The following is a 57,465-nucleotide window of genomic DNA, read 5'->3' on the forward strand; positions in this document are numbered from 1 at the left end:
ACGGCGCGGAGTTCACCCTCGACGTCGACACCGCGCTGCGCTCCGCCCTGCGAGGCGAGCAACCCCGCCCCGGCCACTTGGAGACCCGTATGGACAGTGCACTTCGCCCGCGCGACATCCAGGCCCGGATCCGCTCCGGTGAGACCCCGGAGGCCGTGGCCGAGGCCGCCCACACCAGCGTCGACAAGATCATGCCGTACGCCGCTCCGGTGCTGGCCGAGCGCGCCCACGTGGCCCAGCGTGCCCAGCGCTCCTCCGTCCGGCGCCGCGCAGGCGAGGGCACGGGGTCCCTGGGCGGTGGCCGCACGCTCGAGGAAGCCGTCAGCCAGCACCTGCGCAGCCGCGACGTCGACCCCGAGGGCGTCGAGTGGGACGCGAGTCGACGCGAGGACGGGCGCTGGACCCTGACCGGACTCTTCGACACCCCGGGACGCACGGGCGTGGCGACCTTCACCTTCGACATGCCCGGCAACTACGTGACTCTCGACGACGACGACGCCCGCTGGCTCGTCGGCGACGCCCGCCCGGCCGCTTCGGCCCCCGTGGAGGCCCCGTCGGTCGAGACCTCGGGACAGCGGCGACTCAGCGCCGTGCGCACCCCGGCGCCGTTGGGCGACGACGCGATCGAGCTCGTCACCCCGTCATCGGAGGACACCACCCCCGACTTCCTGCGTGAGCCTCGCACCGCCCCGCCCTCCGAGCCCTCGGCCCCCGTCACGGAGCCGGCGGCGTCGACGGGTCGGGAGTCAACGGACACAGGTCGGGAGCCGGCTCCCGCCACGGAGCCCGAGGAGGCGCCTCGCAAGACGTCGCGCAAGCGCCGCGCGTCGGTGCCCAGCTGGGACGAGATCATGTTCGGTGGCGGCTCCGGGGAGTGAGTGAGTCACCCCTGCACGTGACGGAACTGCGCGTCACGGAGCTGCGCGTCCACCCGGTCAAGAGCATGGCCGGCCGCACCGTCCCCCGGGCCGCAGTGCAGCCACGGGGCCTCGTGGACGACCGCTCGTGGATGGTCACCGACTCCGCAGGCCGCATGGTGACGGCTCGTACCCTGCACTCCCTGGTCTCCCTCGAGGCCGACACCCCGGCGACGGACCCCTCGCTGGATCGCTCCCTGCGGTTGCGGGCCCCGGGGCTGGGCGAGCACCTGGTCGACGAGCCCGACGGGCCGGAGTCGGAGGTCGAGCTCTTCGGCCACGCGCTGACCGGTGTCCCTGCTGACGAGGAGACCCAGACGTGGCTGCGCCGCGCGCTCGGTCAGCAGGACCTGCACCTGGTGTGGTGCGCCCGCCCCGACCGACGACACCTCGACCCGGCCTACACCCGGACGGGCGACCACACGGCCTACGCCGACGCCTACCCCGTCACGGTGGTGAGCGAGGAGTCCCTGACACAACTCAACGACTGGATCACCGAGGGTGCCCTCGAGCGCGGTGAGGACCCGCCCGCCCCTCTGGGCATGGAGCGCTTCCGACCCAACGTCGTGGTCAGCGGCGCGGGCGCCTTCGCCGAGGACGACTGGCACCGGATCCAGGTCGGCGAGGTGACCTTGCGTCTGGTCAAGCCTTCACCGCGCTGCGTGCTCACCACGATCGACCACCAGACGTTGCGCACGGGCAAGGAGCCCATCCGCACGCTGGCGCGTCACCGCCGCGACCGCGCCCACGGGGTGGTCTTCGCCGTCAACGCGGTGCCCGAGGGCAGCGGCCCGATCGCCCTCGGCGACCCCGTGCGCGTGCTGGACTGACGCAGCCTCCGGAGCAGGCGACTCAGGTCGGCCGGTCCTGAGGAGCGTTGCGTGCGGTGAGGCCGGGATCGCGCTCCACGACGCCGTCGAGCGCCTCGTCGATGGCGGTCATGACCTCGTCGGGAAGGCGTACTCCCACGGCCCCGACGTTCTCGTGCACCTGCTCGGGCCGTGAGGCTCCGACGATGGCCGATGCGACGTTGTCGTTCTGCAGCACCCAGGCCACCGCCAGCTGCGACATGGTGAGGTTGACCGACTCCGCGACAGGCCGGAGCTGCTGGACGGCCTCGAGCGTCTCGTCGGCGAGGAAGCGGCTGATCGTGCTGGCGCCGCCCTTCTCGTCGGTGGCGCGGGAGCCGGCAGGAAGAGGCTGGCCCGGGAGGTACTTGCCCGTGAGCACGCCCTGCGCGATCGGCGACCAGACGATCTGGGAGACCCCGGCCTCGCGGGACGCGGGCACGACCTCGTCCTCGATGACGCGCCAGAGCATGGAGTACTGGGGCTGGCTGGAGATGAGCTGGAACCCCAGCTCCTTCGCCATCGCCGCGCCGGCGGTGATCTGCTCGGCGGTCCACTCGCTGACGCCGATGTAGAGCGCCTTGCCCTGGCGCACCACGTCGGCGAAGGCCTGCATGGTCTCCTCAAGGGGCGTACGCGTGTCGTAGCGGTGGGCCTGGTAGAGGTCGACGTAGTCGGTGCCGAGGCGCTGGAGCGACGCGTTGATCGACTCCATGACGTGCTTGCGGGAGAGCCCGGAGTCGTTGGGCCCCTTGGGTCCGGTCGCCCAGTAGACCTTCGTGAAGATCTCGAGCGACTCGCGACGCTCGCCCTTCAGCGCCTCGCCCAGCACCGACTCCGCCACGGTGTTGGCGTAGACGTCGGCGGTGTCGAAGGACGTGATGCCCGCGTCGAGGGCGGCGCGCACGCACTGCGTCGCCACGTCGTTCTCGACCTGGCTCCCGTGGGTGAGCCAGTTGCCGTAGGTGACCTCCGAGATGCGCAGGCCACTGTGTCCCAGGTACCGGTGTTCCATGGAGCCAACCTAGGCGACCGGTGGTGAGGAGGTGTCACCCCCGACGCGAGGACGTGGGAGGATCTGCGCGTGGCGGAACTGCAATTCTTCACGGGCACCATGGACTCGGGCAAGAGCACCTTGGCGCTCCAGACGAACCACAACCACGCGGCCCGCGGGCGCGTGGGCCGCATCTTCACCGCTCACGACCGCCACGGCGAGGCGGTGCTGTCGAGTCGCCTGGGCCTGACCCACGAGGCCCTGGAGGTCCCGGCCGACTTCAACTTCTGGGCCTACGTCGTGCAGGCGCTCACCCAGGGGGCCCGCATCGACTACCTGATCTGCGACGAGGCCCAGTTCTACTCCCCCGCCCAGATCGAGCAGCTCGCCAAGATCGTGGACGAGCTGCAGGTCGACGTCTTCGCCTTCGGCATCCTCACCGACTTCCGCAGCATCCTCTTCCCCGGCAGCGCCCGGCTCGTCGAGCTCGCCGACCGCATGCACGTCCTGCAGGTCGAGGCCCTCTGCTGGTGCGGCAAGCGGGCCACCCACAACGCACGCACCGAGAACGGTGCGATGGTCACCGACGGCGAGGTGGTCGTGGTGGGCGACGTCGAGCAGCCCGACGAACCGGCGGCCGAGGTGGCCTACGAGGTGCTCTGCCGCCAGCACCATCGCCGCCGGCTCACCGCGGCGAGGGCCAAGGCCGTGAGCCTCGCGCCTGACCCGCTGCCCTTCGGCTGACTGGGACCTCGGCTGACCGGGGCGGCCAGCCTCGCCGGTCCTGGAGCCGGCCCGGCGCGGTCAGGTCACCAGCAGCGGGATGAGCATCTCGGCGGGCGTCAGGGACCCGTGCAGTCCCACGAGGCGCGCCTCGTAGGGGAAGTCAACGCTGGAGACGATCGCCAGGTCACCGCGGCAGGCGACCACCACGTCACCCATCCGCGGCAGCACCGTCGCCTGGGCCGCTCCGAACCACCCGCGCCGGACTGCCTCGGGCCGGGTGAGCACCTCGGCCCGGTCCCCCAGCAGCTCTCGCCAGGTCGCGGCGACGTCGTCGACCGCTCCGCGTCGGCAGTAGAGATGGCGGAATCGCGCCTCCCCGCCGAGCAGGTCGACACCGTCGCGCAGCTCGTGGACCTCGTCGACGTCCACCCGGGACTCGACGGCGCTGTCCACCATCCCGTGGTCGGCCACCACGAGCAACCGGGTGTCGGACGGCAGGGCCTCGCGCATCTGCTCCGCCTCCGCGTCCACCATGGCGAGCTGCTGTAGCCACTGCACGGAGGCGACGCCGAAGCGGTGGCCCGTCCAGTCGAGGTCGGAGTCGTAGACGTAGGTCAGGGAGGGACGGGCGGCGGAGGCCGCGACGACTGCCGCGATCCGTTCCCCGACGAGGTCGGCGCCGACGAACTCGGCCCCACGGTGGGCGGCCAGGGTGAGCGGGCTTCGCTCGAAGTCCCGCTTGTTGACCACCGTCGTCGTGACGCCGGCGCGCGCCAGTCGCGAGAACGCCGTGGGGTGCGGCTGCCAGACGACCGGGTCGACGTCCGCGTCCCACTGCAGCCCGTTGAGCAAGCGGTCGGTGCCGGGGATCCGAGCCGTGAAGCCCACCATGCCGTGGGTGCCGGGCGACAGCCCCGTGCCCAGCGAGGTCAGGCTCGTGACGGTCGTGCTCGGGACGCCCGCCGTCGCCGGCTCCTGCTGCTCGAGCAGGGAAGCGAGGAAGGGCGCCGCGTGGGCGTGGCGACGCAGCAGCTCCGACCCCATGCCGTCGACCAGGAAGACCACGTAGGCCGCCGCCTCCGGCAGCACGAGCCCGGTGTCCAGGTTCGCCAGTGGGTGTCCCAGGGCCCGAGCGACGGCCGGCACCACGTCACCCAGCGACCGACTGCCGTAGGCAGGTTCGACGAAGCTCATGGCTGGCCCCGGAGTCGAGTCGCAGGGAGACGGATCATGCCCCGCGGGTGCGCGCGGAGAGAGCCTCGGCGAAGGCCAGCAGTCCGGCCACCGCGTCCGCCCCGTCGGCGGCGGCGGAGACCCGTAGGGAGAAGTCGTCGCTGGCCAGGACGCCCGTGTAGCCGTGGTCGGCATCGCACTGCGGGTCGTTGCAGCCGGCAGGCTCGAGGTCGATGCGGGACACCCCGGCCCAGCCGATCGTGAGCACGGCCTCGGCCGCCGGAGCCGGCCCGGAGGTCGGGTTGGTGACCATGCGGGTCACGACGACCGAGCGCACCGAGCTGAGGGTGATCGCCTCGGTGGACGTCGACGTGTAGGGCTCAGGCAGCATGTCGTCGCCGGAGTGCTCGTCGGTGTGGGCCAGCAGGAGCCGCGAGGGTGTGAGCACGACCACTGTCTGGTGCCGACGCACCTCGTCACGCTCGAAGGTCGGCTCGTGGTGCACGTAGAAGGCGACGACCGGTTCACCGCTGACCGCCGCGAACACGCCGTCGGCCACGACGTCGGGGTAGTAGCCGGTGCGGTCGATCGCCTCCCGCAGCTCGCGGGAACGATCGGCCTCGGAGCGTGGGTGGTCGGACGTGCGGGAACGCATGGGGGCAGTCTGTCACGTCCGGGCGAGGAGTCTCAGCCGGGCAGCGTGTCCCCCGGCATCACGCTGAGTCGGCGCACGAACCAGTCGGAACGGGGGTCGACGACGGGTTCGATCCGGGTCGTGGCCCCCAGGACGGCGCACCCCTTCTCGCCCGCGAGCACCAGCGGCAGGGAGAGCTGACGCACCTGCGGCACGTCGTACTGCAGCTGCGAGACCCGGCGCACGATCCGCTCGACCTCCGACACGTCGACGATCTCGCTGCCGCGGAAGCCGAAGAGCAGCGGCGACGCCTTGATCTCCCGGATCATGTCCTCGGCGTCGTGCTCCTGCAGCGGCGGGATCCGGAAGGACCGGTCCTGCAGGAGCTCGGTCAGGGGGCCGCCGATGCCGAACGACATCACCGGACCGAAGAGCGGGTCCTCAGTGGTGGAGACCGTGACCGGCACCCCGGGGGGCGCGTTCTTCTGGACCACGAATCCGGCCAGGCCGGGGTCGGTGATGACCTCCTGCAGCGACTCCCACGCCGTGCGCATCTCGTCGACCGTGTCGATGTTGCGCCACACGTGGGCCAGGTCGGGACGGTGGCGCAGGTGTCGCGCGGTGGCCTTCAGCACGACGCCCCACCCGAGCTCCTCACCGGCCGCGACGGCCTCGTCGACGCTTGCCACGCCGACGGAGCGCCACAGGTCGATGCCGTAGTAGGACAGCAGCTCGTGCTGCTCGTCGTCGCTGAGGTCGTGACCCTCCGGGTGGGCGGTCAACAGCTGGTGGACCAGCTTCTTGGCGGCCGCCCGGTCGACCAGGGCCTCGTCGGCGGAGGCCACCTGGGGGGTGCGAAGCCACACCGAGTACTCCACCACCCGGGCGAGGGCGCGCACCGCTGCCTCGACGGCCGGGTAGGACGGCACCGAGCCGCGGCCCGCGGTGGAACCGGCCACGTCGGGCACCCGCAGCAGCTCCGGCACACCCTCGGCCCCCAGGAACGTCGAGACCAGGGGCTTGTCGGACTGCTCACCGATCGCGGCCAACACGTTGGCGACGTCTTCTCCCGAGACGTTGAGCGGCGGGATGTAGATCGCCACGACCGCGTCGACCTCGGGGTCGTCGATCGCGTCGTCGAGGGCGTCCTCGAAGTCGTCCGCGCCGGCCTCCGCACCCAGGGCGGTGGTCTTGTTGACCACGAGTCCCGAGCCGGCCGCGGCGTCGACCGCCAGCAGGGCCAACGCGTCGGAGTTGCCGACCACGGCCACCCGACGTCCCCTCGGCAGGGGCTGGTGGGCCAGCAGCTGGGCGACGTCGAACATCTCGTCGAGGGTGTCGACCTGGATCACCCCGGCCTGGCGAAACATCGCGTCGACCGCCTGGGACGGCGCGGCGATCTTGCGGACCGCATGGCCCATCGGCACACCCTGCGTCGTGCGTCCCGAACGCACGGCCACGATCGGCTTGCGGCGCGAGACCCGTCGCGCGATGCGGGAGAACTTGCGGGGGTTTCCGATCGACTCGAGGTACAGCAGCACGACCTCGGTGGAGTCGTCCTCCTCCCAGTACTGCAGGAGGTCGTTGCCCGAGACGTCGGCCCGGTTGCCCGCGCTGACGAACGTGGTCAGGCCGAGCCCCCGGTTGTTGACCTTCTCGAGGATCGCCGAGCCCAGGGCCCCGGACTGGCAGAAGAACCCGGCCCGACCCCTCGGGGGCATGACCTGGGAGAGCGAGGCGTTGAGGGAGACCTCGGGGTGCGTGTTGATCACCCCGAGGCAGTTGGGGCCGATCAGACGCAGTCCGTAGGAGCGCGAGAGGCCCACCAGCTGACGCTGACGGCGGCGCCCCTCCTCACCGGTCTCGGCGAACCCCGACGAGATGACGACGAGGCCGTGCACCCCCTTGGCGGCGCAGTCGAGCACGACGTCCTGGACGGCCTCGGCCGGCACGGCGACGATCGCGACGTCGACGTCGCCGGGGATGTCGGCGACCGAGGCGTACGCCGGCAGTCCGGAGACCGCGTCGGCGCTCGGGTTGACGGCGTGGACGGTGCCGGAGAAGTCGCCGAGCACCAGGTTGCGCACGAGCGTCTGGCCGATGGTGTCCTGGCGACGGCTGGCGCCGATCACCGCGACCGAGCGGGGGTTGAAGAACCGGTCGATGGAGGCGGACTCGGCACGGTGCTCGCGCTGCTCCATCACGTCGAGGGCGGTGACGGTCGCGTCGATGGGGAACTCGAGGCTCACCACGCCGTCGTCGTACTGGCTGGCGACGCTGTAGCCGGCGTCCTTGAAGGTGCGGATCATCGGGTGGTTGTCGGGCAGGACCTCGGCGGTGAACCGCTCGATCCCGCGCTCGCGGCCGGCCTGGGCGAGGTGCTCGAGCAACAGCTGCCCGATGCCACGGCCCTGGTGGCGGTCCTCGACCAGGAAGGCCACCTCGGCCTCGCCCGGCGAGACGCTGTCGTAGCGACCGACCGCAATCATCTCGGGGCCCGAGAGCAGCACGAAGGCGACGCGGGCGACGTGGTCGACGTGGGTGAACCGTTTCACGTCCTTGTCGCTCAGCCGCGGCATGGGGGCGAAGAAGCGGTAGTACTTCGACTCGTCGGAGACCCGGCTGTAGAACTCGACCAGCAGATCGGCGTCGTCGGGTCGGATCGGCCTGATGTGGGCGACCTTGCCGTCGCGCAGCAGCACGTCCGCCTCCCAGTGGCTGGGAGCCTCCGAGGAGGTCGGGTCGGGGCTGGGTGGTCCGGTCACCTGGTCGGTCACGGTCCGAATCTATCGCTCCCCTCCCCCCGGCGCGCCCTGTGCCCGCTTCGCGTCCCCGATTGGCGACAATGGGGCCATGGCACGCCGCGGCACCAAGGATCCGATCCCCGACGACTTCGAGGAGCACATCCTCGACATCAACGTCGGTGACGAGATCAAGTCCAGCTTCCTGGAGTACGCCTACTCCGTCATCTACTCCCGGGCCCTGCCCGACGCCCGCGACGGGCTCAAGCCCGTGCAGCGACGCATCCTCTACACGATGGACGACATGTCCCTGCGACCCGACCGCGGTCACGTGAAGAGCGCGCGCGTCGTCGGTGAGGTGATGGGCAAGCTCCACCCGCACGGCGACTCCGCGATCTACGACGCCCTGGTGCGGATGGCCCAGCCCTTCTCGATGCGGCTGCCCATGGTTGACGGGCACGGCAACTTCGGCTCTCCCGACGACCCGCCCGCGGCCATGCGTTACACCGAGTGCCGGATGACCCCTGCTGCCGTGGCCATGACGGCCTCGCTCGACGAGGACACCGTCGACTTCAAGCCGAACTACGACTCGCGCGAGTACGAGCCCGTCGTGCTGCCCTCCGCGATCCCGAACCTGCTGGTCAACGGCGCCTCGGGCATCGCGGTCGGCATGGCCACCAACATCGCGCCCCACAACCTCGTGGAGGTCGTGCAGGCCCTCAAGCACCTGATCACCCACCCGCGGGCGGGGGTGGACGACCTAATGCGGTTCATCCCGGGCCCGGACCTTCCCACGGGCGGCAAGATCGTCGGCCTCGACGGCATCCGCGACGCCTACGAGACCGGCCGGGGTTCGTTCAAGATGCGCGCCACGGCCCGCATCGAGAACGTGACGGCACGCAAGAAGGGCATTGTCGTCACCGAGCTGCCCTACAACGTGGGCACGGAGAAGGTCATCGAGCGGATCAAGACGCTCGTGCAGGCCAAGAAAATCCAGGGCATCTCCGACGTGAAGGACCTCACCGACCGGGTCAACGGCCTGCGCCTGGTGATCGAGGTGAAGAACGGCATCGTCCCGGAGATGCTGCTCGAGCAGCTCTACCGCCAGACGCCGCTGGAGGAGTCCTTCGGCATCAACGCGGTGGCCCTGGTCGACGGACAGCCCCGCACCCTGGGCCTGAAGGAGATGCTCGAGGTCTTCCTCGCGCATCGCTTCGACGTGGTGCGCCGACGCTCGACGTTCCGTCGCGACAAGGCCGCGGCGCGTCTGCACCTGGTCGACGGGCTCCTCGTCGCGATCCTCGACATCGACGAGGTCATCCAGCTCATCCGCAGCAGCGACAACTCCGCGGCGGCCAAGGAACGGTTGATGTCGGTCTTCGACCTGACCGAGACCCAGGCCGACTACATCCTGGACATGCCGCTGCGCCGGCTGACGAAGTTCTCCCGGATCGAGCTCGAGAAGGAGAAGTCCGACCTGGAGCGGACCATCGAGGAGCTCGAGGCGATCCTCGCCGACGACGCACTGCTCCGGAAGGTCGTGGCCGACGAGCTGGGCGAGGTGGCGAAGACGCACGGCACCCCGCGCCGCACGGTCCTGCTCGCCTCGGCAGGCACCACCGTCACCGCCGCGACGGCGAACGCCTCGCTGGAGGTGCCCGACGACCCGTGCGTGGCCCTGCTCTCCTCGACGGGGCTGCTGGCCCGCTCCGCCGAGGTGACGGCGCCGGGCAGCGGCGGCGACCGCACCTCGCACGACGTGGTGGTCTCGAGCGTACGCACGTCGGTGCGCGGCGAGATCGGTCTGCTGACCTCGCGCGGGCGCATCCTGCGGCTGCAGGTGCTCGACCTGCCGGAGCTGCCCGCGTCGGCCAACGACCCGACGTTGCAGGGCGGGCTCCCACTCAGCGAGATGGTCGAGCTGGCGGCCGGGGAGCGACCGCTGGCGCTGACCCGACTCCAGCCGGACGGCCCCGGGCTCGCGCTGGGCACCCGCGACGGCGTGGTCAAGCGTGTCACCCCCGAGGTGCTCACCCGCGACGAGTGGGAGGTGATCTCGCTCAAGGGCGACGACGTCGTGGTGGGTGCCCTCGAGCTCACCACCGGCGAGGAGACGTTGTGCTTCATCACCTCCGACGCGCAGCTGCTGCACTTCGGGGCCGACGCCGTACGCCCCCAGGGCCGCACGGGCGGCGGCGTGGCAGGCGTCCGCCTCTCCGCCGGGGCCAGTGTCGTCTGGTTCGGCGCCGTGGACCCGGTCCTCGACACCGTGGTGGTCACCTCCTCGGGCTCGTCGACCGCCCTGCCGGGCACCGACAACGGGTCGGTGAAGGTCACGGCGTTCTCCGAGTACCCGGGCAAGAGCCGGGCGACCGGTGGGGTGCGCTGCCACCGCTTCCTGAAGGGCGAGGACGCCCTCGTCTTTGCGTGGGCCGGCTCGGCGCCGGCGCGCGCCGCGGCCGCGAGCGGCGCGCCGGTCCCCCTGCCCGACGCCACCGGCAAGCGGGATGGCTCCGGCGTCCCGTCGCCGCAGCCACTGGCCGCGTGCGCCCCGCCACTGGCCCTGCATCCCGCGATCCGGGAGGCCGCGGCGGAGGCTTCCCCACCGCCGGTCTAATCTCCTGACCATGGGTGAATTCGACGACCTCCTCGAGGCAAACAGGACCTTCGCCGCCGACTTCGACCTCGGCGGCTTCGACGGCAAGGCACACGCCGGCGTGGCGCTGGTGACCTGCATGGACTCCCGCATCGACCCCTTGGCGATGCTCGGCCTGAAGCACGGTGACGCGAAGATCTTCCGCAACCCCGGCGGACGCATCACCCCCCAGGCCCTGGAGGCCCTGGTGCTCGGCACCCACCTGCTCAACGTCAACCGGATCCTGGTGGTCCCGCACACCAAGTGCGCGATGACCAAGCACAGCGAGCTGGCGCTGCGCGACATGATCACCGAGTCGGCCGGTGTCGACGCCAGCTGGCAGCCGTTCGGCGTGGTGGACGACCAGGTCGCCACCCTGCGCGAGGACATCCGCAAGGTCACCGCCCACCCGCTGATCCCCGAGCACGTGAAGGTCGGCGGCTTCATCTACGACGTGGACACCGGGCTGCTCAACCCCGTCGAGTGACGCACGGTGCCCACCGGTGAACGGTGGGCGCCGGCCTCAGCGGAACGCCACCCACCTCATCTGTTGGCGCAGGCGAGGTGGGTGGCGTTCTCGCTGCGTCGACACGCACCGTCGACGACCTCCCGGTCGCCCAACGGCTCGTCGAGGGTGGCCCGCAGCGTGCGGGGCACCCCCACGTCGCTGCAGGAGAGCGCCCACCCGACGACCTCGACGGTCAGCACCACCTCGCGCGGACCCTCCTCCACGTGCAGGGAGGCCGACCGGTCGCACTCGCCACCCACGTAGTGCACGACCACGTGCCTGCCCTCAGCCTCGACCTTGCCCCACGGGGTCGCCTGCGAGCGCCCCAGGACCCACCACACCAGCAGGACGATCGTCGCCAGCACCACCAGCGCCGTGACGATCAGCGCCGCAGGCGCACGACGGCGACCTCGGAGCGCTGGCGTGTCAGGCATCACAGAACTGATCCTGTCAGCGACGTGCAGGGCACGCCACCCGTTGTGCCGGGTCAGGCGTCGAGGGTCTCCAGGTCCACCTCGTAGGCGCCCTGCACGATGAACTCCTTGCGGGGAGCGACCTCGGAGCCCATGAGGAGCTCGAAGACCTCCGCGGCCTCGGCGGCATCGTCCACCGTGAGCCGGCGCAGCGTCCGATACCGCGGGTCCATGGTGGTCTCCTGCAGCTGGTCGGCGTCCATCTCGCCCAGACCCTTGTAGCGCTGCGGCGGTTCCTTCCAGCGCACGTTCTTCTTCTTCAGCTCCGCGAGCTTTCGGTGCAGCTCGTCGTCGCTGTAGGTGTAGACGTACTTGTCCATCCCCTTCTTGGGGTTGGTCAGCTCGATGCGGTGCAACGGCGGCACCGCGGTGTAGACCTTGCCGGCCTCGAGCAGGCCGGGCATGTACTTGAAGAAGAGCGTCGCCAGCAGGCACCGGATGTGGGCGCCGTCGGAGTCAGCGTCGGCCATGAAGATGATGCGTCCGTAACGCGCGGCGTCCAGGTCGAACGTACGGCCCGATCCGGCGCCGACCACCTGGATGATTGCCGCGCACTCGGCGTTCTTCAGCATGTCGGCGACCGAGGCCTTCTGCACGTTGAGGATCTTGCCGCGGATGGGCAGCAGCGCCTGGTACTCCGAGTTGCGCGCCAGCTTGGCGGTGCCGAGCGCGGAGTCACCCTCCACGATGAAGAGCTCGGTGCGTTCGTTGTCGGTGGCCCGGCAGTCGGCCAGCTTCGCCGGGAGCGCGGAGGACTCGAGGGCGTTCTTGCGGCGCTGGGTCTCCTTCTGCTGGCGCAACGTCAGACGCGTGCGGGCTGCGCCGGCCACCTTCTCCATGACGAGCTTGGCCTGCGCCTTCTCGGTCCGCTTCGTGGAGGTCAAGAACTTCTTCAGCTCGGCGGAGACGACCTTGCGCACGATGTTGCGCGCCGCGGGGGTGCCGAGGATCTCCTTCGTCTGACCCTCGAACTGCGGCTCGGCCAGCCGCACGGTCACGACCGCGGTGAGGCCCTCCAGCACGTCGTCCTTGACGACGTCGGCGTCGTTGACCTTGAGGGCCTTGCTGGCCCGCATGACCTCGTTGAAGGTCTTGGTCACCGCCTGCTCGAAACCACTGACGTGGGTGCCACCCTTGGGCGTGGCGATCACGTTGACGTAGGAGCGCACGTTCGTCTCGTAGCCCATGTCCCACTTGAGGGCGACGTCGACCCCGAGCTCGCGCTCGACCTCCTGCGGCGTCATGTGACCGGCGTCGTCGAGCAACGGGACGGTCTCGGTGAAGTGGCCCGAGCCCTGCAGCCGCAGCACCTCGGTCACCGCCTCCCCGTGGGAGAGGAAGTCGACGAACTCCGAGATGCCGCCTTCGTGGCGGAAGGTCTCGGTGACCGGCTCCTCGCCCCGGAGGTCGGTGATCGTCAGACCGAGCCCGGGGACGATGTAGGAGGTCTGCCGCGCTCGGCCGATGAGGCCCTCGAGCTCGATCTTCGCGTCCTTGGTGAAGATCTGGCGATCGGGCCAGAACCGGATCCTGGTGCCGCTGCGACCCTTGGCGACGCGCTTTCCCTTGCGGGTGATGCCCGACTGCGGGGTGAAGGGGGCGTCGGGCCCGTCGCCGTCGAAGACACCCGGCACGCCGCGGCGGAACGAGAGGCCCTGCTGGCTCGGTGAGCGGTCGACGTCGATGTCCACCCGCGCGCTCAGGGCGTTGACGACCGACAGGCCGACGCCGTGCAGGCCACCCGTGGCGTTGTAGGACCCGCCGCCGAACTTGCCGCCGGCGTGCAGCTTGGTGGCCACCACCTCGACACCGGGGAGACCGGTCTTGGGTTCCTTGTCGGTGGGGATCCCGCGACCGTCGTCGTAGACCTCCACGGACCCGTCGGTGTGGATCGTGACCTCGACGTTGTGGGCGTGACCGGCGAGGGCCTCGTCGACCCCGTTGTCGATGATCTCCCAGAGGCAGTGCATCAACCCACGGGTGTCGGTCGAGCCGATGTACATGCCTGGACGCTTGCGCACCGCCTCGAGTCCCTCGAGGACCAGCAGGTGCGCCGCGTTGTAGGTGTTGTCGCTGGGGGCTGCCACGGAAGGTGAATCTACCCGGGGGTCTCCCCTGTTCCGGGGAGGCACGCCTGCCGCGCACCGTGCGCGGAGCCGCCCCTCGACCCGGCAAACCCGGCAAAGGGCGCGCGACTGTTGGGTGGGAAGAGCACTCCGGCGGACTGCGGACGTGGTTGGATGGTTCAACGTCGGACCGGCCGGGAATCTTTGTCGCGGCCGGTACGTTGGGCCAGACACCGAAGCACAGAAATGAGGCCGATGTGACTACTGCAGTTGCCCCCACCCCCGCCATGACGGCGGAGGACCGCTGCGACCGGTGTGGAGCCCAGGCCTACCTGCGGGTTGAGCTCCAGAGCGGTGGCGAATTGCTCTTCTGCGCCCACCACGCCCGCGAGCACGGCGAGAAGATTCGTGAGATCGCGGTGTCCGTGGTCGACGAGACCCACCGACTCGCCGAAGGCTGACCCCCTCCCCTACTTCCACCTCGGCCCCGGACCGTCAGGTCCGGGGCCGAGGTGCGTCCGGCCCGCCCCCTGGGGTGTGGCAGGGTGAGCGCGTGACGACGACCGACGTGGTGGTGGGCCTGGTGATCCTGGTCGGGCTGGTGGGCATCGTGGTGCCCGTCCTCCCGGGGAGCCTGCTGGTGCTGGCGGCGATCGGGGTCTGGGCGGCCCTCACCTCGGGCGCCACCGCCTGGGCGGTCTTCGGCGTGGCGGCGCTCCTGCTCGTCGCCGGCACCGTGGTGAAGTTCCTGGTGCCCGGCCGTCGACTCCAGGTCGCCGGCGTGCCGAACAGCACGTTGTGGGCCGGCGGGGCGTTGGGTCTGGTCGGATTCTTCGTGGTGCCGGTCGTCGGCCTCGTCCTCGGCTTCGTGCTGGGCGTCTACCTCGCCGAGCTCCGGCGGCTCGGGTCGGAGCAGGCGTGGCCCGCCACCCGCGCTGCCGTCCTCGCCGTGGGGCTCAGCATCCTGATCGAGCTGGCCGCTGCCCTGCTCGCCACGGCGACCTGGGTGGTGGGCGTCATCCTGGTCTGAGCGCGAGCTCAGCCTCGCTGCAACTCCTCGGTCCACCGACGCGGGCCCAGGAGCCAGTCCTTGTAGGTCTCGCCCTCGTGGCTCATCTCCCCCACCACCAGGGCGACGCGCACCGACTCGGGCTCCCCCAGACAGCCGCGACCGAAGGCCACCCGCACCACGTCGCGCTTCCAGTCGATCCGCATCCGGTGGGCGCACGTGAGGGTCCTCCCTCCACCGCGCCAGCCCTTGACCTTCAACAACTGGTAGTCGGTGCCGCGGTTGAGCGCCCCCTGGAGGCGGTACTCCGGTCCCGCGTCGTCGGGATCGGTGTCGACGTGCACGGTGATCCACTGCTGGGCACGGATCGCCTGCCTCACCAGGTTGTCGTGCACCGTGCGCACGCGCACCTGCCGCGGGGCGTACGTCACGCGGGCGCGCATCAGGTCGACTCCGGCGACGCTGTCGTCGCCGTCGACGACGACCAGGCTCTCTGCCGAGGCGGGCGGCGCCACACCCAGCACCAACACGCCGGCGGCGAGGCCAGCAGCCCACGAGCGGCGGCGTGAGAAGTCGCTGCGCCCCTCACTGCTGCGAAGTCGTGTCCAGTTCATGGCTCCACCCCCTCTCGGGGCCCCGAGCGGTCCCCGGTCTGCGAGCGTACGCCCGCCCCGCCACCGCTGACCAGTGTCAGTCCTCGGGCGGGGTGAGGAGTTCTGCGTAGATCTCGGCCATCCGTTCGTTGCCCTTTACGTTGGGGTGCAGAGGCATCGCGTTCTCGATCATCAGGCCGTCGTTGGTGGTGCCGTCCTTCGCCAGGGCCGGCCAGTGCCGGGCGAGGTCGAAGACGGCGACCCGGTCGGGTCGGGCCTCGGCCACCGCCCGACGCGCGTCCCGGATCTCCTGCCAGCGTTCCGGCGTCCACGTGCCCGGTTCGTAGCCGTCCACGATCAGGATGCGCGCCCGCGGAGCGGCTGCCAGGGCGTTCTCGACCAGGGTACGCAGGCTCGTGGCGTGGTCGGGCTCGGGGTTGGAGCCGATGTTGACGAGGATCAGGTCAGGGTCGTGCGCCGCCACCTCGGTCCAGTGACCCTGGACGGCGTTCGGCGAGGCGTAGTGCGCGGCTGCCACACCGGAGTGCGAGGCGTCGACCACATGGATGCCCGACTCGGCGTCCCCGTCGAAGAAGTCGACACCGGTGTGCACGAAGGAGAAGCCGGCGGCCACGCTGCGCACCTGGACGACGTGCTCGGCCCCCGAGAGCTCCGGAGAGCTCCACCACAGGCCGGCCTCGCTGCTGGTGCCCGCAGAGCTGAGCGTCTCGCCGCTGGGTTCACCGGTGCTCAACGTGCCCTGGGCGGTGACGTCCTTGCCATCCACGAAGACCTTCGCCTGACCTCCCAGGACCGCGGTCCTGCCGTACCAGACGCGCACTCGCGTCGCCTCCTGCTGCGGATAGGTCACCTCGGCTCCCGCAGGCATCAGCAGCGCCCGTCCACCGAGGCCCCACGTCTGGAACATCTGTTCCTGCGCCTGGGTGCCGGTACGCACGGTGTCGTCCGGAGTGGTCGCGTCGCCGTAGTAGGGAGGCATGAACCCGGTGCCCCCGTCGATGCCCTGGGCCTCGCGCAGCTTCTCCTGCAGGCGCGCGACCATCCGGTTCTCGAAGACCGGGGAGGGCAGGAGGATGCCCTCGGAGATCGAGTCGCCCACGACCACGACCGTCGCGGGGCGGTCCGCCTGCCCCTGGACCGCCTCGTACCACGGAGCGAGGAACTCCTCGAGCCCGTCGTTCACCGGGGCGTCGGCCTGGGTGGAGGGACCCCAGCGGTCCCACGCCTGCACCCCGAGGTAGGCGGTGAGGGCGAGCACGACGACGGCGTAGAGGGCATATCTCACTCGGCGGGGCACCGGACGAACCTACCCGCTGTCCCCAATGGCCATCCAGCAGGCGGACGGCCAACGCACGAGGCCCCGACCACGTGGGTCGGGGCCTCGTGCACAGGCGTTCAGTCAGGCGCTCAGTCGAGGTAGTCGCGCAGCACCTGGGAGCGCGACGGGTGACGCAGCTTCGACATCGTCTTGGACTCGATCTGACGGATGCGCTCGCGCGTCACCCCGTAGACCTTGCCGATCTCGTCGAGGGTCTTGGGCTGGCCGTCGGTGAGCCCGAAGCGCATGGACACAACGCCCGCCTCCCGCTCGGAGAGGGTGTCGAGCACGGCGTGAAGCTGCTCCTGCAGCAGGGTGAACGAGACCGCGTCAGCCGGGACGATCGCCTCGGAGTCCTCGATCAGGTCACCGAACTCGGAGTCGCCGTCCTCGCCCAGCGGCGTGTGCAGCGAGATGGGCTCACGGCCGTACTTCTGGACCTCGATGACCTTCTCAGGGGTCATGTCGAGCTCCTTGGCGAGCTCCTCCGGGGTGGGCTCGCGACCCAGGTCCTGGAGCATCTGGCGCTGCACGCGGGCCAGCTTGTTGATGACCTCGACCATGTGCACCGGGATGCGGATGGTGCGGGCCTGGTCGGCCATGGCGCGGGTGATGGCCTGACGGATCCACCAGGTCGCGTAGGTCGAGAACTTGTAGCCCTTGGTGTAGTCGAACTTCTCCACGGCGCGAATCAGACCGAGGTTGCCCTCCTGGATCAGGTCCAGGAAGAGCATGCCGCGGCCGGTGTAGCGCTTGGCCAGCGACACGACGAGTCGCAGGTTGGCCTCGAGCAGGTGGTTCTTGGCACGGCGGCCGTCCTCGACGATCCACTCGAGCTCCTCGAGCGTCTTCGCGCTGATCTTGCCGCCCTTGGCGAGCTTCTCCTCGGAGAAGAGACCCGCCTCGATGCGCTTGGCGAGCTCGACCTCCATCTCCGCGTTGAGGAGGGGGACCTTGCCGATCTGCTTCAGGTAGTCCTTGACCGGGTCGGCGGTCGCACCCGCCACCATGACCTGCTGCTCGGGCTCGTCGGTGTCGTCGGCCGCGGAGACGACGAACGACGCCTCCTTCTCGTCCTCCTTGATGGAGGGGTCGGCCGCGACGTCCTTCTCGAACTGCTCGTCGGGAAGGTCGGGGAGGATCTTCTTGCCGTCGGGCCCGACGACGGCCGTCGCCGGAACCTCCACCTCCACCAGCTCGGCACCGTCCGCGCCGGTCGGCGCGGGAGCAGCCTTCTTCGCCGCGCTGGCCTTCTTGGTGGCGCTGGCCTTCTTGGTGGCGCTGGCCTTCTTCGCGGGGGCGGCCTTCTTCGCCGCGCCGGCCTTCTTCGCGGGCGTGGTCGTCGCTGCGCTGGCCTTCTTGGCCGTCTTGGCGGTGGTCGCCCGGCGACCACCCTCCGTCGCCGCGGCCGCGCGCGGGGAGGCGACCGTGACGTCGACGGTGACGCCCACCCCACTGAGGTGGGTCAGCAGCGCCTTGAGGTGACGGGGCTCCACCGCCGCCGCGTCACTGGCGTGACGGACCTGGTCCGGCGAGACGGTGCCGTTGGCCGAACCCGCCTCCACCAGAGCGACGATCGCGGGGTGCGCGAGCACCTCTGCGGGGAGCATCTTGCGTGCGCTCGAAGACACTGACACCTCTCGAAGCCGAAAAGGGGCGCGGCAGAGCCCGGATACGTCAAGAGCCGCGTCAGCCATTGTGCCACGTGCCCGGTGAGGCGTCGCACCGCCCCGGGCACCGCACGTGGCCACGAGCCGGGTCAGCCGCGAGCAGCAGCCTTGGCGGCCTTCTTGAAGTCACGCACCTTCTGCAGGGAGTCGGCGTCGACGACGTCCGCGACGGACCGGTGACCCTCGAGTGCGTAGTCACCGGCCACGGCCTCCCACCCGGCGGGCCGGTGGTCACGCTGCTTGGCGAGCAGTGCGACGAAGATCTGGGCCTTCTGCCGACCGAACCCCGGCAGCGCGGTCAGCCGCTTCATCAGGTCCTTCGCGTCGCGGGCCTCGGTCCAGATCCGCGCGGTCTCCCCGTCGTACTGCTCCAGGACGATGCGGGCGAGGTCCTGCATCCGGGTCGCCATCGACCCGGGGAACCGGTGGATCGCCGGCGTCGTGGAGGCCCACTCCGCGAAGCGCTCGGGGTCGGCGTGGGCCACGGCCTCGACCGAGAAGTCACCCATGCGCTCGCGGAGCTTGGCCGGCCCGCGGAAGGCGTGCTCCATGGGGTACTGCTGGTCGAGCATCATCCCCACGAGCAGTGCGAAGTCAGACTCGGCCAGCAGGGCGTCGGCAGCGGGGTCCTGGCAGATCTGGATGGGCATGGGTCCAGCATGCCAGCAGGCGTCGGGGGCTCAGCCCTTGACCGCGAGCACCGCGCACGGGGCGTCGAGGAGGATGCGCTGGGCGTTGCTGCCCAGGAGCAGCTTGCCCACGGGGCTGCGGCGCCGGAGTCCGATCACGATGAGCTCGGCCTCGGTCGCCTCGGCGATGCCGATGAGGTCCTCGGCCGGCTCGAAGCCACGCACCAGTCGGCGCACCTCGAAGTCGATCCCGCTGGGTTCGAGTCGGGCCACCAGCTCGGCGTCCCGGGTCTCCAGCTCCTGGGCCTCGGCGTCGTCGAGTTCGTTGCCCCCCCGGTGCGAGATCACCACCACCAGGCGCGCCTCCCGCAGGCGAGCCTCCTCGACGGCGCGGGTGAGGGCGGCCTCGCCCTCCGCGGTTGCCACGTGTCCCACGACCACAGTGCGCATGGAATGCCTCTCTCGACGGATGAATCGACCGGCCGACGGGTGGAGACCACACGTGACCTGCCCCGACCGTACCCGGTCCACCGGCACCGGGGCAGCCCTGTGGAGAGCCGCCACGTCACGCACGGTGGTTGGGCCACAGTGGACCCGTGCCCCGGACCGACGACAGCACCGCCCTTCCACGCTGCCTGCGCAGTGGCCTGAGGGCTGCCGCACTCCACCTCAAGCAAGGACAGGCGCGGGGCCACGTCTCCCCCACACTGTGGTCAGGCACCCCCGGGCAGGAGCACGACCCCTGGCGCACGGCGTCCTTCCCTGATCCCTCCGGCCCCGGGCGCGGGAGCCCGGACGCAGGTCTCCGGCTGGAGGTGGCGCTGGCACTCGCCCACCTCGTCACCCCGACCGTGGCGGCCCCGCACTTCTGGGTGACCCGTTCGGGCGAGCCGGAGCTGTGGACCAGCGACCACGCCTGGCTCGCAGCCGTGTGGTCGGCCTGCGGCGAGCTCGACCTACCGACATCGTTCGCGGTCGTGACGCGGACCGGGTGGCTCCACGTCCCGTCGGGATGCACCCATCGCTGGAAGAGGCTGCGGGCGTGAGGTTCACGCCTGCCAGGTGTGCACCGGCTGGTTGCTCAGCATGTGGGCCCGGTAGTCGCGCAGCACCCGACGCAGCGTGGCGGGGTCGGAGGACCCGGAGCGCTCGACCTGGTCGATGAACCACGAGGCCCCGTTCGTGCCGGTGACGCACCGTTGCTCGATGATGCCCAGGTACTTGTCACGCTCCGCCGCGCTGACACCCCAGGCGGCCAGCCCCTCGTGGGCCATCGGCAGCAGGGCGCGCAGCGTCAGCTCGGCGGCACCCACCTCCCCGTACCCGGGCCAGTAGAGGGTGGACCCGATCCCGTTGCGCGCCGCGCTGTGGAAGTTCTCCTCGGCCGCGCTGAAGGACATCTGCGACCAGAGCGGACGATCGGCGTCGGCCAGTGACCTGACCAGCCCGAAGTAGAACGCTGCGTTGGCGATCATGTCGACCACGCTCGGGCCGGCGCCCAGGACGCGGTTCTCCACCCGCAGGTGCGGACGTCCCTCCGCCACGTCGTAGATCGGCCGGTTCCAGCGGTAGATCGTGCCATTGTGCAGTCGCAGCTCGCGGAGCTCGGGCACCCCGCCGGAGGCGAGGACCTCCTCGGGATCCTCCGGGTCGACGATCGGGAGCAGAGCAGGGAAGTAGCGGACGTTCTCCTCGAAGAGGTCGAAGACCGACGTGATCCAGCGTTCCCCGAACCAGACACGGGGGCGCACTCCCTGCACCTTCAGCTCCTCGCTGCGAGTGTCGGTCGACTGCTCGAACAACGGGATCCGGGTCTCGTGCCACAGCTGTCGCCCCAGCAGGAACGGCGAGTTGGCTCCCAGGGCGACCTGGACGCCCGCCACCGCCTGGCTGGCGTTCCAGTGGGCAGCGAACTCCTCGGGAGAGGTCTGCACGTGGAACTGCGTCGAGGTGCAGGCGGCCTCCGGCATGATCGTGTCGGTGGTGACCTGCAGCCGCTCGGGGCCCTCGATGTCGATCTCGATGTCCTCGCCGCGGGCGTCGAGGATCTGGTCGCTCAGCAGGTGGTAGCGAGCGTTGCTGCTCAGCGACTCACTGCTCAGGTGCTCCCCGTCGATGGTCGGCAGGATCCCGATCATGACCAGGTGCGCGTCCACCTCGCTCGAGCGTTTCTCCGCCCGTTCGATCGTGGCGGTGAGGCGCTCCTCGAACGAGGTCAGCCCCCCGTCGCGCAACGACGCCGGAGCGGCGTTGACCTCGATGTTGAACCGCCCCAGCTCCGTCTGGAAGTCGGGGTCGGCGATGGCTGCGAGAGCCTCCTCGTTCTTGAGGGCCGGGTCGCCCTCTGCGTCGACGAGGTTGAACTCGACCTCCATGCCGGTGAGCGGGTCCTCGGTGTCGAAGCGTGACTCGCCCAGCATGCGGGCGAAGACGTCCAGACAGCGACGCACCTTGGCACGGTGCCGGGTGCGGTCGCCCCGGGAGAACTCTTGCGCATCGACCTCTTCACCCATGCGATGGAAGATATCCACCGCTGTGCCCATGGAAACCGTGGCGGACCACACCCCGGACTCCTGGTCCCTGACCCACCCGACGCAGCCGCCCCCTCGTCCCTCGTCGGGCTCGGAGGGTCAGGCCAGCGGCGCCCACATCGTGGGTGGAGCCGCCCGGGTGAGCAGGTCTTCCACGAGGCGCGTGAGCGAACAGTCACCCGCCGCCTGCTGGGAGGCGTCGACGGCGCACCAGGCCAGGGCGCCGTCCCCGGCGAGCCAGGCGTGGAAGGCGAGGACCGCCGCGCAGGCCGCCCGGTCCTGCGGCGGGCACCCGCGCACCACCCGCAGCCACAGGTCGACGTGCACCCGGGCGTCCTGGCGCGCCACCCACGCCCAGGCTGCGTCGCGACCCTCCTGGTCGGCCACCGCGTCCAGCAGGGCCGCCACCTCCCGCGCCGTGGGCAGGGCCCTGGCCGTCAGGTGCCGCTCCATGGTGCGCCGCACGGTCGTCGCGGGCGTCTCGTCGCCGACTTCGCCATCACCCCGTCCCACCGACCGCCGGTGGGCCGCCACCTCGGCCTCCAGACCAGGGTCCACGTCCAGCAACGACCGCACGGCGTGCCGCGAGGGAAGCACCACCTGCCCGCGCACCACCGCCTCCGCCACGAAGGGATGCGTCCACGGGTCGTACTCGCGTGGGTCACTGGTCTCCGGGACCAGCGACACCCACCGAGCCCCGTCGGCCGCCAGCACCGCGGCCACCTCCACGTCGGAGGCCCAGAACGCCTCCTCGAGGTGTCGGGCCACCGTGCCGGCGCGGCCGAGCTCGCCGTAGACGACGACGGCCACGCGAGAGACTCCGTGTTGCAGCACCGGGGTCACCAGGGAGCGGCCCAGCTCGACCAGGTCGGTCTGGTCGTCGACGTCCGCCCTCGCATGGGGTCCCGCCCCCGGGTGGCAGCGAGAGCACCACGGCCGACTCCTCGGGCAGGAAGCCCAGGACGAGCGGGACGCAGGCGAGCAGGTCGGCGGGCGTACGGACGGTGAGGGAGGTGGGTGAGGTCATGGAGCGAGACTGCCGACGGCAGAGCCGGCCGGGGCCGCCGCTCACGGACCTGTGGACGGGTCCGTGGCCTGGGGACGCACTGCGGCTGCCGCGCCCGACTCGCCCGGTCCCTCGCCCTGGTCGCCCTCCCGTACAGAATGGGAGCATGCCGTCGCCCCCACTCCCCCGAGGTGGTCGCGGTGCGCCGTGAGGCCTCGGTGCTCCACCTGGACCTCGATGCCTTCTTCGCCGCCGTCGAGCAGCGCGACAAGCCGTCGCTGCGTGGTCGGCCGGTCGTCGTCGGAGGGGTGGGCGGCCGCGGGGTGGTCGCGACGGCCTCCTACGAGGCTCGCGTCTTCGGGGTCCGCTCGGCCATGTCGACGCGGGAGGCTCGGGCACGGTGTCCCCACGCCGCCTTCCTCTCCGGACGGTTCCATGCCTACCGCACGGCGAGCCGGCAGGTGATGGCCGTGCTGCGCGACCTCTCACCCCTGGTCGAGCCGCTCTCCCTCGACGAGGCCTTCGTCGACCTGGCCGCCGCCGACCTGCCGGACCTCGGCGTCGAGACCGTCACCGCCGTGGCCCGCGACCTGCGGGCGGCAGTGCAGGAGGCGACCGGCGGACTCACCGCCACCGTGGGCGTGGCCACCTCGAAGTTCATGGCAAAGATCGCCAGCGACCTCGACAAGCCCGACGGCCTCACCGTCGTCGCGCCGGGCACCGAGCAGGACCTGCTGCGTCCGATGCCCGTGGCCGTGATCCCTGGCGTCGGACCGGCCACCGCGGAGCGCCTGCGCGCCTCCGGGTTCCGCACCGTCGCCGACCTGGAGCAGGCCAGTGAGGCCGAGGTCGTCCGCCTGCTCGGGAAGGCCCACGGCCACGGTCTGCACCGCCTCGCCCACGGGCTGGACGACCGCCCGGTCGTGGCCGAGCGCGAGGCCAAATCGATCTCGGTGGAGGACACCTACGCCGAGGACGTCACCGACCGCACCACGATGGAAGGCCTGCTGACCCGACAGGCCGCCACCGTGGCCCGACGGCTGGCGAAGGCTCGCCAGTCAGGTCGCACCGTGACGATCAAGGTGCGGCTCCACGACTTCACCACCTCTAGCCGGTCGCAGACGCTCGACGCCCCGACGGACCACCCCCAGGTGATCGCCCGGACCGCTCGCGCACTCCTCGGCGAGGTCGACACGACGGGCGGGGTGCGGCTGCTCGGGGTCGGCGTCTCCGGGTTGGCCGACTGGATCCAGGAGAGCCTCTTCGGCGACGAGCACGACGAAGAGGAGCCGCTCACCGAACTCCCCCTGGCCGAGACGTCGCGACGACCCGCCTGGGCGCCGGGCGCCGACGTGGTGCACAGCGAGCACGGACCCGGCTGGGTGTGGGGCTCGGGACGCGGCGTGGTCACGGTCCGCTTCGAGACGGCCGAGACCGGTCCCGGGCCGGTCCGCTCCTTCGCGGTGGACGACCCTGCGCTCGTGCTCCTCGACCCCGGTCGCCACGAGGAGTCCGACGACTCACCGGCCGACAACCCGTCTCCCTGACCCAGCTCGCACGCGCAACCGCGAACCCGGTGGCCCTCAGCAGAGCCGCAGCACCACCTCGTCGCCCGGCCTGGCCTGGGCGCACCAACCGAGGTCGTCGGGATGCACGACCGCCACGACGGGATAGCCGCCGGTCGTGGGGTGGTCGTTGAGGAAGACCACCGCCTCCCCCGACGGGGGCAGCTGGACCGCCCCGAGCACCACGCCCTCGCTCGGCACCTCCCCTGCCCGCCGCCTGAGGTCGGCCCCGAGCACGCGGAGACCGACCCGGTTCGACTCCGCACCGACGCGTCCCCGAGCCCCGTCGAGACGGTCGGGGTCCTGCAGCCAGTCCACGTGCGGTCCGGGCAGGACACGGAGCACACCGGGTTCGTGGGCTGCCCTTCCCGACGTGGGGGACCACACTGGTGCGGCGTGCGGTCGTCCCACCGGCACCCGATCGTCCGTCACCAGTGGTGGAGGTCCGACGCCGGCCAACGTGTCCGTGGACCGGGACCCCAGGACGGGCGGGACGTCCAGGCCGCCGGCGAGGGCGACGTACGACCGGACGCCGCTGCGCGCGGGCCCCACGCGGAGCTCGGTGCCGCGGCGCAACGTGACGGGCTCGTCCTGCGGCAGGGCCCGCCCGTCAGCCCGCACGTCGCAGCGCGCGCCGGTCACGGCGACGGTGTGGGCCCGCTCGAGCCGCACCGCGACGCCGTTGAGGGTCGTCTCCAGCAGCGCTGTCTCGACGGGGTTGCCGACCAGCCGGTTGGCGAACGTGGCGGCGGCACGGTCGAGGTAGCCGGCGCGCGGCACCCCGAGGTGGGCCCAGCCGACCCGTCCGGCGTCCTGCACGGTGGTGAGCAGCCCGGCGTCGAGCACCCGCAGGCTCACGCGACCACGAACCTGACGCGCGTCCCGGGCGGCAGCAGGGCCGGCCCCTGCTCTCGCGCGAGGTCCCAGACGACCACGTCGGTCCTTCCGAGCAACCACCACCCTCCCGGCGAGGGCGTCGGGTAGATCCCGCACCACACGTCGGCCAGTGCCACCGAGCCCGCCGGCACCCGGGCCCGGGGCGAGTCCCGACGCGGGAGCGCCCAGTCGGACGGAAGACCGCTGAGGTAGCTGAAGCCCGGGGCGAAGCCGGAGAAGGTGGCGACGAACTCCACCCCGGTGTGGCGCCGCACCACCTCCTCGCGCGTGACCCCCCACCGTCGCGCCACCTCGGACAGGTCCGGGCCGTCGTAGCTGACCGGCACCTCGACCAGGGGTGCGTCGGCGCTCCGGAGCCCAGAGGGCTGCCACTGCTCCACGAGACGGCGCAGGTGGTCGGCGTCGGCGGTCCCGTCGACCAGCACCGACGTGGCCGCGGGGACCACCTCGGTGCACCGCAGGTCCTGCGAGCGCAACCAGAGCGCCAGCGACGCGGCCGCCTCGGCGCCCTCGACCCGCACCAGGTGGGCCTCTCCGCCGACGGCGAGCACCTCAGCCGTTCGTGGGGCCATCCGTGGGGCCGCCTGTGCGGCCACCCGTGCGGCTTCCCGGGGCGTCATGACTGGATGCTAGACGGGTCAGAGCCCGCGCAGCGACCACCCGGCCGCCTCCAGCGCCTGCCGGACGAGCCGCGCCGTCCCGACTGCCCCCGGGCTGTCGCCGTGCAGGCAGAGCGAGTCGACGTGCGGCTGCGCAGCGAGCTCGACGGCCCGGCGGGCGACCGCCGACGCCGGAGCGACGAGCGCGCCGGGCTGGTCGCGCCCCAGGAGTCGTCCGGAGGGGGTGTAGCCCCGGTCCGGGAACGCCTCCGAGTGCACGTCCCTGCCCCGATCGCGGGCCAGGTCGACCAGGACTCCGGGCACCATGCCGAGCACGGACAGCTCACCGGAGCCGTCCAGCACGGCGCGCGCCTGCTCCTCGTCGTCGAGGACGCGGTGGTAGAGCGCGCCGTGCGGCTTGACGTATCGCACGTCCACCCCGGCCGCGCGCGCCACGCTCACGAGCGTGCCCACCTGGTCGGCGACCTGGTCGCGCAGCACCCGTTCGGGCACGTCCAGGGCGACCCGGCCGAAGTTCGCCCGGTCGGCGTAGGAGACCTGCGCGCCCACCGTCACCCCCAGCTCTGCGGCGCGCTCGCAGACCGCGCGCATGATCGCGAGCGACCCCGCGTGGTAGCCGCAGGCCACGTTGGCGCTGGTGACGACCTCGAGCAGGGCGTCGTCATCGGTGACCTCCTCGCCGAGGTCTGCGTTGAGGTCCACGTCCACGCCCCCATTGTGGCCCGTCCCCAGCCCGTCGGCGACCGTGCCCGTGCGTACGCTGGTCCGCATGCCCGACGCCGCGACCCCTTCGTCCGACCAGCCGCCCGTCGCCCACCCGCCGGTGGCCCAGCGTCGCCCGGTGAGCCGCGAACTGCACGGCCTCACCCGCACCGACGACTACGAGTGGTTGCGTGACAAGGAGTCACCTGAGGTCCTCGCCCACCTCGAGGCGGAGAACGCCTGGACCGACCGGGCGACCGCCCACCTGGCCGACCTGCGCGAGCAGCTCTTCGAGGAGACCCGGGCCCGCACCCTGGAGACCGACCTCTCCGTGCCGACCCGCAACCGAGGCTGGTGGTTCTACGGTCGCACCTTCGAGGGCAAGGAGTACGGAGCCAGCTGCCGGGTGCCGGTGAGTGACCCCGACGACTGGACGCCTCCGGTGCCCGACGCGCAGGCGCGGGTCGACCAGCCCGCCCTGCCCGGCGAGGAGGTGCTGCTCGACCTCAACGAGCTCGCCGAGGGCCACGAGTTCTTCTCCCTCGGCGGGTCCGCCATCTCGCTGGACGACTCCCTGCTGGCCTACGCCGTCGACACCGCGGGGGACGAGCGCTACACGGTGCGCGTCAAGCGCCTGGCCGACCACGGCCTGCTCGACGACGTCGTCGAGGGCGTGCTGGGTGGCGTCACCTGGCACCCCGACAGTGAGTCCTTCTTCTACACCACGGTCGACGAGGCGTGGCGGGCCGACAAGGTCTGGCGCCACCGCCTCGGCACCCCGCAGTCCGACGACGAGCTGGTGCTGCACGAGACGGACGCGCGCTTCTGGGTGGGCGTGGGCCGCAGCCGCGACGACCGCTACGTGTTCACGGTCTCGGGGTCGAAGACCACCACGGAGTGGCGCTTCCTCGACACCACCTCCGCCGACGCCGAGCTCGTCGTCTTCCACCCCCGCACCGAGGGGCTGGAGTACAACCTCGAACCCGCCGTGGTCGGGGGTCGTTCGGTCTTCCTGGTGCTCCACAACGCGACGGGACCCGACTTCGAGCTGGGCCTGGCGCCGGCCGCACCCACCGGCCCGGAGGGCTGGTCGACGCTCATCGCCCACGACCCGACCGTCCGGCTCGAGGACGTGGACGCCTTCGCCACCCACCTGGTGGTGCACCAGCGCAGCGACGGGCTCACCCAGCTGCGCATCCTCGAGCTCGACGACCAGGGCGTGCGCGACGACCACCTGGTCGAGTTCGACCGGGAGGTCCACACGATCGGCTCGGGCGCGAACCCGAACTTCGACCAGCCCACGGTGCGCCTGGGCTACACCTCGCTCGCGGTGCCCGCGTCGGTCTACGACTACGACGTCCCCACCCGCGAGCTGCGCCTGCTGCGGCGTACGCCCGTGCTCGGCGACTTCGACGCCGACGACTACGAGGAGCACCGGCTCTGGGCGACGGCCCGCGACGGCGAGCGGGTTCCCGTCTCGCTCGTGTGCCGCAAGGACGCCCGCGGCCGGGGCCCCCTGCCGACGCTGCTCTACGGCTACGGGGCGTACGAGGCCTCGATCGACCCGTACTTCTCCGTGCCGCGCCTCTCGTTGCTCGACCGAGGCGCAGCCTTCGCGATCGCCCACGTGCGGGGCGGCGGCGAGATGGGCCGGCGCTGGTACGACCAGGGCAAGCTCGCCCACAAGCCGAACTCCTTCAACGACTTCGTCGACGTCGCCCGCCACCTCGTGGAGACCGGGTGGTCCTCCCCCGACACCCTCGTCGCGGAGGGCGGCAGCGCCGGGGGCCTGCTGATGGGCGCCGTGGTCAACCAGGCCCCCGAGCTCTTCGCCGGCGTCGTGGCCAACGTGCCTTTCGTGGACGCGCTGACCACCATGCTCGACTCGACCCTGCCGCTGACCATCGGCGAGTACGACGAGTGGGGCAACCCGGAGGCTGACCCGGAGGTCTACGCACTGATGGCCTCCTACGCGCCCTACGACAACGTGGCCGCCGTCGACTACCCGCCGATCCTCGCCGAGACCTCGCTCAACGACACCCGCGTGCTCTACGTGGAGCCGGCGAAGTGGATCGCCAAGCTGCGGGCCACCGCGGTGGGACGCCGCGACTTCCTGCTGCGCACGGAGATGAACGCCGGGCACGGTGGCGTCTCGGGCCGCTACAAGGCCTGGCGCGACCGCGCCTTCTCCCTCGCCTGGATCCTGGACCGGATGGGTCTGGCCCACCGTTCCTGAGGATTGGACCTGCCTGACCCCCATCGGTCTGAAAACTCCCTGAGATTCCCCTGCTCCGGCAACTTCCGGGGTTTCCCGCTCGTCCAACGGGGTGAGACACAGACGGAGGGCGGAAACCCCGAGCCGGGAATGCTCCCGGTCCGCCCGGGCGTTGAGACGGTGTGGCCAGCAGTGGTCACGGAGCAGGAGGCACACCATGGCTACTCGTACGGCGACTCTGACGGCACCCCGTCCGGCGACTCGTCCCACCCGCACGCACGGTGCGGAACGTGAAATCGAAGGTCGTGACTCCGTCGGCCTCTACCTCGACGAGATTGCCCGCACCCCGCTGCTGGACGCGGCGACCGAGGTCGAGCTCTCCAAGACCATCGAGGCCGGCCTCATGGCTGAGCACCTCCTCGCCGAGGGTCGCGTGGGCCGACGCAAGGGCGGCGCCCCCATGTCGGCCACCGAGGAGGAGCTGCTCTGGCTGGCCGAGGAGGGACGCAAGGCGGTCGACGTCTTCATCCGGGCGAACCTGCGCCTCGTCGTCTCGATCGCCCGCAAGTACGGTCGTGCGCAGATGCCGATGCTGGACCTCATCCAGGAAGGCAACACCGGCCTGATCCGCGCGGTGGAGAAGTTCGACTACGCCAAGGGCTACAAGTTCTCGACCTACGCGACGTGGTGGGTGCGCCAGGCGATCACCCGCGGCATCGCCCAGCAGGCCCGGGTGGTGCGCCTTCCCGTCCACGTCGTCGAGGAGCTGAACCAGGTCGGCAACGCCCGCCGCACCCTGGAGCGTCAGTTCGGCCGTGACCCCGAGCCCACCGAGATCGCCGAGGAGCTCGGGATGTCCGTCGACCGGGTGCTCGACCTGCTGTCGTGGGGTCGCGACCACGTCTCCCTCGACACCCCGCTGGACGAGTCCGGCGACACCTCCCTGGGCGACCTGATGGCCCAGGAGACGGTCCCGAGCCCCGACGGCGACGTGCTGGACGCCGAGTCACGCGCCCGTCTCGAAGAGCTGGTCGACCAGCTGGACGAGCGTTCGGCCGACATCGTCCGGGCCCGCTACGGCCTCAGCGACGGCCGTCAGCACAAGCTGGCCGACATCGGAGCCAAGCACGGCATCTCCGCGGAGCGCGTGCGACAGCTCGAGCGTGAGGCCCTGCAGAAGTTGCGTCGCCTCGGCGACCCCGATCTGGCTGCCTGATCCCCCCTCCCTCCCCGGGCAGCCGGCGCCGGGCCCGTGTTCCGCCTCAGGCGTGAGCGCGGGCCCGTAACGCTGTCCAGACCTCATCGACGCGGGCGTACAGCTCCTCGAGGGTCCCGGTGTTGTCGATGACGACGTCTGCCACGGCCAGCCGCTGCTCCCGGGTGGCCTGCGCGGCGATGCGGGCGCGAGCGTCGTCCTGGTTCATCCGACGGTCCTCGACCATGCGGCGCACCTGTTCCTCCACGGGTGCGTCGACCACCACGACCACGTCGAACGCCGCGGCCTGCCCGGTCTCCACCAGCAACGGGATGTCGTGCACCACCACGGCGTCCGGGCCGGCGGCCGCCTCCAGCGCCGCACCGGCGGCCCGGACCCGGGGATGGATGATCGCCTCCAGGGCCCGTCTGCGTGACTCGTCGGCGAAGACCAAGGCGCCCAGCGCCGGGCGGTCGAGCGCACCGTCGGCGTCCAGCACCTCGGAGCCGAACTCGGCCACCACCTCAGCGAGCCCGTCGGTGCCGGGCGCCACCACCTCGCGCGCCAGCAGGTCGGCGTCGACGACCACCGCGCCGAGCTCCGCGAGCCGCGCAGAGACCGTGCTCTTCCCGGACGCCACTCCCCCGGTCAGTCCTACCCGTACGCCCACGTCCACGGTCCTCTCGTTCGCCGGGCGCGACCCTAGCAAGACCGGCAGGCCCGCCGGGGGCCACGCCCTGGGAAAGGCAGAAGGCCTGCCCGGAAACCCGGGCAGGCCTTCTGGTGCTCAGCGGAGCGGGGCTCAGTTGCCGCCGGTCAGCTTCTCGCGCAGCGCCTGGAGCGCCTCGTCGGTGGCCAGCGAACCGCCGACCTCCTCGACCTCAGCGGTCTCGGTGCCGCCGGAGCTGTACGAGGTGGCCTCGCCAGCCTCGACCTCAGCCTTCTTGGCCTCGGCCTGCTGCTTGACGTGGGCCTCCCAGCGAGCGTGGGCCTTGGCGTACTCCTCTTCCCACTTGGCGCGCTGCTCGTCGTAGCCCTCGAGCCACTCGCCCGTCTCGGGGTCGAAGCCGTCGGGGTAGACGTAGTTGCCCTGCTCGTCGTAGGTGGCGGTCATGCCGTAGAGCGTCGGGTCGAACTCGTCGACGTCGGCGGCGGCCGAGGTCTCGTTGGCCTGCTTGAGGGACAGCGAGATCCGGCGACGCTCGAGGTCGATGTCGATGATCTTGACCATGACGTCGTCGTTGACCTGGACGACCTGCTCGGGGATCTCCACGTGGCGCTCGGCCAGCTCGGAGATGTGCACCAGGCCCTCGATGCCCTCCTCGACGCGGACGAACGAACCGAAGGGCACCAGCTTGGTGACCTTGCCCGGGACGATCTGACCGATCTGGTGGGTGCGGGCGAAGTGCTGCCACGGGTCCTCCTGCGTCGCCTTCAGCGACAGGGAGACACGCTCGCGGTCCATGTCCACGTCGAGGACCTCGACGGTGACCTCGTCACCGACGGTGACGACCTCGGACGGGTGGTCGATGTGCTTCCAGGAGAGCTCGGAGACGTGGACGAGACCGTCGACGCCACCCAGGTCCACAAACGCACCGAAGTTGACGATCGAGGAGACGACACCCTTGCGGATCTGACCCTTCTGGAGCTGGGTCAGGAAGCCGTGGCGCACCTCGGACTGGGTCTGCTCGAGCCACGCACGACGCGACAGGACCACGTTGTTGCGGTTCTTGTCGAGCTCGATGATCTTCGCCTCGAGGGTCTGACCCACGTAGGGCTGCAGGTCGCGGACACGACGCATCTCCACCAGCGAGGCGGGCAGGAAGCCGCGCAGGCCGATGTCGAGGATGAGACCACCCTTGACGACCTCGATGACGGTGCCCTCGACGACGCCGTCCTCCTCCTTGACCTGCTCGATCGTGCCCCAGGCGCGCTCGTACTGGGCGCGCTTCTTGGAGAGGATCAGGCGGCCTTCCTTGTCCTCCTTCTGGAGCACCAGGGCCTCGACCTTGTCGCCGATGGCGACGACCTCGGACGGGTCGACGTCATGCTTGATCGACAGCTCGCGGGAGGGGATGACGCCCTCGGTCTTGTAGCCGATGTCGAGGAGGACCTCGTCGCGGTCGACCTTCACGATGGTGCCGTCGACGATGTCACCGTCGTTGAAGTACTTGATCGTCGCGTCGATCGCGGCGAGGAAGTCCTCTTCGGACCCGATGTCGTTGATCGCCACCTGGGGGGCGTCGTAGTCCGGAAGAGGAATGCTGGTGCTCGTCATGAGGGAGAGTTGTCCTTGGATGGATGGAGTCGTGCGGAACGCTCGAGGTCCGTGGTCGACCGGCCGACTGGCACGGTGAGCAGCGAGCCGCTCCGTACGGGCTCGCGGCAGACCTCTGGCGCAATCACCCAGTCTACGCAGGGCGACTGTCGAGCGTCCAACCGGGCACCGGGCCGGCCCCGACCCTCAGGGCCAGGCGTGCAGGTCGCCGGTGCGCACGATCTCCCCGAGGAAGCAGTGCGCGAGATCCACGACCAGGTTTCCCGCCGGCCGCGCAGCCAGGTCCACCAGTGCCACCAGGTCGGCCGTTCGCGCCCTCTCCAGCGCCAGACCTGGCTCCTCACCCCGGACCGCGGACCAGCCCGACAGGACCGCCTCCACCCAGCCGGGTGCGCGGTCGAACCGGAGCAGAGCACCCAGGTCGGCGTGCGGGAACCCGCTGTGGGCGTGCTCCCAGTCGACCACGGCCCGCACGTCGCGCGTGTCAGGGTCGAGCACGACGTTGCGGGGGTGCAGGTCACCATGCACGACGCAGCTGCGACCCACCTCGTCGAGCACCTCCTGGGCCGCTCGGGCCAGAGCGCGGAGCCGATCGGCCGACGCCCGGTCGAACCCGCGCAGGAGTGGCAACCTCTCCTCGACGTGTGCGAGGAGGTCGTCCCCCCGCTCCCCACCGATGCGCAGGTCCTCGTCGACGAAGTGGCCGGGTCGCAAGGTCGCCAGGCCGGCCAACGTGCCGGCGACCCGGCCGAGCTGGAGGCCGAGCGCTCGGCGCTGCTCGGCACTGCCCTCACGCAGCACCACCTCACCCCGGATGCCGGGCACGTAGCGGGTCACCAACAGGGCCGGCGCGTCGGCCACGGCCGCGCGCACCTCCAGCACCTCGGGGACCGGCACCAAGCCTCGTACAAGATGCATCAGCGAGGCGTCGACCTGCGCCACGGCCGCGCCGCGAGGCCCGGGACGCGCACAGATGCGCACCACCGAGAGGTCGTCACCGACGCCCGTCAGGAAGCTCTCCTGCGACCAGCCTCCCGGCAGCGGCTCCCACAGCGTCTCCACCCGCCCATGGTGCCACTTCATAGACTCACGGCGTGCCACAGCAGACTCCTGGACCCATGGACGGCGTTGCCCGTCCCCCCGCACCGGCGGACCACCTCCCCCAGTCGGTCGAGGTGGACCGGCGCGCCGTCAGCGAGGACGAGTCGCGCCGCGCCAACGGGCCCGAGTGGGACCGCTACGCCGACGAGTACCAGGCCACCCACGGAGAGTTCCTCGGCGACATCGGCTTCGTGTGGGGCCCCGAGGGGCTCACGGAGGCCGCGGCAGGCGCCCTCGGCGAGGTGGCGGGACGCCGGGTGCTCGAGGTCGGCAGCGGCGCGGGCCAGTGCTCCCGGTGGGTGACCCACCGCGGCGGGACCGGCATCGGGGTCGACCTGTCCCTGCGGCAGCTGCAGCACTCGCGGCGCATCGACGAGGAGACCGCGGTGCAGGTGCCCTCGACGCAGGCGACCGCCACCGCCCTTCCCTTCCGCGACGCCACCTTCGACGTGGTCTTCTCCTCCTTCGGCGCCCTGCAGTTCGTGGCCGACCTGGACCTGGCCGTGGCCGAGGTGGCGCGCGTCCTGCGCCCCGGCGGGCGGTTCGCGTTCTCCATCACCCACCCCACGCGGTGGTCGTTCCCCGACGACCCCGGCCCCGACGGGCTGGTCGCGAGCCAGTCCTACTGGGACCGCACCCCCTACGTGGAGACCGACCCGGGGACGGGCACGGTCACCTACGTGGAGCACCACCGCACCCTCGGCGACTGGGTGGGCCTGCTGGCCCAGCACCGCTTCCACCTCGTCGACCTGCTGGAGCCGGAGTGGCCCGAGGGCCACGAACGCGTGTGGGGTGGCTGGTCGGCCACCCGCGGACGCCTGACGCCGGGGACGGCGCTCTTCGTGGCGGACCTGCTCCCCTGACCGGCTCACCGGAGCACCCGGAAATGCCAGAGCCCGGGCGGACCATGCGGTCCGCCCGGGCTCCGGGACGTCAGGTCGCGCGTCAGGCGCGAGCCGACTGCGAGCGGCGGTGCAACAGGAACCCGACGATCAGCAGCACGAGGCCACCAATCCCCAGCACCAGCGGCAGCGTCGAACGGATGAGCTTCAGCTGGCTCGACTTCGGGCCGTAGTCGTCGATGTTGGCCTGCACGGTCTCGTCGGTGAAGGCGGTCTCGACGTCGGTGAGCGTGGTGCGGTCCTCGCCGTCGATCTGGAGGGCTGCCCACTGCTGCTCGACGCGCTTGATCACGACGCCGGTCTCGGGCTCCACCCAGAAGGTACGGACGTTGCCGTAGGTGCGGTCGGCGGTCACGGCGCCGTCGCCGCTCTCGCCGACGACGTCAGCCGGGACCTCCTGCTGGGTCCAGACCTCGGGCTCGATGGTCTGGACGAACACGTAGGTGTTGAGACCCTCGAGGGTCTCCTCGCGCTCGTACTTGGCGTCGATGGCGCGCTTGAGGGTGCCGTCCCACCACTTGTAGGTCTTCTTCTCCGTCTGGAACGGGAACTTGAAGACCTGGCCCTCGAAGGTGACCGACTCGGGCTGGCCCTGGGTGGTCTCGGAGAAGGCGTTGCAGCAGTTGACGGCCTCGCCGGTGAAGCCGTCGAAGGCGACCCGCTCGACGCTGCGCGAACGCACGACGCCGTCCGCCGACTTGGTGGAGGTCGAGTTGACCCAGACGCGAATGTTGTCGCCGGCCTCCTCCGCAGCCTCCACGTCACCCAGGGTCTGGGCGGTCGTGGTCAGGTCGGTCTGGATCTCCTTCAGCGACGACGGGTCCGTGTCGAAGACGGTCGCGTCCGGGCCGAACAGCTTCGAGATGCTGTCCTGGTCCATCGGGGCGGTCGCCAGCTTCGGGTACGCGTAGACGTTCAACAGGATTCCGATCACCAACAGGAATCCACCAATACCCGAGAGGATCGGGCCCAACTTTCCTCGCACTTGCGTGCTCCCTCCAGACATTCCCATGCCAATAAGTAGCCGCACGCTACCAGTCGGTAGACGAAACGGTGACGCAGCCCACAAACTCCTCCGGGATCGGGGGGCTGCGCTGAACGGTTCGGACAGATCAGAACATGTGCCTGATCACTTCTTGCGGAGGACCTGCCACAGGTTCCAGGTGAGGACCTCGCGGACCCCCGGAACCTTGAGGAGGTGCTTGCTCGCCGGGGGCAGGTAGCGCGGGCGCTCCTCCACCAGGACGAGGTCGTCGCGTGAGCGCGCCCACCTCATGCCTTCGGCCACCGTGGCCGCGTACATGCTCTCCCCGAAGACGTTCTTCGGGGGACGCCCGTGCTTGCGCTCGTAACGACGAGCCGCGCGGTGGCCACCCAGGAGGTGCCACGGTGAGGTCTCGTGCCCACCCCACGGCCCGTACCAGGCGGTGTACGACAGGACGACGAGCCCACCCGGCTTGACCACCCTGGCGACCTGGTCGGCGACGGACGCCAGGTCGGGCACGTGCTCCAGCATGTTGCTGGAGAAGCCGATGTCCACCGACTCGTCACGCAGGGGGGACTGCTCGGCCCGGGCCACCACCGAGAGCGGGTGCTTCACGCCGTGGGCCACGATCTCGGTGTGGTCGAGGTCGACGACCACCGACGTGGCACCGGCCCGGGTGAAGGCGTCGGAGTAGAAGCCCGCCGCTCCCCCGAAGTCGGCGATGGTCTTGCCGGCGAGGTCGACGTGCGGACGCATCAAAGCCAACGTGTCGTCGGCGATGAGCCCGTAGAATCCTTCGGGATCGGTCTGCTCGGTCAGGAATGACCGGAAGAGCTTCACCGACCGTCGCCAGTCGTCGCCCGACAGGTCGGGCGAGGAGGTCATCGTGGGTGTGGAATGGCTCACAGCGCGGATGCTACCCTCCGGTAATCAGCACCGGGAGGGAGACCGGGTGGTGTTCACGATGCGAACCACTACTGCCGGACCGCGGCGTCCTCGCACGTCGGCGGCAGCGAGGAGGACCCGAGCATGAGCCATGTCGTCATCCTGAACTGGCGCGACGCCTGGCACCCCGAGGGCGGGGGGTCCGAGACGTACCTCCGCCAGGTGGCCACCCGGCTCGCCGCCGCGGGTCACCGGGTGACCACCCTGACCGCGCGCTACCCCGGCAGCGCCAAGGACGAGGTCGTCGAGGGCGTCCGCTACGTCCGCGTCGGCAAGCACATGACGGTCTACCTGTGGGCGGCGCTCTACCTGGCGACCCGCCGGCTGGGTCACGTCGACCACGTGATCGAGGTGCAGAACGGGATGCCCTTCCTGGCCCGCCTCTTCAGCCGCGCCAAGGTCACGGTGCTCGTGCACCACGTGCACCGCGAGCAGTGGCCAGTCGTGGGGCCGGTGCTCGCCCGGATCGGCTGGTTCATGGAGTCACGCGTCGCCCCCTTCGTCAACCGGCACAACGACTACGTGGCCGTCAGCCAGGTGACCGCCTCCGAGCTCGTGGCCCTGGGGGTGGACGAGAACCGCATCCGCATCGCCTACAACGGCGTGCCGCCGGTGCCCGAGTTCGCGGCGCCGCCGCGGGACTCCCACCCCAGCATGGTCGCCCTGAGCAGGCTGGTGCCGCACAAGCAGATCGAGCACGCAGTGCGCACGCTCGACAGCCTGCGCGACGAGATCCCCGACGCGACGCTCACGGTGATGGGCGACGGGTGGTGGGCCGACGAGCTGCGCCAGATGGTCGCCGACCTGGGCCTCCAGGACAGGGTGCGGCTCCTGGGGTTCGTCGACGACACGACCAAGTTCGTGGAGCTGTCGCGGGCCTGGGTGCACGTGATGCCGTCGCTGAAGGAGGGGTGGGGGCTGTCCATCATCGAGGCCGCCCATGTCGGCGTCCCCTCAGTGGCCTACAGCTCGGCTGGCGGCGTCCGCGAGTCCATCCTCGACGGCGTCACGGGTCTGCTCGCCAGCGACCAGGACGACTTCACCCATGCCGTACGCCGCCTGCTCACCGACGACGCCCTGCGCGAGAGCATGGGCACGAAGGCACAGCTGCGGAGCGAGCAGTTCACGTGGGAGGCGACCACAGCCGTCATTGAAGGCTGCCTGACCCCCTCGACGACCCCCGCCACCGTGGCCTGACCAGCGGACGACACAGCAGTCGACAGAAGCAGGGGCCCTCCGAACGGAGGGCCCCTGCTTCGTCCTCAGCCTGACCCCGGTCCTTGAGGGTTCCAGCCGAGATCCCGCCCAAGGGCGCGCGAAAACCTCGGACTGTCGATGCAGTCCGAGGTTTTCGGAAGTCAAGCGTCGGGCGACGTGTCGCCCGTGGCGTCAGTCGTCGCCGTACTGGCCCTGGCCGGGAGCGTTCGGACCCTCGTGGTCCGCGTCAACGCCCGTCAGGGTGGCAACGGCGATGATGACCGTCAGGACCGCGGCGATGGCACCCGTCAGAAGCGAGATCAGCCAACCAAACCCAAACATGTAAGTCCTCCCAGACCTCAAAGGTTGTCTCGAAGCAGTATACGCATCAGTAGGTCTGCGGGGGGAATCCCTGACCACGGAGCGGACTCTTCTGGCGAGAGCCTAGCCGCAGAACCGTGACCGCACACGTTGTTCCGAGAAGTACACCCAGGTCGAGCAGCAGGTAGACATGGGGACGCCAGCCGCCGTCGTAGGTCGCGGGGCCCGTGGGAGGCGCCAGCTCCAGCAGCCGGAGCTGGTCGGTCTCCGCCACCACCTCGGCGCCGATCGGCTCCCACCCGGGCTCCGTGCTGCGGTGCACCAGCGCCCAGCGCACCCCCGTCTCGGCCAGGACCTCGGTCAGTTCCTCGGCGGAGTCAGCCTCCCGCACCCGGCGCGCCAGCGCGCTCTCTCCGCCGACCGTGCCCTCGGGAACGCTGAGGGCGTCCTCGGTGACCATGCGTCCGGGGAAGTAGCGCGGTGCGGGGTCGAGGACGGTGCGCGGCGTCCAGTCGAACCGGCGGTAGGTCGAGAAGGGAAGCACCACCACCTGCTCGTCGGCCAGGTCGAGCGACTCCATCTCGTGGCGGACCTGGTCCCAGTCGTCGGGGAAGCGGTCCGCCTGCAGGAAGCCGCCCAGCCCCAGCGCGAGCGACGGCAGTGCCGCCACCGGCGCGAGGACCACCGCGACCAGCCACGCCGATCCGCCCCCGTGGCTGCGCGAAAGGGCCGCCAGCCGGGCGACCGCGAGCCCCAGGCCCACGCTGGCCACCAGGGCCCAGGGCGCCGCCCACTTCTGACCGTCGCGCAGGAGCCCACCGCCGGGGACCTCGAGCACGATCCAGTCCACCACCGGTCGCAGACCGGTCAGCGCGCCGGCGAGGGCGAGGGCGAGGGCTCCGCAGGAGAGCAGCGCGGCGGGCCCTGTGGGGAGCACCCGCTCCCGGCGCCCGACCCACAGGCCCCAGACCGCGAGCGCCACGACGAGCCCCCCGATCCCGGCCAGCAGCAGGTCTCCCCGTTCCGCCGGCACGATCGACTCCTTCCAGATCCCGCCGAACGTCAGCACCGAGCCCACGACGCCGAACGGCGTGTCGGCCCGTGCCGAGAACGCCTCCACGCCGAAGACGTCGGGCGCGAGCTGGTCGGCGCCGTTGGCGAAGGCCGGCACCAACCACGGCAGGTTGACGGCGAGCGAGACCGCGAGCGTACGTCCGACGAGGGCGAGGTGGCCGACGGCCAGGCACGCGGCGGTCGCCGCCACCATGACCCCACCCGTCGGGGACGACCAACCGGCGACCGCCAGCGCCGTGACCAGCACCGCCCAGGCCCGGCGACGTGCAGCCACGTCGGACTGTTCGCGAAGCCTCACGACCGCTTCGGCCGCCCAGGGCAGAGCCGCGTATCCGCACAACAACGCCCAGTGGCCGATGGCCAGGCGCTCGTGCACGTAGGGGTTCCACACGAAGAGGACCGCCGCGGCGGCGCGGGCCATGAAGGGCAGCGACCACGTCAGGCGACTCACGCCGGTCGCGGCGCCGACGAGGATCGCGACGAGCACCACCCGTTGGAGCACGTCGCCCGGCACCACCGTCGTGAGCGCCGAGACCCATGCGTCACTGGGGACCGCCCTGGGCACTCCCCCGTCACCGCCGGTCCAGGCGTCCTTCCAGGGTTGGTCGGGGACGAACACCATGTCGCCGGCCAGGACCAGTCCGCGACCGGGCAGGAGGGGGCCGAGGACCAGCAGGGCCAACGCGCCCGCGAGCAGGGCGTCGGGCAGCCACCGCGGAACGGCACCTGGCCCGCCCCGCACACCCGCCGCCGGGGCAGGGCTCACGGCGAGGTGATCAGGGGTGCCGGAGTCGGGACGCCGGCGCTCAGGCCACCCACGCACACGGTCTGCCCGGGGTTCTCGAGGGTGAGGGTGACGTTGGAGAAGGCGGTGCGCACCGGCACCTGGATGGTGTGGACACCGGAACGGATCGGGATGCGAATCGTCTCCTCACCCGCCTGCACCTCGGCATAGGTGTCCCCGCCGGTCAGGTAGGAGATCTCCAGGACGTGGTTGCCCGCCGCCACGGGGCCCGACATGGGGATCGTCGTGCGCTGGCCGGTCACGGCGTAGCCGCAGTCACCCTCGGGAGCAGGGGCACTGGGCACGGTCAGGGTGAGGTCGACCTCGCGCAGGATGCCCGCCCCGTCCACCATCCGCAGCACCTCGCTCGGCATCCCGAAGGTCGGCTCCTCGGGCAGCAGCCCCACCACCGTGGAGACACGTGCCGAGCTGCCGAAGAGGCTCGACATGATCCCCTCGGGCACAGGCCCGTCGAGCAGGACGATCCGCGGGTCGATCAGCAGGCCCTCCCGGACGTAGTCGACGTAGGCCCGATCGTCCTCGTTCTTGAGCGTCGGCACCATGGCTCGTGCCGTCACCGCGCACGAGACCAGCAGGGCCACCGCCAGCACGCTGGCAGCCAGCCCCGGCCAGGGCACCACGAATCGACGCACCTGGTCGGGCACGACCGTGCGCCGCAGCGCGAGCGCCACCAGCACCACGACCGAGGGGGCCACGTCGGCGACGAACCGCGACACCATGCCCATGGCGCTGAGTCCGTCCTTGGTCAGGATCAGGACCACGGCGCCCAGCACGAAGTGCAGCACCAGTCCCACCCCGGCCACGGCCACCACCGGGTCACGCAACGACCGGATGATCGGGGCCGCCAGGAGCAGGCAGACGAACGCCGCGACGGCGAGCGGCCAACGGGCGTCCGGCTCGAGCGCGGTGCCCGACATCGTCCCGGTCCACGGTCCTCCCACGAGGCCACTGATGCCTTGGCGCACGTACTGCTCGGCGATGTGACGCACGTCTGCGAAGGACTGGGGCCAGCCGAAGCCGGAGTTGTCGCGGCCCACGCCCACCAGCACCCGCACGACCAGGGCGACCAGCAGCACCAGCCACAGCCGGGCGTAGGAGGTGGCGGTGCCGATCAGGCGCTCACGCACCCCTGCGGACTCCTGCGGCCACATCGCGGCCACGACGACGAAGGCGACGAGCGGCAGCGCCAGGGACCGGTCGCTGCAGAGCAGGACGAGAACCAGCGCCACTCCGGCGATCGGCAGCCCCGCACGCCAGGAGGAGCGCAGGTGCGCCAGCAGGGTCGAGAAGCCGACCAGCAGCAGGACCACGGTGGGTAGGTGGGTCGAGGCCAGGCTCCACCACAGGGTGGCGCCGAGAGTCAGCGGGGTGAAGCACGCGACCACGAGAAGAGGGATCTTGACCCAGCGGTCCTCGAGCACCTGGGTGAGCACCACCCACGTCAGGAGGGCAGCGAGCGTCTGCAGGAGGAGCACCACGAAGGTGACGCCGCCCCAGCTGAACCCCGTGACCTGGGTGGTCGCCCAGACGAGCAGGTTGCCGATCGGGGAGAACTCTCCGGAGTGGGCGGCGGTGAGGTGGTCCCAGCCCATCGGCTCGTCGGTGGCGCGGGCCAGCATGAGGAAGTCGTCCTGGGTGAAGAAGCCACCGGCAACCGTGGTGCCACGCCAGATCGCCTGCACCGCGATGACGAGCACGGCGACCATGCCGGCCGGAGACCGGAAGGAGTCGCGCGCCTCGGCCCACCAGGAGAACTCCTCGCGCCGGGTCTCGGCTCGCCGCCGGGCCCGCTGGCCAGCCGGTCGGGCCTCGCTCTGGAGGTGACTCATCGTTCCCCTTCCCCGGGAGGTCGCAACAGGCTCATCAGCAGGAGTCCGACCGCGAGTCCCGCGATCCAGTCCGTCCAAGCGACGTGGACTCCCTCCCCACGCCAGGCCCACACGGCCTGGGCCGTCGTGGCGACCAGGACGAGCACGGACGGTAGCACCAGACGGAGCGTCGCGCGGCCGACCAGGAGAGCGCCGAGCGCCATGCCGACGGCGACCGGGATGCCGGCCAGCACCCAGCCGATGCCCACCGCCACCAGCTGCACGCGGCGTGAGCCGGCCGGCAACCAACGCCAGGGCCGGACAGCGGGCGCCCGCGAGGGACCGCGGCGGTTGAGCTCGAGCACGACGGCGGCGGCGAAGAGCAGCAGCGCCGCCAGCGCACCCACGTACAGCTGCACCCGGTAGGTCTGGTCGGGCACGAACTCGAGGATCACGTCGCCCCCGTCGCCGGCCGGCAGCTTGAACCCCTGTTGCCAGCTGTCGAGCCGCAGAGGCTCGAGCTCCTGGCCGTCGAGGGTGGCCCGCCACCCGAGGTTGACGTTCTCCGGGATGCGGAGCACGCCCTCGGGACCCGCTCCGACGCTCACCGTCCGCTCGCTCGGACCCCAGTCGACGATGCCGACCTCACGCCCGCGCTTCTCCTCCTCGATCGGCGCGCCGCCGACCGGCGTCAGGGTCAACGACGTCACCGCGAACTGGTCGGTGGAGGAGACGGAGAGCCGGTGCTGGCCCGCGGGGAGGTCGATCTCGCTGCGGCCGCACACCTCGAGGTCGAGGGGGGTGCCTGCCACGACCTCGCCGACCTCGCCCACCACCCGGGTCTCGTAGGTCGTCCCGTCGAGCACGAGCTCGGGCCCGAAGCCGCACAGGGCACCGGTCGTCTGCGCGGGGAACCACGGAGCCTTGGTGTCCTCGAGCCCTTCGACGTAGAGCTCACCGATGGAGAGCGGCGGCAGCTGCTCGCCGGTGGGCCGGTAGCCGGCCGTGGGGAAGGTGATCCGCGCACCCGTCGCGGTCAACGGCTCGAAGTAACCCAGGGAATTGCTGGTGAGGTCGACCTCGCGACGCTCTCCCCCGGCCTCGATGACCGCGCGCGCCGGCTGCGACGCCTGCCCCGGCGCCACGTCGAAGGTGAGCCGACTGATCGTGCGCTCCTCGCCCCAGTCGAGGTTGAGCGCCGGAGCACGGTCGCCGGGAGCCGCGATCCACGGCGTGGAAGGGTCGCCGTCGACCGCCCGCTGCCCGGAGACCGACGGGTCCCACCCGCTCGTGCTCGTCGCGCTGGCGCGCAGCTGGTTGGGCAGGGGGCTGAGCAGCTCTGCCGCCTGCGGCGTGCTGCGGGCCACGGCCTGCGCCCGGAAGGTGAAGGTGCCGTCGCTGGCCGTGGCGAAGCGCCGGTTGAGGCCGTGCTCCTCCTCGCTGGGGCGCGCACTGCTGACGTCGCACTGCGGGCCGAAGCCGATGTCGACGCACGCGCGGCGATGAGGACGCGCCCGGAAGACGAACGACGACTCCCCCGTGGCGCCACGGTCGGGCAGGACCAGGCTGCGGTCGATGTCGACGCCGAGGAAGCTGACCTCGCGCAGGGCCACGTAGCCGAGGTCAGGCTCGCCATGGACCTGCAGGACGGTGATGCGCACCCGGTCCGCTGCGGCGCCGGTGAGGGGGATGATGACCTCGCCGGTCGCCGGGTCCACGTCACGCTCGAAGGTGCGCGCACCCACGTCGACCCTGATCTTGCGGACCGGCACCGTCGAGGCCAGGTCGACGCCGGCGACGATCCGCACCTCGGTCAGGGGCTCGGGGTCGCTGAACCTCAGCTCGAGCCACTGGCCGTCGGGTGCCTCCAGGGGGGCGCTGCGCCAGTAGGTCGCCTCGGTGCCGTCCACCGCGGCGAACGGACCGAGCTCAGGCTGGATGGCACCCAACGAGTCGACGTACCCGGACGAGGAGGAAGCGGTGACCGCCGACAGCGAGGTGTACTGGGCGACGACCCGGTCGGACTCCGAGACACCCGGGTAGTCGTGCGCCGCCCGGCGAGTGCGGTAGGGCTCCTCCGCGGCCATCACCTGGCTGACCGAGTCGGAGAGACGACCGAACTGACGCTCGCGGCGCCGGAAGCCGTCGCCCACCACCTCGGGAGCCCGGTCCCAACCCTCCTCTGAGACGTTGACGGTCACCTCACCGGGCGAGAGCAGACCTGCCTCCATCGCGGTCAACGTGTCCTCGGGCCCACCGGCAAGGCTCTTGACGTCGTCGATGTCGACGGCTTCGAGCAGCGGGACGTTGCGGTCGACCACGAAGATGTCGATCATCGGCTGGCCGCCGACCGAGGCGGTGCCGAACGAGGCCACCCGTTCAAGACCGGGGCTGAGACTGAGCGCCTGGTCCACCCGCGCCGGCGACGGCGCCTCGGTGGCCCACAGGTCGAGGTCGCGGCGCACCAGCACGTGCTTGATCCCGGCTCGCGCCAAGGCATCGGCCAGCACCGGGGAGCCGACGCCGTCCTGGATCCGCTCCTCGATGGCGTCCAGGTAGCGGATCGTCGCGCCGGGCGCCAGGGGGACCTGGCTGCGCGAGACCCAGGGCGAGCTCGCCAACGCCTGGATCGGCTCGTCGATCGTCCAGCCCCAGGTCTGCTGCCCGAAGCCGGCCCCGGGCAGGACGAGGGTGCGCCCCTGTCCGGAGTGGTTCTCCAGGTAGGTCGTGGCGTCGCGCCACGCCTGGGGGATCTCGTCCCACCCCGGCTTGCGGATCTGGTCGGAGAAGAGCGGTTGCGCCGAGGCGAGCAGCAGGACCAGTGAGACCCCGAGCACCACGGGTCGGGCGAACCGGCTCACGTGGCCGTCACGCACGCCGCGGGTCTGCAGTGCGATCCATGCCCCGAGCACGCCCACGCCGTGCGCAAACCCGAGGGCGAGGGGCAGACGGACGATCGGGTCGAGCTTGTGGATGTTGCGGAAGGGGCTCAGCGCGCCGTCTAGCAGCTCGCGGAACGTGGCCGAGAACGGCCCTGCGAGCACGTCGTTGTGGCCGATGCCGAGCAGCAGGACGCCCGCGAGGGCGCTCAGGACCAGGGGCAGGCGCAACGGCATCCGGGAGTGGAAGAGCCCGAAGATGCTGAGGGCGGCCACGGCCCCGGTGATGCCGACGAGCCACGGGTCGGTGGAGAGCTCGTAGGAGCCCGGCCACCAAGGTCGCCCTCCCACCCAGACGAAGGAGAGCCAGTGGTCGGCCCCGCGCACCACGTTGGCCCATCCCAGAGGAGCCGTGGTGGCCGACGAGGTCTCGATGTAGTCGAGGAACGGCGGGCTGTAACGACCCTGCGTGACCAGTGCGGAGACCCACCACAGGGTCGCGAGGACGACCGCGACCGGCCACCACATCGCCAGCCGCCGACCGGTCCGGTGACCGATGGCGCAGAGGATCACGAAGCCCGGCAACGGCAGCGCCATCAGCACCTCGGTGGCGTTGACGCCTCCCATGAGCAGGACCGCCACGCCGGACCACGCCGCCCCCAGCATCGGGCTCAGGGTGCCGCGCAACGCCAGCACGAGCGGGATGACGACCCACGGCAGCATCGCGCTGGGGTGAATCTCGCCGGTCAGGGCCCCTGAGAGCCCCAGGAGACGGGGCGAGAAGGCGTACGCCAGCCCCGCGACCATGGGCAGCCACGGGCGGTGCCGGGGTGAGTCGAGGATCGTGAAGAGTCGCCGGGCTCCCTCGTAGGCCACGATGAGGAGCAGCCCCGACCACAGTCGCTGCACCACCCACTCGGGCAGCCCGACCAGGTCACCGAGGACGAAGAACGCGCCGTGCGGGAAGAGGTAGCCGTAGGCCTGGTTCTGCATCTCGCCGAAGGCGCTGAGGGGGTTCCACGCCGTCAGGGTGCGCTCGAGGAAGCCGCCTGGGTCGACCGAGAGGTCGAGCTTGGTGTCGAACGTCGTCTCGCCCACCCGCTGGAGGAACGAGAAGCCCATGAGCACGGTCCACACGAGGAGGTGAGGCCAGAACCGTCGATGGACGTCCGTCGATGCCGAACGCAGCCCCAACCACACAGTGAGAATCCCGCCTTGCCAACCGACAACTCAGTAGTAACCTGCGGGGCACCTTACCTGCACCACACTGTCTCCACGAGGGGTCCAAGCAATGTCCCACGCAGATGTTCCACCCGCCTCCCGTGAGCGCGCACAGGCGCCGCTCACCTTCGCCGAGGCGTGGGCCGCGGTGCAGGACGTCCCCGGCTGGCTGAAGGAGGGACAGGCCCGCATCCTGTGGGACGAGGCCACGAAGCTGGGGCCCGGCGCCAAGGTCCTCGAGATCGGGTCCCACCAGGGCCGCTCGACCGTGATCCTGGGCGAGGCCCTGCGCCCCAAGGGTGGCACCGTCATCGCCGTCGACCCCTTCGTCGAGGGGCGTCTCTTCGGCGGCCTGTCGACGAAGGAGAAGTTCGAGCGCAACATCGCCGCCAACGACCTCCAGGGTGTCGTGGAGCTCGTCCAGGACTACAGCACCGGGCTGCGCCCCACCTGGGACCGGACGTTCGACCTGCTCTACATCGACGGCAAGCACGACTACTGGACCCTGTCGGACGACCTCAGGTGGAGCGTCCACCTGCCCGAGGGCGGAGGCATCGTCATCCACGACTGCTTCTCCTCGATCGGCGTCACGCTCGGCATCCTGCGGCACGTGCTCTTCTCCGACCGGATCACCTATGAGCGCCGCAGCAACTCCCAGGCACTCTTCCGCGTCCGTCGGCCCAGCGCCGCCGACCGCGTACGCATCCTGGGCGAGATGCCGTGGTGGATCCGCAACGTCTTCATCAAGGTCCTGCTGCGCCTCAAGCTCCGCCCGGTGGCCCGGCTCTTCGGCCACGACTCGCCCTACGACCCCTACTGAGCAGCTGAGCGGCGCAGCCGCTCCAGACGTCCGACGACGAGGTCCAGCAGACGCTGGACCTCGTCGTCGTTGAAGTCGTCACGCCGCGTGCGCAGCGAGATCGTGGACCCCGCACCCGTCGTCACCAGGCCCACGCCCACCGCCTGCGGGCCGTTCACCGCCGGGAACATCGCCATCGAGACGAGGCCCTCCCCCGTGACGACGCCGAGGTTGCTCACGTTGACCGTGTAGCCGAGCCGGTTCTTCAGGGCACGGGTGATCATCGGCCCGACCCCCTTCGCAGACGTCTCGGGAAAGGCCGGCTCCGGCTCCACCGCGCGCATGGCCGAACGCACGTCGTCCACGCTCCAGCCCCGCTTCAGCGGGATGCGGAAGTAGGCAGTCTGGCGATCTGGCGCACTCTGCCCGGGTTCGCGCCGCGACGCGCCCATCACGACCAGGAAGCGCCGGCCGCCGCTGGTGCGACGCCGCGGCCACTCCGCGTGCACGTCATTGAGCGCGGCGCAGAGCAGCGCACCGTTGACCCGCCCCGACGTCTCACGGACCTGGACCAGGCGTTCGGGTGTGCCTGGCTCGGCGTCACCGCAGCCACTGAAGCGCGTCGGCGGAGTGGCCAGGGCTTCGGCGAGGCGTAGCAGGCTGGACGCGAGGAAGCTCTGGCTCGAGGTCCGGTCGCCCACGCCCCGGGCGGAGGAGCGCACCTCCCGCCCGGTGGCCGCCGTGACGATGGACAGGAGACCGAGTCCGTCGCAGACCCCGTGGTGGGCGGTGACGAAGACGTCGCGACCGTCGTCGGAGGCGAGCACGCGCACCAGGCGCCCGTCGGAGAAGTCATGACTGGCACTCTGCTCCCGGCTCGTGGCCCAGGCCTCCGACGCCACTCGTTCGACCACCGGCACCACACCCAGGTGGGGGTGGTCGGCGGCCATGCGGCGCAGCCTCTCCGGCGCCCCCTCCAGGTCGACCGGCGTGTCGAAGCGGGCCTCCAGCGAGATGCCCCAGGTGACGTCGGGGTCACCGTAGAGACCCACCACCTCACGAGCGCGGCGCAGCGCCTCCTCGGCCTCGCGAGCCTCCTGGGTCACCTCGTCCGGGGCGGCTGGTCCCTCCGCCTGGGGAACGCCCGGCCGCGTCGAGGTCACGCACCGCTCCCACCGGTCGGCACGGATCCACCTGAGGACGCGGGAGCAGGCTGCCCGGGGCGCGCCGCGCGAACACCACCGCGATTCGAGCGAGTGGTCAGCTTCTTGGACCAGCCCATGGTCGGCACCTCGACCCAGGCGTAGCTCGCCGCCCCGAGGAGGTAGGAGATCGGGACCACCCACAGCAGCCACAGCAGGACGCCACCGGGGCCCTCGGGGAAGGTGCGGTCCGAGGCCAGCAGCACGATCAGCGGCATGTGCCACAGGTAGATCCCGTAGGACCACCTGCCGGTCGCCTGCATCCACCGCGTGCTGAGCAGCCTGACGAAGGGGGCCCGAGGCCCCGAGAAGGTGGAGATGACCAGGAGTGTCCCGGCCAGGCCGAAGGCGGATCCGTCACGCACGAGCTCCTGCGAGAGGGTCAACGCCTCGAAGGTGTGGGGCCCGCCCCACTCGGAGGTGCCCACCACCACGAAGAGCACCGCCAGCAGGGGGAGCAACCAGGGGTCCTCCATGAGCTTGCGCCCCCGGGTGATCGTGGTCAGGCCGGCCCGCTCGGCCTCCATCATCATCGCCACGAGGGCGCCGAAGGCGAAGCAGGCGATGAACTTGGGCAACCACATGCCCGCACTCATCCACTGCGACTCGTGGTGCACGAACCAGAGCCACCCCACCGAGACCGGCAGTGCGGTCAGGAGCATCGCGACGTGGACCTTGACCCGGTGCCGGGCCGTGACCTTCGGGACCACCGTGTGGGCCAGCAGCGCCAGGAGCGGGAGAGCCAGGTACCACGTCAGCTCGGTGCCCATCGACCACGACTGCTGCAGCCCCTGGACCAGGCCGAAGAACTCGAGCGTGTTGATCAGGGTCAGCTGCTTGAGGTAGGTGCCGAAGGAGGACGGCACCGCAGCCGGGTAGACGAAGTACCAGATGTGCAGCACTGCCCAGTAGGCCGGGAAGATGCGCAGGACGCGTCGGATCGCGTAGTCGCGGAGGTTGGGGCGGGGGGCAACACCCAGCACCCACCGCGCGAAGGGTCGGTAGAGCAGGAAGCCCGAGAGCACGAAGAGGGCGATCGGGCCGTAACCGTGGACCCCCAGCCACGGGTACTCCGTGCGACCCGTGACGTGGATCAGCACCACCATGAGCGCAGCAAAGCCGCGCATCCCGGTGAGGGACGAGATCTGGGCGTCCTTCACCTCGCGGGAGGTGGGATCGACTCCGGTCACTTCGGTGGCAGCCACCGCAACATTCAAGCATGTCGGACGGCACCTGTCTCATGGGAAGAACCGGTCACCCGCGCGACGTCCACCGGCGCGGAGCCACGCCCCTACCCACCGGTAGGCATATTCCCTAGACTCCCCCGAGTGACCTCACTGACCCAGCGGGCCGTCGGCCTCATGAGCACCGGCGCGGGCATCGCCGTGGCCATGGGCCTCATGAACGCAGCGCACTACGCGTTCACCATGGTCGCCGCGCGCCTCCTCGGACCTGGTCAGTACGGTGCCATGGCCGCGGTCATGAACCTCCTGCTCGTCATCAGCGTGGGAGCGCTCGGCCTCCAGGCCACCGCTGCCCGCCGCATCTCCGCCCACCCGGAGAACGTGGCCCAGATCGAGGCCGCGATGCTCCGGATCGTGTGGCGTTTCGCCGTCGGCCTCGGGCTCGTCCTCCTCCTGCTCGCCCCCGCGGTCGACCGGGTGCTGAAGCTCGACAACCTCTCGCTGGCCGTCATGGTCGCCGTGGCCGCTGTGCCCCTCACCCTGGTGGGGGGCTACGCCGGGATCCTCCAGGGAGAACGGCGCTGGCTCGCCCTCGGTCTGGTCTACATGTCGGGGGGCACCCGGCTGGTGCTCGGACTGGCGCTCCTGAGCTGGCGCGCCGACGTCGAGGTGGCGTTCCTGGCGGTCGCGCTCGGCGCCTTCGCACCGGTGGTCCTGGGCCGCTTCATCCTGCGCGGCGTGCGTACGACCGGCGCGAGGAGCAACGCGCACACCACGGCGGCCATCCTGCGCGAGACGCTCTACAACTCCCAGGCGCTGCTCGCCTTCTTCGCCCTGTCGAACGTCGACGTCATCGTGGCTCGCAACACCCTCGACGCCCACGACGCAGGTCTCTACGCAGCGGGTCTCATCCTCGCGAAGATGATGACCTTCCTGCCGCAGTTCGTCGTCGTGGTCGCCTTCCCCGCGATGGCGTCGGCCGCCGAACGGACCCGCGCCCTGACCAAGAGCCTCCTGGGCGTCGTGGCCCTGGGGATCGCCTGCACCACCGCAGTGGCACTGCTCTCGCCGACCGTGCTCTTCCTGGTCGGCGGTGAGGAGTTCGCGGAGATCCGTGACGACCTGTGGGTCTTCACCCTGCTCGGCACCGCCCTCGCGCTGCTGCAGCTGGTGATCTACTCGGTGCTGGCGCGTCAGGGCCGCCGCTCCTCCTACGCCGTGTGGGCCGCCTTTGCCGCCATGGTGGTGGGCGGCCTGGCCACCGACAGCCTCGGAGCGCTGCTGACCTGGGTCGTGCTCGTCGACTCAGCGCTGCTCGTGCTCCTGGTGGGAGTCAGCTACTACCTGCTCCGGGCGCCGCGCAGCAACGGCACCCCGGCCTCGGCCCTCGTCTGAGCGAACGGTCGTCGCGGACGCCCGCGCTCAGTGCGCGGCGTCGTGCCAGCTGCGCCCGGTGCCCACCGAGACGTCCAGGGGCACCGAGAGCTCGGCCGCGGCACCCATGTGGGTGCGCACCAGCTCCTCCAGCGCCTCGGCCTCGCCGGTCGCCACCTCGAGCACCAGCTCGTCGTGCACCTGCAGGAGCATCCGGGACGACATGCCGGCCTCACGCAGGGCCCGGTCGACCTCCCGCATGGCGACCTTGACCAGGTCGGCGGCCGACCCCTGGATGGGCGCGTTCAACGCCATCCGCTCGGCCATCTCCCGCCGCTGACGGTTGTCGCTGGTGAGGTCGGGAAGGTAGCGGCGACGTCCCATCACCGTCTCGGTGAACCCGGAGCGACGTGCCTCGTCGACGACGCCGTGCAGGTAGTCGCGGATGCCGCCGAAGGTCTGGAAGTACTCGTCCATGAGGACGCTCGCCTCCCCCGGCGTGATCTTGAGCTGCTGTGACAGCCCGAAGGCCGAGAGCCCGTAGGCCAGCCCGTAGTTCATGGCCTTGATCTTCGCCCGCATCTCGGGCGTCACGTCCTCGGCGGGCACGCCGAAGACCTTCGAGGCGGTGGACGAGTGGAAGTCCTGGCCCGACCGGAACGCCTCGATCAGCAGCTCGTCGCCGGAGGCGTGCGCCATGATGCGCATCTCGACCTGGCTGTAGTCGGCAGTCATCAGGCTCTCGAAGCCCTCCCCCACGACGAACGCCTCGCGGATGCGGCGGCCGGCCTGGGTGCGTACCGGGATGTTCTGCAGGTTCGGGTCGGTGCTGGAGAGGCGTCCGGTCGCGGCGATGATCTGGTTGAACGTGGTGTGGATGCGTCCGTCCGGCTGCACCGTCTTCACCAGGCCCTCGACCGTCTGCCGCAGGCGGGACACGTCCCGGTGGCGCAGCAGGTGCTGGAGGAAGGGGTGCTCGGTCTTCTCGAACAGCGACGCGAGCGCGTCGGCGTCGGTCGTCCACCCGGTCTTGGTCTTCTTGGTCTTCGGCATCCCGAGCTCGTCGAAGAGGACCACCTGGAGCTGCTTGGGCGAACCGAGGTTGATCTCCTTGCCGATGACGGCGTAGGCGTCCTCGGCAGCCTCCCGCACCTGGCTGGCGAACTCCTGCTCCAGCCCCTCGAGGTGGGGAAGGTCGACGGCGATGCCGGTCTGCTCCATCTTGAAGAGGATGTGGACCAGGGGCAGCTCCACCTGGGCCAGCAGGTCGGTGCCGCCGTGCTCCTCGATCTCGTGCTCCAGCACCCCGCCGAGCTCGACGGCTGCCTGTGCCCGGGCCATTGCCGGCGCGGCGACGGAGTCGTCGGTGTCGAACAGCAATCCCTGGTCGCCGGGGGCGTCGTCGGTGAGCTCGCGCTTGAGGTAGCGGACGGTGAGGTCGGCGAGGTCGTAGCTGCGCTGGTCGGGACGCACCAGGTAGGCCGCAAGGGCGGTGTCACTGTGCAGGCCGCGGAGCACCCAGCCGTGGGCGGCCAGCGCGAGCATCGGCCCCTTGGCGTCGTGCAGCACCTTGGGCCGCTCGGGGTCGGCGAGCCAGGCCGCGAGCGCCGCGTCGTCGTCGGCGTCGAGGACGGAGGGATCGAGGTGCGCGGCGTGCCCCTCGGCGGTGGAGAACGAGATGGAGTCCACCCGTCCCGTGCCCGCGCGCCAGGCGCCGCTCACGTGGACGCCCACCGGCTCCGGGCCCAACGCCGCCAGCCAGGGCCCCACCTGACCGGGGCCCAGGACGGTGCCCTCGATCGTGAGACCGGACTCGACGAGCTCCTCCTCGGAGCTCAACGACTCGAAGAGACGGTCGCGCAGGACGCGGAACTCCAGCCCGTCGAAGAGCGTGTGCACCTCCTGCCGGTCCCACGGGCGCCGAAGCAGGTCGTCGGGACCGATCTCCAGGTCGAGGTCGCAGACAAGGGCATTGAGTCGTCGGTTGCGCATGACGTCGCCGAGGTGCGCGCGCAGGTTCTCCCCTGCCTTGCCCTTCACCTCGTCGACGCGGGCGATGATGTTGTCGAGACCGTCGAACTGGTTGATCCACTTGGCCGCGGTCTTCGGGCCCACGCCGGGCACGCCCGGCAGGTTGTCGGAGTCCTCGCCGACCAGGGCAGCGATCTCCGGGTAGCGGTGCGGCGGGACGCCGTACTTCTCCTCGACGGCGTCCGGCGTCATGCGGGCCAGCTCGGAGACCCCGCGCATCGGGTAGAGGACGGTGGAGTCCTTGCTGACCAGCTGCAGCGAGTCGCGGTCGCCGGTGAGGATCAGCACCTCCATCCCGGCCGCGGTCGCGCGCGTCACCAGGGTGGCGATGATGTCGTCGGCCTCGTAGCCGTCGAGCGACAGGTGGCGGATGTGCAGCGCGTCCAGCACCTCCTGGATCAGCGGGAGCTGGCTCTTGAACTCGTCCGGCGTCTTGTTGCGCTTCGCCTTGTACTCCGAGTACTCCTCCAGGCGGAAGGTCTGGCGTGACCGGTCGAACGCGACGCCGACGTGCGTGGGCTGCTCGTCGCGCAGCACGTTGATGAGCATCGAGGTGAAGCCATAGACCGCGTTCGTGTGCTGCCCGGTGGTGGTGGAGAAGTTCTCCACCGGCAGCGCGAAGAAGGCGCGGTAGGCCAACGAGTGGCCGTCCAGCAGCAGGAGGCGGGGGCGTGAGGACGTCTCGGTCACGACCAGAACCCTAGCCGCCCGGTCCCCCTGCGCTCCTCGACGCCGTCGGACACAATGGCGCCCATGAGCGAGAAGAAGTGGGACGTGCCCGAGGTCGACCCTGCCCTGCTGGAGGCCCCCACGGCCGAGATGCTGCAGCAGATGAAGTCGATGAACGGCGCCCTCAACGACAAGATGGGGATCGAGCTCGTCGAGCTCACCGCACAGCGGGTGGTGGGGACCATGCCGGTGGCAGGGAACACCCAGCCGTACGGGCTGCTGCACGGGGGCGCCTCGGTGGTGCTGGCCGAGACCCTGGGGTCCGTGGGCTCGGCGGTCCACGGCTTCCCCCACCGGGTGCCGGTGGGCGTCGACATCAACGCCACGCACCACCGCTCAGCCCGCGAAGGCGTCGTCACGGGCGTCGCGACCGCCGTGCACCTGGGTCGCACGAGCGCCTGCTACGAGGTCGTGATCACCGACGAGGCAGGCCGTCGGCTGTGCACCTCGCGCATCACCTGCGCACTCATCGAGCCACGCTGACGCTGACCCCTCGGGCCCTGACCTGACGTGGGCTCACGAGCTGACGCGCGCCTGCCGACGGCCTCGTCGGGCCGCCAGGACCTTGTCGATGTGACGGTTGCTCGGGGAACCGGCCGAGCGAGCCGGGCGGACGCCTGGCAGGCGCTGCCGCAGACCGACCGTCGAGGCGACGCGCAGCACGGCGACCGGTCCCATCGACAGGCGCGCGAAGAAGCGGTTGGCGTCCCGCGAGGCCGAGAGCGCGGCCGCTCCCACCAACCCGATCCCGCGCTCCTCGGCGAAGGCGGTGGCCGCCTCCATGAGCGCCGAGCCCACTCCGCGTCGGTGGTGGCCGGGCATCACGTGGGGCGCGAACGCCTGGACCATTCGCTCGAGGTTGAGGGTGGAGACCACCCCGGCGCGCAGGTGCACGGCACCGACGACCTGACCGTCGATCTCGGCGACCACGACGCGAGTGTCCGGGTCACCCTCGGCCGCCTCGAGGATGGCGAGCACGTCGGCCACCTGCTCCTCGCGCGTGGTGGGTCGCAGGACGTCGCTCCACAACTCGCGCAGTGCCGTCGCGTCCGACGGCAGAGCGGTCCTGAGCAGCACGGACGCACGCGACATGTGACACCTCCAGCAATGAGCCGACCCATGGTGCCTGCGCCCCCGAGCACCGAGGACCAGCGTACTCGCACGACGACCCGTCGTGGACATCCTTGTCGGGACTCGTCCTGCCGGCCCGGCTAGACCAGCGGCGCCGCGGATAACGGTTCGGCAACAGCCCGGTGTCGCGTGTTCTCCGTCACAGCCGTGCGCCCTACGTTGACCAGTGCTGAGCACTCCGACGGCGTCGGAGAACCTCCCGAGCAGAAAGGTTCACGACGTGAACAGATCCACGACCACCTCCTGGCTCAAGGCGATGGCGGGGGTGGGGGCACTGTCCCTGGTCCTGACCGCATGCGGCTCCGACTCCGGAAACGGGTCCGACAACGGGTCCGACACCGGCTCCGACGTCGACACCTCGGGCTTCACCAACGAGGAGTGCGGCGACGGCACCAGCTCCGCCGACACCTTCAAGGTCGGCGGCATCCTGCCCCTGACCGGCAACCTCTCCTACCTCGGTCCCCCGGAGATCGCCGGCGTGGGCCTGGCCGTCTCCGACATCAACGAGGCGGGCGGCGTCGGTGACGCAGACGCCTGCCACCAGATCCTCGACTCGGGCGACTCGACCGACATGTCGATCTCGACCGCTTCTGCGGGGACCATGGTCTCCAGCAAGCCGTCCGTCGTGGTCGGCGCCGCCTCCTCGAGCGTGACGCTCAACTTCGTGGACACCATCACCGACAACAAGATCGTCCAGATCTCGCCGGCGAACACCGCCGTCGACCTCAGCGGCTACTCCCCGTTCTACTTCCGCACCGCACCGCCGGACGGCATCCAGGGCAACGCGCTCGGCAACCTGGTCGCCACCGACGGCCACGAGAAGCTGGCCTTCCTCGTCTTCAACGACACCTACGGCGTGGGTCTGCGCAACGCGGTCCAGGAGGCGTTCGAGGGCGCCGGCGGCAAGGTCGTCTACGGAGGCAAGGGTGACGGGAACGAGTTCCCCGCCGGACAGACCACCTTCTCGGCGGAGGTCACCGCGGCCCTCAACACGAACCCGGACGCGATCGTGATCCTGGCCTTCGACGAGACCAAGACCATCATTCCCGAGCTCGCGAACGCCGGCTGGGACATGTCGAAGACCTACTACTCCGACGGCAACACCGCCGACTACAGCGAGGACCTCGAGGAGGGGACCCTCGAGGGGGCCCAGGGCACGATCCCGGGCGCCGACCCGGACCAGGGCTTCAAGGACCGTCTCGTCGGCTGGTACGACTTCGCCGAGGGTGACACCCTGCGCGACTTCGCCTACGGCGCGGAGTCCTACGACGCGGTGATCCTCGCCGCACTGGCTGCCGTCAAGGGCGGGGACACGAAGCCGACCACCATCCAGAAGAACCTGGCCGCTGTCTCCGGCGCCACGGACGGCGAGGAGTGCTCGACCTACGCCGACTGCGTCGCCCTGCTGGACGAGGGCAAGGAGATCCGGTACGCCGGACCGTCGGGCATCGGGCCGATCAACGAGAAGAACGACCCGTCGTCGGCCTTCATCGGGATCTTCACCTACAACGCCGAGAACAAGAACGAGCTCACCGGCACCGTGGAGGGCAAGAGCTGACCGCTCCCCCAGCACCAGACGGAGCTGCCCCGGACCGCTCAGCGGTCCGGGGCAGTTCCACGTGCGGAGGAGAGCCTCAGCCGGAAGCGCGTCCGTTGTCGACGTCGGTTGCCAGCGTGCCGAGGTAGAGCTCGATCACCTTCGGGTCGTTCGCGAGCTCGCGACCGGTACCGGTGTGGGCGTCGCGCCCCTGGTCGAGCACGTAGCCACGGTCGCAGATCTGGAGGCACCGACGAGCGTTCTGCTCGACCATGACCACACTGACGCCGGTGCGGTTGATCATCCTGGTGCGCAGGAACGTCTCGTCCTGACGCACCGGCGAGAGACCGGCCGACGGTTCGTCGAGGAGCAGGACCGAGGGTTCCATCATCAGGGCCCTGGCCATCGCGAGGGACTGGCGCTCGCCTCCCGACAGCTGACCGGCGCTCTGGTTGCGGCGGTCGGCCAGCACCGGGAACAGGTCCCACATCGCCCGCAACCGCTCCGAGACCTTCTTCGGCCGCAGGAAGAGCCCCATCCGGAGGTTCTCTTCGATCGAGAGGGAGGGGAACACGTTGTTGGTCTGCGGGACGAATCCGACCCCCTGGGCCACCAGCTTGTTGGTGCGCGTGTTGGTGATGTCCTCACCGTTCAGGCGCACGGTGCCCTCGTGGACGCGTACGAGGCCGAAGATCGCCTTGAGGAGCGTCGACTTCCCGGCACCGTTGGGACCGATGATGCCGATCATCTCCCCGGGGTAGGCAGTGATGCTGCACCCGTTGAGGATGTTGACCCCGGGCAGGTAACCCGCGACCAGGGAATCGGTCTCCAGCACCGGGCGCGCGTTCTCAGCCATGCTCCTTCTCCTCCTGCTCGACCTCGTGGGCGAGGTCGGCCATCACCTCGTCGGACAGCAGGTCGTCGTCGCCGAGGTCGGTGTCGTGGTGGGCGCCCAGGTAGGCGTCGATGACCGCGGGGTCACTCATCACGGTGTCCGGCGGGCCCTCCGCCACGATCCGCCCCTCCGCCATCACCACGACCCAGTCCGAGATGTGGCGGACCATGTGCATGTCGTGCTCGACGAAGAGCACGGTCATGCCCTCGTCACGCAGACCCTGGATGTGGCCCAGCAGCGACTGGGTGAGGGCAGGGTTCACCCCGGCCATCGGCTCGTCGAGCATGATCATGGTCGGGTCGGTCATCAGGGCCCGCGCCATCTCCAGCAGCTTGCGCTGACCGCCCGAGAGGCTGCCGGCGTAGTCGTCGCGCTTCTCCCACAGCTTGAAGCGTTGGAGCAGCTCGCGCGCCTTGTCCTCGACCTCGGCCTCCTGGGCTGCCCAGGCGGGCCGGAACATGGCCTTGAACAGGTTCTCGCCGGCCTGGCCTCGCGCGCCGAGCATCATGTTGTCGAGCACCGTCATCCGGTTCAGCGCCTTGGTCAGCTGGAAGGTGCGGACCATGCCGGCCTTGGCCACGCTCGACGCGGAGGTCTTGCTCAGGGTGCGGCCGTCGAAGCTCCAGCTCGCCGCCTTTCCGTCACTGGGCTTGTCGAACCCGGTGACGAGGTTGAAGAACGTGGTCTTGCCGGCACCGTTGGGTCCGATCAGTGCGGTGATGATGCCGCGCTGCACCTCGAGGTGCTCCACGTCGACCGCCGTCATGCCACCGAAGTGGCGGGTGATCCGGTCGACCGTGAGGATGGGGTCGGGCTTGGCCGCGCCGGGAGTGGCGGGCACCCCGGACATGAGGCGACGGCGAGCGTCCGGGTCCGCCATCGAGCCGACGCCAGCAGTGGTGCGCTCAGACATTGAATCGCAACTCCCTCTTGTCCCCCAGGATGCCCTGAGGTCTGTAGATGACGAGCAGCATCAGCGCCACGCCCACGACGATCCAGGAGAACTGCTCCGTCTGCTGGGTGTTCATCAGGCTGTCGGGGATGGTGGCGTTGGCCGTGCCCTTGATGAAGATGCGCACCGAGAAGAAGAGGATCGATCCCAGGACGGGGCCGAAGATCGTGGCGGCGCCTCCGAGCAGCAGCGCGGTCCACGCGAAGAACGTCAGGGCGCGACCCATCGAGTCAGGCTGGACCGACGCCGGGAGCACGTAGACAATACCCCCGAGGGCACCGAGGGTGCCTCCGATCACCAGGGCCTGCATCTTCACGACGAAGACGTTCTTGCCCAGGCTCAGGATGGCGTGCTCGTCCTCCCTGATGCCCCGGAGCAGGCGGCCCCAGGGGCTGCGGACCAGGAGGAAGACCCCCAGCACGCAGAGCG

50 protein-coding genes (2 of these 50 only partly in view) are annotated in these 57,465 nt (G+C 70.7%); 18 read left to right on the forward strand and 32 right to left on the reverse strand.

All coding sequences use genetic code 11. The features are described 5' to 3' along the window. Positions 1-878 carry the 3' portion of a septation protein SepH gene (sepH, locus tag IEQ44_RS00550; protein ID WP_193636481.1) on the forward strand. The gene continues 64 nt to the left of window position 1, outside the view, so only the last 878 of its 942 coding nucleotides appear in the window; its start codon lies off the left edge, out of view; its stop codon occupies positions 876-878. After that, a complete protein-coding gene (locus tag IEQ44_RS00555) occupies positions 875-1,747 on the forward strand; it encodes an MOSC domain-containing protein (protein WP_193636482.1) in 873 nt (290 codons plus the stop codon). Before sepH ends, IEQ44_RS00555 begins: the two co-directional genes overlap by 4 nt. A gap of 22 nt (positions 1,748-1,769) precedes the next feature. Here the strand turns inward: IEQ44_RS00555 and IEQ44_RS00560 are convergent, their stop codons facing one another. Then, a complete protein-coding gene (locus IEQ44_RS00560; RefSeq protein ID WP_193636483.1) occupies positions 1,770-2,780 on the reverse strand; it encodes an aldo/keto reductase family protein in 1,011 nt (336 codons plus the stop codon). Between the two features lie 69 nt (positions 2,781-2,849). Between IEQ44_RS00560 and IEQ44_RS00565 the strand changes: the two genes are divergently transcribed. Continuing rightward, positions 2,850-3,503 (forward strand): thymidine kinase, encoded by a 654-nt coding sequence (locus IEQ44_RS00565; RefSeq protein WP_193636484.1) that lies wholly within the window; start codon positions 2,850-2,852, stop codon positions 3,501-3,503. Between the two features lie 60 nt (positions 3,504-3,563). Here the strand turns inward: IEQ44_RS00565 and IEQ44_RS00570 are convergent, their stop codons facing one another. Genes IEQ44_RS00570 through IEQ44_RS00580 form a run of 3 tightly spaced genes read right to left on the reverse strand, consistent with a single transcriptional unit; the run spans position 3,564 to position 8,069 of the window. After that, positions 3,564-4,679: an alkaline phosphatase family protein gene (locus tag IEQ44_RS00570; RefSeq protein ID WP_193636485.1), complete on the reverse strand. Its 1,116-nt coding sequence runs from the start codon at positions 4,677-4,679 to the stop codon at positions 3,564-3,566. Between the two features lie 34 nt (positions 4,680-4,713). Next, positions 4,714-5,313 carry a DUF5998 family protein gene (locus IEQ44_RS00575; protein WP_193636486.1) on the reverse strand — a complete coding sequence of 200 codons (600 nt, stop codon included), beginning with the start codon at positions 5,311-5,313 and terminating at the stop codon, positions 4,714-4,716. 32 nt (positions 5,314-5,345) lie between these two features. Further along, entirely contained in the window at positions 5,346-8,069 is a 2,724-nt protein-coding gene (locus IEQ44_RS00580; RefSeq protein WP_319804389.1) for a bifunctional acetate--CoA ligase family protein/GNAT family N-acetyltransferase, read from the reverse strand. A 76-nt stretch (positions 8,070-8,145) separates the two neighbouring features. Between IEQ44_RS00580 and IEQ44_RS00585 the strand changes: the two genes are divergently transcribed. Then, the gene (locus IEQ44_RS00585) at positions 8,146-10,650 is read left to right on the forward strand and encodes a DNA gyrase/topoisomerase IV subunit A (RefSeq protein ID WP_193636487.1); all 2,505 of its coding nucleotides are present in this window, start codon (positions 8,146-8,148) and stop codon (positions 10,648-10,650) included. Positions 10,651-10,660: 10 nt separating this feature from the next. Then, positions 10,661-11,155, forward strand: a complete 495-nt coding sequence (locus IEQ44_RS00590) for a beta-class carbonic anhydrase (protein ID WP_193636488.1) — start codon at positions 10,661-10,663, stop codon at positions 11,153-11,155. Between the two features lie 56 nt (positions 11,156-11,211). Here IEQ44_RS00590 and IEQ44_RS00595 read toward each other — a convergent pair whose 3' ends face one another. Both IEQ44_RS00595 and IEQ44_RS00600 read right to left on the reverse strand, forming a co-directional pair. After that, positions 11,212-11,610, reverse strand: coding sequence for a hypothetical protein (locus tag IEQ44_RS00595; protein ID WP_193636489.1), 399 nt, complete (start codon positions 11,608-11,610; stop codon positions 11,212-11,214). A gap of 53 nt (positions 11,611-11,663) precedes the next feature. After that, positions 11,664-13,781, reverse strand: coding sequence for a DNA gyrase/topoisomerase IV subunit B (locus tag IEQ44_RS00600; protein ID WP_438861829.1), 2,118 nt, complete (start codon positions 13,779-13,781; stop codon positions 11,664-11,666). 221 nt (positions 13,782-14,002) lie between these two features. Between IEQ44_RS00600 and IEQ44_RS00605 the strand changes: the two genes are divergently transcribed. Then, the gene (locus tag IEQ44_RS00605; RefSeq protein ID WP_438861834.1) at positions 14,003-14,176 is read left to right on the forward strand and encodes a DUF7455 domain-containing protein; all 174 of its coding nucleotides are present in this window, start codon (positions 14,003-14,005) and stop codon (positions 14,174-14,176) included. A 92-nt stretch (positions 14,177-14,268) separates the two neighbouring features. Continuing rightward, on the forward strand, positions 14,269-14,745 hold the full coding sequence (locus tag IEQ44_RS00610; RefSeq protein ID WP_193636492.1) for a DUF456 domain-containing protein: 477 nt from the start codon (positions 14,269-14,271) through the stop codon (positions 14,743-14,745). A gap of 8 nt (positions 14,746-14,753) precedes the next feature. Here IEQ44_RS00610 and IEQ44_RS00615 read toward each other — a convergent pair whose 3' ends face one another. The 5 genes from IEQ44_RS00615 to IEQ44_RS00635 all read right to left on the reverse strand — a co-directional run bounded on the left by IEQ44_RS00615 (position 14,754) and on the right by IEQ44_RS00635 (position 19,405). Then, entirely contained in the window at positions 14,754-15,338 is a 585-nt protein-coding gene (locus IEQ44_RS00615; protein ID WP_193636493.1) for a hypothetical protein, read from the reverse strand. Positions 15,339-15,414: 76 nt separating this feature from the next. Next, positions 15,415-16,635: an SGNH/GDSL hydrolase family protein gene (locus IEQ44_RS17770; protein ID WP_193636494.1), complete on the reverse strand. Its 1,221-nt coding sequence runs from the start codon at positions 16,633-16,635 to the stop codon at positions 15,415-15,417. A gap of 110 nt (positions 16,636-16,745) precedes the next feature. Then, entirely contained in the window at positions 16,746-18,266 is a 1,521-nt protein-coding gene (locus IEQ44_RS00625) for an RNA polymerase sigma factor (protein ID WP_227486704.1), read from the reverse strand. A 149-nt stretch (positions 18,267-18,415) separates the two neighbouring features. Further along, the gene (locus tag IEQ44_RS00630) at positions 18,416-18,976 is read right to left on the reverse strand and encodes an HhH-GPD-type base excision DNA repair protein (protein ID WP_193636495.1); all 561 of its coding nucleotides are present in this window, start codon (positions 18,974-18,976) and stop codon (positions 18,416-18,418) included. A 30-nt stretch (positions 18,977-19,006) separates the two neighbouring features. Next, positions 19,007-19,405, reverse strand: a complete 399-nt coding sequence (locus IEQ44_RS00635; RefSeq protein WP_193636496.1) for a universal stress protein — start codon at positions 19,403-19,405, stop codon at positions 19,007-19,009. A 146-nt stretch (positions 19,406-19,551) separates the two neighbouring features. Here IEQ44_RS00635 and IEQ44_RS00640 point away from each other — a divergent pair, with 146 nt between their 5' ends. After that, positions 19,552-20,001, forward strand: coding sequence for a hypothetical protein (locus IEQ44_RS00640; RefSeq protein ID WP_193636497.1), 450 nt, complete (start codon positions 19,552-19,554; stop codon positions 19,999-20,001). A gap of 3 nt (positions 20,002-20,004) precedes the next feature. Here IEQ44_RS00640 and IEQ44_RS00645 read toward each other — a convergent pair whose 3' ends face one another. Next, complete coding sequence (locus tag IEQ44_RS00645) at positions 20,005-21,468, reverse strand: glutamate-cysteine ligase family protein (RefSeq protein ID WP_193636498.1); 1,464 nt, start codon at positions 21,466-21,468, stop codon at positions 20,005-20,007. Between the two features lie 117 nt (positions 21,469-21,585). Next, on the reverse strand, positions 21,586-22,353 hold the full coding sequence (locus IEQ44_RS00650; protein WP_193636713.1) for a DUF4192 domain-containing protein: 768 nt from the start codon (positions 22,351-22,353) through the stop codon (positions 21,586-21,588). Between IEQ44_RS00650 and IEQ44_RS00655 the strand changes: the two genes are divergently transcribed. Both IEQ44_RS00655 and IEQ44_RS00660 read left to right on the forward strand, forming a co-directional pair. Continuing rightward, a complete protein-coding gene (locus IEQ44_RS00655) occupies positions 22,309-22,494 on the forward strand; it encodes a hypothetical protein (RefSeq protein WP_193636499.1) in 186 nt (61 codons plus the stop codon). The genes IEQ44_RS00650 and IEQ44_RS00655 overlap by 45 nt on opposite strands. A 198-nt stretch (positions 22,495-22,692) precedes the next feature. Beyond that, complete coding sequence (locus IEQ44_RS00660; RefSeq protein ID WP_193636714.1) at positions 22,693-24,039, forward strand: DNA polymerase IV; 1,347 nt, start codon at positions 22,693-22,695, stop codon at positions 24,037-24,039. A 36-nt stretch (positions 24,040-24,075) separates the two neighbouring features. Here IEQ44_RS00660 and IEQ44_RS00665 read toward each other — a convergent pair whose 3' ends face one another. From IEQ44_RS00665 to IEQ44_RS00675, 3 genes are read right to left on the reverse strand one after another with little or no spacing between them, the layout of a single operon-like run. Then, positions 24,076-24,915, reverse strand: a complete 840-nt coding sequence (locus tag IEQ44_RS00665) for a 5-oxoprolinase subunit C family protein (protein ID WP_193636500.1) — start codon at positions 24,913-24,915, stop codon at positions 24,076-24,078. Continuing rightward, a complete protein-coding gene (locus IEQ44_RS00670) occupies positions 24,912-25,574 on the reverse strand; it encodes a 5-oxoprolinase subunit B family protein (protein ID WP_227486650.1) in 663 nt (220 codons plus the stop codon). Before IEQ44_RS00670 ends, IEQ44_RS00665 begins: the two co-directional genes overlap by 4 nt. An 18-nt stretch (positions 25,575-25,592) precedes the next feature. Then, positions 25,593-26,345 carry a 5-oxoprolinase subunit PxpA gene (locus IEQ44_RS00675; RefSeq protein WP_193636501.1) on the reverse strand — a complete coding sequence of 251 codons (753 nt, stop codon included), beginning with the start codon at positions 26,343-26,345 and terminating at the stop codon, positions 25,593-25,595. On the opposite strand from IEQ44_RS00675, the gene IEQ44_RS00680 reads away from it, so the two are divergent. Next, a complete protein-coding gene (locus tag IEQ44_RS00680) occupies positions 26,344-28,512 on the forward strand; it encodes a S9 family peptidase (RefSeq protein WP_193636502.1) in 2,169 nt (722 codons plus the stop codon). The two genes, IEQ44_RS00675 and IEQ44_RS00680, sit on opposite strands and share 2 nt — an antisense overlap. Positions 28,513-28,708: 196 nt before the next feature. Next, positions 28,709-29,707: a sigma-70 family RNA polymerase sigma factor gene (locus IEQ44_RS00685; RefSeq protein WP_193636503.1), complete on the forward strand. Its 999-nt coding sequence runs from the start codon at positions 28,709-28,711 to the stop codon at positions 29,705-29,707. Positions 29,708-29,753: 46 nt separating this feature from the next. Here the strand turns inward: IEQ44_RS00685 and coaE are convergent, their stop codons facing one another. From coaE to IEQ44_RS00700, 3 genes are all read right to left on the reverse strand, one after another. After that, positions 29,754-30,362: a dephospho-CoA kinase gene (gene coaE, locus IEQ44_RS00690; protein WP_193636504.1), complete on the reverse strand. Its 609-nt coding sequence runs from the start codon at positions 30,360-30,362 to the stop codon at positions 29,754-29,756. Positions 30,363-30,488: 126 nt separating this feature from the next. Further along, on the reverse strand, positions 30,489-31,964 hold the full coding sequence (rpsA, locus tag IEQ44_RS00695) for a 30S ribosomal protein S1 (RefSeq protein WP_193636505.1): 1,476 nt from the start codon (positions 31,962-31,964) through the stop codon (positions 30,489-30,491). Between the two features lie 186 nt (positions 31,965-32,150). Beyond that, a complete protein-coding gene (locus IEQ44_RS00700) occupies positions 32,151-33,026 on the reverse strand; it encodes a phosphotransferase family protein (RefSeq protein WP_193636506.1) in 876 nt (291 codons plus the stop codon). A gap of 32 nt (positions 33,027-33,058) precedes the next feature. Between IEQ44_RS00700 and IEQ44_RS00705 the strand changes: the two genes are divergently transcribed. After that, complete coding sequence (locus tag IEQ44_RS00705) at positions 33,059-33,928, forward strand: class I SAM-dependent methyltransferase (RefSeq protein ID WP_319804392.1); 870 nt, start codon at positions 33,059-33,061, stop codon at positions 33,926-33,928. An 82-nt stretch (positions 33,929-34,010) separates the two neighbouring features. On the opposite strand, the gene pgfA is transcribed toward IEQ44_RS00705, so the two are convergent. Next, positions 34,011-34,979 carry a cell envelope lipid trafficking protein PgfA gene (pgfA, locus tag IEQ44_RS00710; protein WP_319804393.1) on the reverse strand — a complete coding sequence of 323 codons (969 nt, stop codon included), beginning with the start codon at positions 34,977-34,979 and terminating at the stop codon, positions 34,011-34,013. A gap of 117 nt (positions 34,980-35,096) precedes the next feature. After that, positions 35,097-35,858 (reverse strand): class I SAM-dependent methyltransferase, encoded by a 762-nt coding sequence (locus tag IEQ44_RS00715; RefSeq protein ID WP_319804394.1) that lies wholly within the window; start codon positions 35,856-35,858, stop codon positions 35,097-35,099. 123 nt (positions 35,859-35,981) lie between these two features. Between IEQ44_RS00715 and IEQ44_RS00720 the strand changes: the two genes are divergently transcribed. Beyond that, positions 35,982-37,094 carry a glycosyltransferase family 4 protein gene (locus IEQ44_RS00720; RefSeq protein ID WP_193636508.1) on the forward strand — a complete coding sequence of 371 codons (1,113 nt, stop codon included), beginning with the start codon at positions 35,982-35,984 and terminating at the stop codon, positions 37,092-37,094. A 192-nt stretch (positions 37,095-37,286) separates the two neighbouring features. Here the strand turns inward: IEQ44_RS00720 and IEQ44_RS00725 are convergent, their stop codons facing one another. The 4 genes from IEQ44_RS00725 to IEQ44_RS00740 are packed head-to-tail and all read right to left on the reverse strand — an operon-like array spanning position 37,287 to position 45,175. Next, positions 37,287-37,436: a hypothetical protein gene (locus tag IEQ44_RS00725; protein ID WP_193636509.1), complete on the reverse strand. Its 150-nt coding sequence runs from the start codon at positions 37,434-37,436 to the stop codon at positions 37,287-37,289. 46 nt (positions 37,437-37,482) lie between these two features. Then, positions 37,483-39,312, reverse strand: coding sequence for an MmpA family trehalose lipid delivery protein (locus IEQ44_RS00730; RefSeq protein WP_193636510.1), 1,830 nt, complete (start codon positions 39,310-39,312; stop codon positions 37,483-37,485). Continuing rightward, positions 39,252-41,123 (reverse strand): hypothetical protein, encoded by a 1,872-nt coding sequence (locus IEQ44_RS00735; protein ID WP_193636511.1) that lies wholly within the window; start codon positions 41,121-41,123, stop codon positions 39,252-39,254. Before IEQ44_RS00735 ends, IEQ44_RS00730 begins: the two co-directional genes overlap by 61 nt. Then, positions 41,120-45,175, reverse strand: a complete 4,056-nt coding sequence (locus IEQ44_RS00740; RefSeq protein ID WP_193636512.1) for an alpha-(1->3)-arabinofuranosyltransferase domain-containing protein — start codon at positions 45,173-45,175, stop codon at positions 41,120-41,122. The genes IEQ44_RS00735 and IEQ44_RS00740 overlap by 4 nt, the downstream gene beginning before the upstream one ends. Positions 45,176-45,272: 97 nt before the next feature. Between IEQ44_RS00740 and IEQ44_RS00745 the strand changes: the two genes are divergently transcribed. After that, positions 45,273-46,022 carry a class I SAM-dependent methyltransferase gene (locus IEQ44_RS00745; RefSeq protein WP_193636513.1) on the forward strand — a complete coding sequence of 250 codons (750 nt, stop codon included), beginning with the start codon at positions 45,273-45,275 and terminating at the stop codon, positions 46,020-46,022. Here IEQ44_RS00745 and IEQ44_RS00750 read toward each other — a convergent pair. Then, positions 46,016-47,164: a hypothetical protein gene (locus tag IEQ44_RS00750; RefSeq protein ID WP_193636514.1), complete on the reverse strand. Its 1,149-nt coding sequence runs from the start codon at positions 47,162-47,164 to the stop codon at positions 46,016-46,018. The two genes, IEQ44_RS00745 and IEQ44_RS00750, sit on opposite strands and share 7 nt — an antisense overlap. Further along, entirely contained in the window at positions 47,161-48,408 is a 1,248-nt protein-coding gene (locus tag IEQ44_RS00755) for an acyltransferase family protein (RefSeq protein ID WP_193636515.1), read from the reverse strand. Before IEQ44_RS00755 ends, IEQ44_RS00750 begins: the two co-directional genes overlap by 4 nt. A 123-nt stretch (positions 48,409-48,531) precedes the next feature. Between IEQ44_RS00755 and IEQ44_RS00760 the strand changes: the two genes are divergently transcribed. Then, on the forward strand, positions 48,532-49,782 hold the full coding sequence (locus IEQ44_RS00760) for an oligosaccharide flippase family protein (protein ID WP_193636516.1): 1,251 nt from the start codon (positions 48,532-48,534) through the stop codon (positions 49,780-49,782). Positions 49,783-49,809: 27 nt separating this feature from the next. On the opposite strand, the gene polA is transcribed toward IEQ44_RS00760, so the two are convergent. Then, complete coding sequence (gene polA / locus IEQ44_RS00765; RefSeq protein ID WP_319804395.1) at positions 49,810-52,482, reverse strand: DNA polymerase I; 2,673 nt, start codon at positions 52,480-52,482, stop codon at positions 49,810-49,812. 63 nt (positions 52,483-52,545) lie between these two features. Here polA and IEQ44_RS00770 point away from each other — a divergent pair, with 63 nt between their 5' ends. Beyond that, complete coding sequence (locus tag IEQ44_RS00770; protein WP_438861830.1) at positions 52,546-53,004, forward strand: PaaI family thioesterase; 459 nt, start codon at positions 52,546-52,548, stop codon at positions 53,002-53,004. A 33-nt stretch (positions 53,005-53,037) separates the two neighbouring features. Here IEQ44_RS00770 and IEQ44_RS00775 read toward each other — a convergent pair whose 3' ends face one another. Further along, positions 53,038-53,613: a GNAT family N-acetyltransferase gene (locus tag IEQ44_RS00775; protein ID WP_193636518.1), complete on the reverse strand. Its 576-nt coding sequence runs from the start codon at positions 53,611-53,613 to the stop codon at positions 53,038-53,040. A 259-nt stretch (positions 53,614-53,872) separates the two neighbouring features. On the opposite strand from IEQ44_RS00775, the gene IEQ44_RS00780 reads away from it, so the two are divergent. Then, positions 53,873-55,210 (forward strand): ABC transporter substrate-binding protein, encoded by a 1,338-nt coding sequence (locus tag IEQ44_RS00780; protein ID WP_319804396.1) that lies wholly within the window; start codon positions 53,873-53,875, stop codon positions 55,208-55,210. Between the two features lie 76 nt (positions 55,211-55,286). Here IEQ44_RS00780 and IEQ44_RS00785 read toward each other — a convergent pair whose 3' ends face one another. The 3 genes in view from IEQ44_RS00785 to IEQ44_RS00795 are tightly spaced (each overlapping or abutting the next) and all read right to left on the reverse strand, a layout consistent with a single transcriptional unit that may run on beyond the window. Then, positions 55,287-56,045, reverse strand: coding sequence for an ABC transporter ATP-binding protein (locus IEQ44_RS00785; protein ID WP_193636519.1), 759 nt, complete (start codon positions 56,043-56,045; stop codon positions 55,287-55,289). Beyond that, positions 56,038-56,997, reverse strand: a complete 960-nt coding sequence (locus tag IEQ44_RS00790) for an ABC transporter ATP-binding protein (RefSeq protein WP_193636520.1) — start codon at positions 56,995-56,997, stop codon at positions 56,038-56,040. The genes IEQ44_RS00785 and IEQ44_RS00790 overlap by 8 nt, the downstream gene beginning before the upstream one ends. After that, positions 56,990-57,465 carry the end of a branched-chain amino acid ABC transporter permease gene (locus IEQ44_RS00795; RefSeq protein WP_227486652.1) on the reverse strand. It continues 643 nt past the right edge of the window, so only the last 476 of its 1,119 coding nucleotides appear in the window; its start codon lies beyond the right edge, outside the window; its stop codon occupies positions 56,990-56,992. Before IEQ44_RS00795 ends, IEQ44_RS00790 begins: the two co-directional genes overlap by 8 nt.

It is taken from the genome of Nocardioides malaquae, from assembly GCF_015070385.1.
Taxonomy (GTDB): Bacteria; Actinomycetota; Actinomycetes; order Propionibacteriales; family Nocardioidaceae; genus Nocardioides; species Nocardioides malaquae.

What these genes read in the sequence shown, in the direction of transcription:
- IEQ44_RS00575 (WP_193636486.1), bottom strand. Translation starts at nt 5,313, where the DNA reads ATGCGTTCCCGCACGTCCGACCACCCACGCTCCGAGGCCGATCGTTCC.
- IEQ44_RS00615 (WP_193636493.1), bottom strand. Translation starts at nt 15,338, where the DNA reads ATGAACTGGACACGACTTCGCAGCAGTGAGGGGCGCAGCGACTTCTCA.
- IEQ44_RS00595 (WP_193636489.1), bottom strand. Translation starts at nt 11,610, where the DNA reads ATGCCTGACACGCCAGCGCTCCGAGGTCGCCGTCGTGCGCCTGCGGCG.
- IEQ44_RS00560 (WP_193636483.1), bottom strand. Translation starts at nt 2,780, where the DNA reads ATGGAACACCGGTACCTGGGACACAGTGGCCTGCGCATCTCGGAGGTC.
- IEQ44_RS00675 (WP_193636501.1), bottom strand. Translation starts at nt 26,345, where the DNA reads ATGCGGACCAGCGTACGCACGGGCACGGTCGCCGACGGGCTGGGGACG.
- IEQ44_RS00670 (WP_227486650.1), bottom strand. Translation starts at nt 25,574, where the DNA reads ATGACGCCCCGGGAAGCCGCACGGGTGGCCGCACAGGCGGCCCCACGG.
- IEQ44_RS00720 (WP_193636508.1), top strand. Translation starts at nt 35,982, where the DNA reads ATGAGCCATGTCGTCATCCTGAACTGGCGCGACGCCTGGCACCCCGAG.
- IEQ44_RS00605 (WP_438861834.1), top strand. Translation starts at nt 14,003, where the DNA reads ATGACGGCGGAGGACCGCTGCGACCGGTGTGGAGCCCAGGCCTACCTG.
- IEQ44_RS00725 (WP_193636509.1), bottom strand. Translation starts at nt 37,436, where the DNA reads ATGTTTGGGTTTGGTTGGCTGATCTCGCTTCTGACGGGTGCCATCGCC.
- IEQ44_RS00685 (WP_193636503.1), top strand. Translation starts at nt 28,709, where the DNA reads ATGGCTACTCGTACGGCGACTCTGACGGCACCCCGTCCGGCGACTCGT.
- IEQ44_RS00680 (WP_193636502.1), top strand. Translation starts at nt 26,344, where the DNA reads ATGCCCGACGCCGCGACCCCTTCGTCCGACCAGCCGCCCGTCGCCCAC.
- IEQ44_RS00630 (WP_193636495.1), bottom strand. Translation starts at nt 18,976, where the DNA reads ATGCCCATCCAGATCTGCCAGGACCCCGCTGCCGACGCCCTGCTGGCC.
- pgfA (WP_319804393.1), bottom strand. Translation starts at nt 34,979, where the DNA reads ATGGGAATGTCTGGAGGGAGCACGCAAGTGCGAGGAAAGTTGGGCCCG.
- IEQ44_RS00590 (WP_193636488.1), top strand. Translation starts at nt 10,661, where the DNA reads ATGGGTGAATTCGACGACCTCCTCGAGGCAAACAGGACCTTCGCCGCC.
- IEQ44_RS00585 (WP_193636487.1), top strand. Translation starts at nt 8,146, where the DNA reads ATGGCACGCCGCGGCACCAAGGATCCGATCCCCGACGACTTCGAGGAG.
- IEQ44_RS00745 (WP_193636513.1), top strand. Translation starts at nt 45,273, where the DNA reads ATGTCCCACGCAGATGTTCCACCCGCCTCCCGTGAGCGCGCACAGGCG.
- IEQ44_RS00770 (WP_438861830.1), top strand. Translation starts at nt 52,546, where the DNA reads ATGAGCGAGAAGAAGTGGGACGTGCCCGAGGTCGACCCTGCCCTGCTG.
- IEQ44_RS00785 (WP_193636519.1), bottom strand. Translation starts at nt 56,045, where the DNA reads ATGGCTGAGAACGCGCGCCCGGTGCTGGAGACCGATTCCCTGGTCGCG.
- IEQ44_RS00625 (WP_227486704.1), bottom strand. Translation starts at nt 18,266, where the DNA reads ATGCTCCCCGCAGAGGTGCTCGCGCACCCCGCGATCGTCGCTCTGGTG.
- IEQ44_RS00775 (WP_193636518.1), bottom strand. Translation starts at nt 53,613, where the DNA reads ATGTCGCGTGCGTCCGTGCTGCTCAGGACCGCTCTGCCGTCGGACGCG.
- IEQ44_RS00735 (WP_193636511.1), bottom strand. Translation starts at nt 41,123, where the DNA reads ATGAGTCACCTCCAGAGCGAGGCCCGACCGGCTGGCCAGCGGGCCCGG.
- IEQ44_RS00790 (WP_193636520.1), bottom strand. Translation starts at nt 56,997, where the DNA reads ATGTCTGAGCGCACCACTGCTGGCGTCGGCTCGATGGCGGACCCGGAC.
- IEQ44_RS00570 (WP_193636485.1), bottom strand. Translation starts at nt 4,679, where the DNA reads ATGAGCTTCGTCGAACCTGCCTACGGCAGTCGGTCGCTGGGTGACGTG.
- rpsA (WP_193636505.1), bottom strand. Translation starts at nt 31,964, where the DNA reads ATGACGAGCACCAGCATTCCTCTTCCGGACTACGACGCCCCCCAGGTG.
- IEQ44_RS00635 (WP_193636496.1), bottom strand. Translation starts at nt 19,405, where the DNA reads ATGCGCACTGTGGTCGTGGGACACGTGGCAACCGCGGAGGGCGAGGCC.
- IEQ44_RS00645 (WP_193636498.1), bottom strand. Translation starts at nt 21,468, where the DNA reads ATGGGTGAAGAGGTCGATGCGCAAGAGTTCTCCCGGGGCGACCGCACC.